The sequence below is a fragment of the Pseudomonas sp. BN102 genome (assembly GCF_029871245.1).
GTDB lineage: Bacteria > Pseudomonadota > Gammaproteobacteria > Pseudomonadales > Pseudomonadaceae > Metapseudomonas.
Window position 1 is genome coordinate 1 of sequence record NZ_SSON01000040.1, and the last position, 57671, is coordinate 57671.

At 62.6% G+C, this 57671-nt stretch carries 48 protein-coding genes and 3 pseudogenes (1 of these 51 running past the window's edge); 20 read left to right on the plus strand and 31 right to left on the minus strand.

The features are described 5' to 3' along the window. From E8F12_RS07580 to E8F12_RS07590, 3 genes are all read left to right on the plus strand, one after another. A partial coding sequence (locus E8F12_RS07580) for a CoA-acylating methylmalonate-semialdehyde dehydrogenase (protein ID WP_280324638.1) occupies positions 1–1353 on the plus strand: 1353 nt, incomplete at its 5' end. 124 nt (positions 1354–1477) lie between these two features. After that, a complete protein-coding gene (mmsB, locus tag E8F12_RS07585) occupies positions 1478–2368 on the plus strand; it encodes a 3-hydroxyisobutyrate dehydrogenase (protein ID WP_280324639.1) in 891 nt (296 codons plus the stop codon). 22 nt (positions 2369–2390) lie between these two features. Further along, a complete protein-coding gene (locus tag E8F12_RS07590; RefSeq protein WP_280324641.1) occupies positions 2391–3542 on the plus strand; it encodes an acyl-CoA dehydrogenase family protein in 1152 nt (383 codons plus the stop codon). A 230-nt stretch (positions 3543–3772) separates the two neighbouring features. On the opposite strand, the gene E8F12_RS07595 is transcribed toward E8F12_RS07590, so the two are convergent. The 10 genes from E8F12_RS07595 to E8F12_RS07640 all read right to left on the minus strand — a co-directional run bounded on the left by E8F12_RS07595 (position 3773) and on the right by E8F12_RS07640 (position 13316). Further along, positions 3773–6253, minus strand: coding sequence for an EAL domain-containing protein (locus tag E8F12_RS07595; RefSeq protein ID WP_280324642.1), 2481 nt, complete (start codon positions 6251–6253; stop codon positions 3773–3775). A gap of 630 nt (positions 6254–6883) precedes the next feature. Beyond that, positions 6884–7078 (minus strand): hypothetical protein, encoded by a 195-nt coding sequence (locus tag E8F12_RS07600; RefSeq protein ID WP_348532411.1) that lies wholly within the window; start codon positions 7076–7078, stop codon positions 6884–6886. A gap of 219 nt (positions 7079–7297) precedes the next feature. Further along, complete coding sequence (locus E8F12_RS07605; protein WP_280288826.1) at positions 7298–7510, minus strand: hypothetical protein; 213 nt, start codon at positions 7508–7510, stop codon at positions 7298–7300. Between the two features lie 215 nt (positions 7511–7725). Further along, complete coding sequence (locus E8F12_RS07610) at positions 7726–8613, minus strand: transporter (protein WP_280324643.1); 888 nt, start codon at positions 8611–8613, stop codon at positions 7726–7728. Between the two features lie 74 nt (positions 8614–8687). After that, positions 8688–9749, minus strand: a complete 1062-nt coding sequence (locus E8F12_RS07615; protein ID WP_280324644.1) for a phenol 2-monooxygenase domain-containing protein — start codon at positions 9747–9749, stop codon at positions 8688–8690. A 10-nt stretch (positions 9750–9759) separates the two neighbouring features. Beyond that, positions 9760–10119 (minus strand): phenol hydroxylase subunit P4, encoded by a 360-nt coding sequence (locus E8F12_RS07620; RefSeq protein WP_280324645.1) that lies wholly within the window; start codon positions 10117–10119, stop codon positions 9760–9762. 58 nt (positions 10120–10177) lie between these two features. Further along, positions 10178–11710: an aromatic/alkene/methane monooxygenase hydroxylase/oxygenase subunit alpha gene (locus tag E8F12_RS07625; protein ID WP_280324646.1), complete on the minus strand. Its 1533-nt coding sequence runs from the start codon at positions 11708–11710 to the stop codon at positions 10178–10180. Between the two features lie 34 nt (positions 11711–11744). Next, positions 11745–12014, minus strand: coding sequence for an MmoB/DmpM family protein (locus tag E8F12_RS07630; protein WP_280324647.1), 270 nt, complete (start codon positions 12012–12014; stop codon positions 11745–11747). Continuing rightward, positions 12011–13006: an aromatic/alkene monooxygenase hydroxylase subunit beta gene (locus E8F12_RS07635; protein ID WP_280324648.1), complete on the minus strand. Its 996-nt coding sequence runs from the start codon at positions 13004–13006 to the stop codon at positions 12011–12013. The genes E8F12_RS07630 and E8F12_RS07635 overlap by 4 nt, the downstream gene beginning before the upstream one ends. A gap of 52 nt (positions 13007–13058) precedes the next feature. After that, positions 13059–13316, minus strand: coding sequence for a phenol hydroxylase subunit (locus E8F12_RS07640; protein ID WP_280324649.1), 258 nt, complete (start codon positions 13314–13316; stop codon positions 13059–13061). A gap of 369 nt (positions 13317–13685) precedes the next feature. On the opposite strand from E8F12_RS07640, the gene E8F12_RS07645 reads away from it, so the two are divergent. Beyond that, the gene (locus tag E8F12_RS07645) at positions 13686–15389 is read left to right on the plus strand and encodes a sigma-54-dependent Fis family transcriptional regulator (RefSeq protein WP_280324650.1); all 1704 of its coding nucleotides are present in this window, start codon (positions 13686–13688) and stop codon (positions 15387–15389) included. Positions 15390–15776: 387 nt separating this feature from the next. Further along, complete coding sequence (locus E8F12_RS07650) at positions 15777–16991, plus strand: epoxide hydrolase (protein WP_280324732.1); 1215 nt, start codon at positions 15777–15779, stop codon at positions 16989–16991. An 18-nt stretch (positions 16992–17009) separates the two neighbouring features. Here the strand turns inward: E8F12_RS07650 and E8F12_RS07655 are convergent, their stop codons facing one another. Continuing rightward, the gene (locus E8F12_RS07655; protein WP_280324651.1) at positions 17010–17930 is read right to left on the minus strand and encodes a LysR family transcriptional regulator; all 921 of its coding nucleotides are present in this window, start codon (positions 17928–17930) and stop codon (positions 17010–17012) included. A gap of 111 nt (positions 17931–18041) precedes the next feature. Here E8F12_RS07655 and E8F12_RS07660 point away from each other — a divergent pair, with 111 nt between their 5' ends. From E8F12_RS07660 to E8F12_RS07685, 6 genes are all read left to right on the plus strand, one after another. Continuing rightward, positions 18042–18482, plus strand: coding sequence for a carboxymuconolactone decarboxylase family protein (locus E8F12_RS07660; RefSeq protein WP_280324652.1), 441 nt, complete (start codon positions 18042–18044; stop codon positions 18480–18482). Positions 18483–18487: 5 nt separating this feature from the next. After that, on the plus strand, positions 18488–18907 hold the full coding sequence (locus E8F12_RS07665; RefSeq protein WP_280324653.1) for a cupin domain-containing protein: 420 nt from the start codon (positions 18488–18490) through the stop codon (positions 18905–18907). Positions 18908–19358: 451 nt separating this feature from the next. Beyond that, positions 19359–20534, plus strand: a complete 1176-nt coding sequence (locus E8F12_RS07670; protein WP_280324654.1) for an efflux RND transporter periplasmic adaptor subunit — start codon at positions 19359–19361, stop codon at positions 20532–20534. Between the two features lie 24 nt (positions 20535–20558). Then, positions 20559–23726 carry a multidrug efflux RND transporter permease subunit gene (locus E8F12_RS07675; protein ID WP_280324655.1) on the plus strand — a complete coding sequence of 1056 codons (3168 nt, stop codon included), beginning with the start codon at positions 20559–20561 and terminating at the stop codon, positions 23724–23726. A 231-nt stretch (positions 23727–23957) separates the two neighbouring features. After that, positions 23958–24191, plus strand: a complete 234-nt coding sequence (locus E8F12_RS07680; RefSeq protein ID WP_280324656.1) for a hypothetical protein — start codon at positions 23958–23960, stop codon at positions 24189–24191. A gap of 262 nt (positions 24192–24453) precedes the next feature. Beyond that, the gene (locus tag E8F12_RS07685) at positions 24454–24840 is read left to right on the plus strand and encodes a hypothetical protein (RefSeq protein ID WP_280324657.1); all 387 of its coding nucleotides are present in this window, start codon (positions 24454–24456) and stop codon (positions 24838–24840) included. A gap of 129 nt (positions 24841–24969) precedes the next feature. Here the strand turns inward: E8F12_RS07685 and E8F12_RS07690 are convergent, their stop codons facing one another. After that, positions 24970–25701, minus strand: a complete 732-nt coding sequence (locus E8F12_RS07690; protein WP_280324658.1) for a hypothetical protein — start codon at positions 25699–25701, stop codon at positions 24970–24972. Positions 25702–26004: 303 nt separating this feature from the next. Here E8F12_RS07690 and E8F12_RS07695 point away from each other — a divergent pair, with 303 nt between their 5' ends. After that, positions 26005–26514: a DUF417 family protein gene (locus E8F12_RS07695; protein ID WP_280324659.1), complete on the plus strand. Its 510-nt coding sequence runs from the start codon at positions 26005–26007 to the stop codon at positions 26512–26514. Positions 26515–26674: 160 nt separating this feature from the next. On the opposite strand, the gene E8F12_RS07700 is transcribed toward E8F12_RS07695, so the two are convergent. Then, a complete protein-coding gene (locus E8F12_RS07700; RefSeq protein ID WP_280324660.1) occupies positions 26675–27520 on the minus strand; it encodes an AraC family transcriptional regulator in 846 nt (281 codons plus the stop codon). A gap of 227 nt (positions 27521–27747) precedes the next feature. On the opposite strand from E8F12_RS07700, the gene E8F12_RS07705 reads away from it, so the two are divergent. Then, positions 27748–28797, plus strand: a complete 1050-nt coding sequence (locus E8F12_RS07705) for an alpha/beta hydrolase (protein WP_280324661.1) — start codon at positions 27748–27750, stop codon at positions 28795–28797. Positions 28798–29138: 341 nt separating this feature from the next. On the opposite strand, the gene E8F12_RS07710 is transcribed toward E8F12_RS07705, so the two are convergent. The 6 genes from E8F12_RS07710 to E8F12_RS07735 all read right to left on the minus strand — a co-directional run bounded on the left by E8F12_RS07710 (position 29139) and on the right by E8F12_RS07735 (position 36246). Further along, the gene (locus E8F12_RS07710; RefSeq protein ID WP_280324662.1) at positions 29139–29585 is read right to left on the minus strand and encodes a cupin domain-containing protein; all 447 of its coding nucleotides are present in this window, start codon (positions 29583–29585) and stop codon (positions 29139–29141) included. A 990-nt stretch (positions 29586–30575) separates the two neighbouring features. Beyond that, the gene (locus E8F12_RS07715) at positions 30576–32996 is read right to left on the minus strand and encodes a TonB-dependent receptor (RefSeq protein ID WP_280324663.1); all 2421 of its coding nucleotides are present in this window, start codon (positions 32994–32996) and stop codon (positions 30576–30578) included. A gap of 67 nt (positions 32997–33063) precedes the next feature. After that, positions 33064–34011 carry a FecR domain-containing protein gene (locus tag E8F12_RS07720; RefSeq protein ID WP_280324664.1) on the minus strand — a complete coding sequence of 316 codons (948 nt, stop codon included), beginning with the start codon at positions 34009–34011 and terminating at the stop codon, positions 33064–33066. Continuing rightward, positions 34008–34523 (minus strand): sigma-70 family RNA polymerase sigma factor, encoded by a 516-nt coding sequence (locus tag E8F12_RS07725; RefSeq protein WP_280324665.1) that lies wholly within the window; start codon positions 34521–34523, stop codon positions 34008–34010. Before E8F12_RS07725 ends, E8F12_RS07720 begins: the two co-directional genes overlap by 4 nt. A 438-nt stretch (positions 34524–34961) precedes the next feature. Next, the gene (locus tag E8F12_RS07730) at positions 34962–35255 is read right to left on the minus strand and encodes a hypothetical protein (RefSeq protein WP_280324666.1); all 294 of its coding nucleotides are present in this window, start codon (positions 35253–35255) and stop codon (positions 34962–34964) included. Between the two features lie 349 nt (positions 35256–35604). Beyond that, positions 35605–36246, minus strand: a complete 642-nt coding sequence (locus E8F12_RS07735) for a response regulator transcription factor (protein ID WP_280324667.1) — start codon at positions 36244–36246, stop codon at positions 35605–35607. 406 nt (positions 36247–36652) lie between these two features. Here E8F12_RS07735 and E8F12_RS07740 point away from each other — a divergent pair, with 406 nt between their 5' ends. The 3 genes from E8F12_RS07740 to E8F12_RS07750 all read left to right on the plus strand — a co-directional run bounded on the left by E8F12_RS07740 (position 36653) and on the right by E8F12_RS07750 (position 43165). Next, the gene (locus E8F12_RS07740; protein ID WP_280324668.1) at positions 36653–40921 is read left to right on the plus strand and encodes a response regulator; all 4269 of its coding nucleotides are present in this window, start codon (positions 36653–36655) and stop codon (positions 40919–40921) included. A 66-nt stretch (positions 40922–40987) separates the two neighbouring features. Further along, positions 40988–42130 (plus strand): response regulator, encoded by a 1143-nt coding sequence (locus E8F12_RS07745; protein ID WP_280324669.1) that lies wholly within the window; start codon positions 40988–40990, stop codon positions 42128–42130. 258 nt (positions 42131–42388) lie between these two features. Further along, positions 42389–43165, plus strand: a complete 777-nt coding sequence (locus E8F12_RS07750) for a class I SAM-dependent methyltransferase (protein ID WP_280324670.1) — start codon at positions 42389–42391, stop codon at positions 43163–43165. A gap of 72 nt (positions 43166–43237) precedes the next feature. Here E8F12_RS07750 and E8F12_RS07755 read toward each other — a convergent pair whose 3' ends face one another. The 4 genes from E8F12_RS07755 to E8F12_RS07770 all read right to left on the minus strand — a co-directional run bounded on the left by E8F12_RS07755 (position 43238) and on the right by E8F12_RS07770 (position 45961). Continuing rightward, on the minus strand, positions 43238–44149 hold the full coding sequence (locus E8F12_RS07755; RefSeq protein ID WP_280324671.1) for a LysR family transcriptional regulator: 912 nt from the start codon (positions 44147–44149) through the stop codon (positions 43238–43240). An 81-nt stretch (positions 44150–44230) separates the two neighbouring features. Then, on the minus strand, positions 44231–44659 hold the full coding sequence (locus E8F12_RS07760; RefSeq protein WP_280324672.1) for a nuclear transport factor 2 family protein: 429 nt from the start codon (positions 44657–44659) through the stop codon (positions 44231–44233). A gap of 176 nt (positions 44660–44835) precedes the next feature. Then, positions 44836–45339 (minus strand): GNAT family N-acetyltransferase, encoded by a 504-nt coding sequence (locus E8F12_RS07765; protein WP_280324673.1) that lies wholly within the window; start codon positions 45337–45339, stop codon positions 44836–44838. Between the two features lie 292 nt (positions 45340–45631). Next, positions 45632–45961 (minus strand): DUF2388 domain-containing protein, encoded by a 330-nt coding sequence (locus E8F12_RS07770; protein WP_280324674.1) that lies wholly within the window; start codon positions 45959–45961, stop codon positions 45632–45634. Positions 45962–46151: 190 nt separating this feature from the next. Between E8F12_RS07770 and E8F12_RS07775 the strand changes: the two genes are divergently transcribed. After that, positions 46152–47834, plus strand: a complete 1683-nt coding sequence (locus tag E8F12_RS07775; protein ID WP_280324675.1) for a thiamine pyrophosphate-binding protein — start codon at positions 46152–46154, stop codon at positions 47832–47834. A 186-nt stretch (positions 47835–48020) separates the two neighbouring features. Here the strand turns inward: E8F12_RS07775 and E8F12_RS07780 are convergent. After that, positions 48021–48965: pseudogene (locus tag E8F12_RS07780) on the minus strand (EamA family transporter). Between the two features lie 60 nt (positions 48966–49025). Between E8F12_RS07780 and E8F12_RS07785 the strand changes: the two are divergent. The 3 genes and pseudogenes from E8F12_RS07785 (at position 49026) to E8F12_RS07795 (ending at position 51490) form a co-directional block, all read left to right on the plus strand. Next, a pseudogene (locus E8F12_RS07785) lies at positions 49026–50450 on the plus strand (PLP-dependent aminotransferase family protein). Between the two features lie 84 nt (positions 50451–50534). Then, positions 50535–50842 (plus strand): annotated as a pseudogene (locus tag E8F12_RS07790) (alpha/beta hydrolase); the annotation flags it as partial. A gap of 129 nt (positions 50843–50971) precedes the next feature. Then, positions 50972–51490, plus strand: a complete 519-nt coding sequence (locus tag E8F12_RS07795) for a DinB family protein (RefSeq protein ID WP_280324676.1) — start codon at positions 50972–50974, stop codon at positions 51488–51490. On the opposite strand, the gene E8F12_RS07800 is transcribed toward E8F12_RS07795, so the two are convergent. The 7 genes from E8F12_RS07800 to E8F12_RS07830 all read right to left on the minus strand — a co-directional run. Beyond that, complete coding sequence (locus E8F12_RS07800) at positions 51487–52404, minus strand: LysR family transcriptional regulator (RefSeq protein ID WP_280324677.1); 918 nt, start codon at positions 52402–52404, stop codon at positions 51487–51489. The genes E8F12_RS07795 and E8F12_RS07800 overlap by 4 nt on opposite strands. A gap of 130 nt (positions 52405–52534) precedes the next feature. Next, complete coding sequence (locus tag E8F12_RS07805) at positions 52535–52972, minus strand: DUF1801 domain-containing protein (RefSeq protein WP_280324678.1); 438 nt, start codon at positions 52970–52972, stop codon at positions 52535–52537. A gap of 423 nt (positions 52973–53395) precedes the next feature. Then, the gene (locus E8F12_RS07810; protein ID WP_280324679.1) at positions 53396–54262 is read right to left on the minus strand and encodes an ABC transporter permease; all 867 of its coding nucleotides are present in this window, start codon (positions 54260–54262) and stop codon (positions 53396–53398) included. A 15-nt stretch (positions 54263–54277) separates the two neighbouring features. Further along, positions 54278–55138 carry an ABC transporter ATP-binding protein gene (locus tag E8F12_RS07815; protein WP_280324680.1) on the minus strand — a complete coding sequence of 287 codons (861 nt, stop codon included), beginning with the start codon at positions 55136–55138 and terminating at the stop codon, positions 54278–54280. A 4-nt stretch (positions 55139–55142) separates the two neighbouring features. Next, positions 55143–56189 (minus strand): ABC transporter substrate-binding protein, encoded by a 1047-nt coding sequence (locus E8F12_RS07820; RefSeq protein ID WP_280324681.1) that lies wholly within the window; start codon positions 56187–56189, stop codon positions 55143–55145. Between the two features lie 39 nt (positions 56190–56228). Continuing rightward, positions 56229–57122 (minus strand): TauD/TfdA family dioxygenase, encoded by an 894-nt coding sequence (locus E8F12_RS07825; RefSeq protein WP_280324682.1) that lies wholly within the window; start codon positions 57120–57122, stop codon positions 56229–56231. 517 nt (positions 57123–57639) lie between these two features. Then, positions 57640–57671, minus strand: partial view of a M20 aminoacylase family protein gene (locus E8F12_RS07830; protein WP_280324683.1) — the 3' portion only. It continues 1135 nt past the right edge of the window; 32 of the gene's 1167 nt are visible here — the last part of the coding sequence; its start codon lies off the right edge, out of view; it ends in the stop codon at positions 57640–57642.

Sequence of the window (57671 nt, forward strand, 5' to 3'; positions counted from 1 at the left end):
GCCAGCGCCAAGGCCGCCTTCAAGACCTGGCGCAAGACCCCGATCGGCGCCCGTGCGCGCATCTTCCTCAAGTACCAGCAGCTGATCCGCGAGAACATGAAGGAGCTGGCCGCCCTCCTCACCGCCGAACAGGGCAAGACCCTGCCGGATGCCGAGGGCGACATCTTCCGCGGCCTGGAAGTGGTGGAGCACGCCGCCAACATCGGCACCCTGCAGATGGGCGAGCTGGCCAACAACGTGGCCGGCGGCGTGGACACCTACACCCTCAACCAGCCGCTCGGCGTATGCGCCGGCATCACCCCGTTCAACTTTCCGGCGATGATTCCGCTGTGGATGTTCCCCATGGCAATCGCCACCGGCAATACCTTCATCCTCAAGCCGTCCGAGCAGGACCCGATGGTGACCATGCGCCTGGCCGAACTGGCCATGGAAGCCGGTGTGCCGGCCGGCGTGCTCAACGTCATCCATGGTGGCGCCGATGCGGTGAACCTGCTCTGCGACCACCCGGATATCAAGGCGGTATCCTTCGTCGGTTCGACCAAGGTCGGCACCCACGTCTACAACCGCGCCACCCTGAACGGCAAGCGCGCCCAGTGCATGATGGGCGCGAAGAACCACGCCATCGTTCTGCCCGACGCCCACAAGCAGCAGACCCTGAACAACCTCGCCGGCGCCGCCTTCGGCGCGGCAGGCCAGCGCTGCATGGCGCTGTCGGTGGTGATCCTGGTCGGCGAGGCGCAAACCTGGTTGCCGGACCTGGTGGAGAAGGCCAAGAGCCTGAAGATCGGCGCAGGCGTCGAGGCCGGCACCGATGTCGGCCCGGTGGTGTCCTGCGCCGCGCTGGATCGTGTCAGCAGTCTGATCGCCGCCGGCGAGAAGGAAGGCGCACAGCTGGTGCTCGACGGCCGCGACCCTCAGGTGTCCGGCTACGCCAAGGGCAACTTTGTCGGCCCGACCATTTTCGCCGGCGTCACCCCGGAGATGACCATCTACCGCGAGGAGGTCTTCGGACCGGTGCTCTGCGTCGTGAGCGCCGCCACCCTGGACGAGGCCATCGCCTTCATCAACGCCAACCCCAATGGCAACGGCACCGCTCTGTTCACCCGCTCCGGCGCCGCCGCGCGGCACTTCCAGGAAGAGATCGACGTCGGCCAGGTGGGCATCAACGTACCGATCCCGGTACCGGTGCCGCTGTTCTCCTTCACTGGTTCGCGCGCTTCCAAGCTCGGCGACCTCGGCCCGTACGGCAAGCAGGTGGTGCAGTTCTACACCCAGACCAAGACCGTCACCTCGCGCTGGTTCGACGAGGACGAAGTCGGCGGCGCGGTGAACACCACCATCACCCTCAAGTAACCCACTTAACGCACTCGTAGGTTGGGCTGAGCTCCGCGAAGCCCAACACGAGAACGCACATCGTTGGGCTTCGCTTCGCGAAGCCCAACCTACAGGGCTACAGAACCTACGCGAGAACAGACTTATGAATATCGGCTTCATCGGACTCGGCAACATGGGCGGCCCCATGGCCCTCAACCTGGTCAAGGCCGGCCACCGGCTGCACGTATTCGACCTGTCGCAACTGGCGGTGGCGCAACTGGTGGAAGCCGGCGCCCGCGCCGAGGACTCCCCGGGAGCCATCGCCCGCGCCGATGTGGAGATCATCATCACCATGCTGCCGGCGGCGCAGCACGTGAAGTCTGTCTACTTGGGCGAAGACGGCCTGTTGGCCAATGTGGCCCCGGGCGTGCTGCTGATCGACAGCTCCACCATCGACCCCCACAGCGCCCGCGAAGTGGCCGCAGCCGCCCGCAAGCAGGGCAACCCGCTGCTAGATGCGCCGGTCTCCGGCGGCACCGGCGGCGCCGCGGCAGGCACCCTGACCTTCATGGTCGGCGGCGAAGCGGAGGACTTCGACCGTGCTCACACCGTGCTCAGCGGCATGGGCCGCAACATCGTCCACTGCGGCGCCACGGGCAACGGTCAGGTGGCCAAGGTGGCGAACAACATGCTGCTGGGCATCTCCATGATCGGCGTCGCCGAAGCCATGGCCCTGGGCACCTCGCTGGGCATGGACCCGAAGACCTTGGCGGGCATCCTCAACACTTCCAGCGGCCGCTGCTGGAGTTCGGAGATCAACAACCCCTACCCCGGCGTGCTGGAAAACGCCCCGGCCTCGCGCGGCTACAGCGGTGGCTTCGGCAGCGACCTGATGCTGAAGGACCTCGGCCTGGCCACCGAGGCGGCCCGCCAGGCGCGCCAGCCGGTGATCCTCGGTGCCGTCGCGCAGCAGCTCTACCAGAGCTTCAGCCTGCAGGGCCACGGCGGCCTGGACTTCTCCGCCATCATCAAACTATACCGGCACGACGGCTGAGCAGCCGTTTGGGAGCATCGCAATGCAGGATCTGGAACTCTCCGAAGAGCAGCGGATGATCCGCGACATGGCGCGCGACTTCGCCCGCGCCGAAGTCGCGCCTCGGGCGCAGGCCTGGGAAAAGGCCGGCTGGATCGACGACGACCTGGTGCGCCAGATGGGCGAACTGGGCCTGCTCGGCATGGTGGTGCCCGACGCCTGGGGCGGCACCTACATCGACTATGTGGCCTATGCCCTGGCGGTGGAGGAAATCTCCGCCGGCGACGGCGCCCTCGGCGCCCTGATGAGCATCCACAACTCGGTGGGCTGCGGGCCCATCCTCAATTACGGCAGCGAGGCGCAGAAGGACCTTTGGTTGCCGCAGCTGGCCAGCGGCACCGCCATCGGCTGCTTCTGCCTCACCGAGCCCCAGGCCGGCTCGGAAGCTCACAACCTGCGTACCCGCGCCGAGCTTGTGGACGGCCAGTGGGTGCTGAACGGCGCCAAGCAGTTCGTCAGCAACGGCAAGCGCGCCAAGCTGGCCATCGTCTTCGCGGTGACCGACCCGGAGCTCGGCAAGAAAGGCCTCTCCGCCTTCCTGGTGCCCACCGACACGCCCGGCTTCGTGGTAGATCGCAGCGAGCACAAGATGGGTATCAAGGCCTCCGATACCTGCGCCGTGACCCTCAGCGACTGCCGCATCCCGGCAGAGAACCTGCTGGGCCAGCGCGGCAAGGGCCTGGCCATCGCCCTGTCGAATCTGGAAGGCGGCCGCATCGGCATCGCCGCCCAAGCCCTCGGCATCGCCCGCGCGGCCTTCGAGGCGGCCCTGGGCTATGCGCGGGAACGGGTGCAGTTCGGCAAGCCGATCATCGAGCACCAGAGCATCGGCAACCTGCTGGCGGACATGCAGACCCGCCTCAACGCCGCACGCCTGATGATCCTCCACGCCGCCCGCCTGAAGAGCGCAGGCCAGCCCTGCCTGTCGGAAGCCTCCCAGGCCAAGCTGTTCGCCTCGGAGATCGCCGAGCAGGTGTGCTCCAGCGCCATCCAGGTCCATGGCGGTTACGGCTACCTGGAGGACTACCCGGTGGAGAAGTACTACCGCGACGCGCGGATCACGCAGATCTACGAAGGGTCGAGCGAGGTACAGCGGCTGCTCATCGCGCGGGAACTGGCCAACTACGCACTCTGAGTTACCCACGCTTTCCGGGCGCCCCGCTTTCCCGAGGAGCGCCCGTTTTTTTTGGCCTCCTGCCCGATTGAGCCCAAGACCTTCCGAATGCTACGGCAACACGTAAGGTACGCCGTGCACACCGGGACATTGGTGACGGCAGATTCGGCCTGTAGTCCTGGCACGGAACCTGGTGCGCGCAGCGCACCCTACGACAGCACGTTCCGTTACAGCACGTTGCAGGCTTCAAATCAGTGCTCGACCACCAGTCGCGCGTGCACATATTCCCTGAATTGCTCGGCCTGCAGTGGCGGGGAAAACAGGTGGCCCTGATAGGTCTGGCAGCCATGTTTGACCAGGAAGGCACGCTGAGCCTCGGTTTCCACGCCTTCGGCAATAACCGAAAGCCCCAGGATCTGGCTCAGGCTGATGATCGCGCAGGCGATGGCGGCATCGTTGGGATCGACCAGCACATCCCTGATGAAGGATTGGTCGATCTTGAGCTGATCCAACGGCAGGCTCTTCAGATAGGACAGCGACGAATAACCGGTGCCGAAATCATCCAGCGAAAGACCTATGCCGATCGCTTTCAACTCGACCATCTTGGCGACGGTACCTTCCATATCCTCGATCAGCAGGCCTTCGGTCAGTTCCAGTTTCAACCTCTTCGGATCGGCACCAGTGCTCCTCAGCACAGCCAGCACTTCCTCGACGAAGTCCGGGTGGTGGAACTGGCGGGCGCTGACGTTCACCGCCATCCCCAGTCGGGACGTTTCCGGATGCTTAGCCCAGACCACCAACTGAGCACAGGCGGTTTGCAGCGCCCAGCGGCCCAACGGCAGGATCAGCCCGGTTTCCTCTGCCAATGGAATGAACTCATTCGGATAGACGATTCCGCGTTCATGATGCTGCCACCTCATCAGTGCCTCTGCACCTATGATGCGGCCCTCGCAATTCACCTGCGGCTGGTAATGAAGTAGCAGTTCCTTGCCCTGCAGGCCCTGGCGCAAGTCCGCTTCCAGCCTGGCGCGTGCCGTGGCGACAGCCTGCATCTCCGGATCGAAGAAACGCATGGTATTGCGGCCCGCCGCCTTGGCGCGATACATCGCCAGGTCAGCGCGCTTGATTATGTCGTCCACTGTATTCAGCTGGCCCTGGAACAAGGCGATACCGAGGCTGGGGGTACTGTGGTGTTCATAGCCATCCAGCTGGTAGGAAATGTTCAGCGCATTGAGGATCTTTTCGCCGATGGCCTTGGCCTGGATGGCTGCTTCCGGTGGGTTCTCGCTCAGGTTCTCCAGCAAGACCACGAATTCGTCGCCGCCCAGCCGGGCCACGGTGTCGCTCTCGCGTATGCAGCCGGAGAGGCGCAGGGCGACTTGCCGCAACAACATGTCACCCCGGTCATGCCCCAGCGTATCGTTCAGTGCCTTGAAGTTATCCAGATCGATGAGGATTACCGCGCCCGTATGCTGGCTGCGGGTGCTGACCGCCAGCACGTGCTGCAAGCGGTCCAGCATGAGCCGACGGTTGGCCAGCCCGGTCAGTTGATCGTAGAAGGCCAGACGCTGGACTTCTTGCTCGGCGACCTTGCGGTGGGTGATGTCGGTATTGATCGAGAGGACGGACTGCGGTTGGCCATCGTCGTCGCGCACCAGGGTGCGGTGGCTTTCGAGCGTGATGGTGCTGCCATCCTTGCGTCTCAGCGTGACCTCACCCGCCCAATCACCCGTTTCGATCAGGCTATTGGTCGCCGCATCGAAAGCGGCATGGCCCTGGTAGATCAACTCCTGTGCCGATTGGCCGAGTGCCTCTTCCTTCGACAGACCGTAAAGACGCTCAGCGCTCTTGTTCCAGTACAGGATGCGGTGGTCCATGCCGTGAACGACTATGGCGTCCTGGGCCTTGTCCAGCAACGATGCCTGCTGGCGGGCCTTCCTCTCGCTTTCGCGCAGCACCACCAGATAACCTTCCCTTTCGGCTGCTTGCGACTCCATTTCGCGCCTGATCTTGCCGCCGTAGATAACAGCTGCACTGACCATCATCAGCACGAACAGCATGATCGCGTACTCGACCCGGCGCAGTTCCTCAACCGACTCCAGTTCCTCCTCCAGGAGCTTGCTTTGAATCTGGCCTACGCGTTCGCGCACCGTGCCAAGCGAGCCGAGCAACTTGGCAAACTTCCTGTCCATGGTCGCCATGCGCTTGCCGGCCGCGTCCGACTGACCCTCCCTGAAGAAGGAGAAGATCAGCATGGCCTCCTTCACCATCTCGACCATGTCAGCGTCGACCGCACTCACCTCATCCTGCAATGCAAGACTGAAGGCCTGTATATCGGCGCTGTGCCCGCCTTGATCGTCGATCCTGGCTTGCAGCTGCTCCCTGGTCATCGCCAGATGTTCGTTGAACTTGAGCAAGGCTTCATTCATGTTCCGCGATTCGGCTTCGACATCATGGGTATCGAAGACGTTGTTGCCCGGCGCGTTGACCTCGGTTGCCAGATTGCCCAGCGTCGAATAGCTCGCCAGCTGCTTGACCCACGACTGGTTGGCCTTGATGGAACGGTGGTAGGTGTCGACGATCATGTGATTCAGCAACACGCTCAGCACAACGACCAATACGTCGAAGCCCGCAAGAAAGAAGTACATGCGGTGCCATCTGGCCGGGCGCAGTTTAATTGGGCTGGTTGCGTTGGTCTGTTTGTCGGCGCTTTTATTTTTGAAGTAATCCATTTCACGATCTCCAAACCCAATCCTTCCAAACGGATTGATAAAAGCGATACTCCGAAACCAACCAACCTATTTCGCCGACACCTGAACCTGATGACTGACCGCACGCAGCACTGGCCACCCTCTTTCGCTGTTGTGGAATCATATTGATTTTCGTTAGCGCGACTCTCCTGCTGTCTCCTGGCATTCCATTCTGGAACTGAACGCCGCCATCGCTACCGGCAGACGTTCTGCTTCTTTCTTGTTCCAAGGCGCCGCCCAGTGCGTCTGGCGAATGTGCAGAACCTGGCTGGCCAAGTTGAGCGAAACATATCCCCGCGATTTCGCATTCCCTGCCGTACTGGGGCGAAGGTCGATCCGATCCGCAGGTGATCCCCTCATATCTAGCCCAATCCTTGCACCAGGCAGGTGCCGGGCATGCTCCATTTCCTCCCGCCTGTCGTGGCGGATCCATGCCCCTGGGCCGGGTACTTCACGCAAAACGGTCAGGTGAAATGGGCGTTGCAGGCCATTTCCACATAGTTCTCCTCACCGCCCGATCGACCAAGGCAGCAAACCAAGCATAGCCACGAATTCGCCATTATTCCGGTCACTGACTGCGACTGACGGTTCGCTTTCTCCGGAGGGAATCGATCAGGAAGCCGGTGACCAGGCGTGCTGGCGGAACAGGACTGACGCGGCGGTTTCGCCGACCAGGCTGGCATAGACGCCCGGGGCGGTTGCACCTTCCGTGCTGATGATCAGGATTCGTGATCGAGCGTCGATACCGACGTCAGCGGCCAGGCCTGGCGAAGCGACTATCCGTACCAACCCGGCGAGCCCGGCCACCGCCGACTCGCCGGCGAAGAGCGGAATGTCGTGCGCGCTGCCGGCAGTACACGGAGCTGGCGCTCTTCTTCGAGAACAACAACGTCAAGCGCTTCAAGCCGCTGGTCTCGATAAGCAATGTGAAGGTGGGACTTCAAGTGCCTTTGGATGCCTTGGGCCAGTGGCACTATCCGGTTGCCCGGTATCGATGCCCGCATGCTTGAGGCTTGAGCGTCGCAGTCAGTCGAGCGGGTCACTGCCGGAACCCTCCTTGGCCGACCGCGGCAGATCGCTCTTGCGGCCAAGCGGCGTCTGTTGGAAACAGATGCCACTTTCTCCCCGCCGGTTCTCGCTGGCGGCGTTGGCGTGTACCGCAATACCGGCCAACGCGAAGGCGATGGAGGTCAGGAAGCTCTTCAGGTTTTTCATCGAAATCATTCCGGTCAGGTTCATCAGGAACGACCGCCGCCCTCATGCCCGCGCCGTGAAGGCCGCCAGCGGCGATCGGGGACAGTGTCGAAGATCCAGGTACTGCTTCCGTGTCACCAGGTCGCTGTTTTGCATGTTTTTGTAAGCTGCGGCGTTGAGATACAGGAGGGTACAGATCGACTGGCGAGCAGTAGAAAGAGGCGGCTCTTGCCGCCCCGTCCCCTCAGGGAAATGCACCCTCAGAACGGCACGGTCAGCTTCAACCAGTAGGCATCCCCTTCCGCGCGGTTGCGCACCTGGGTTTCTTGTTCCCATTTGGCAGTGAGGAACCAGCCGTCCTTGTTGCTGTACATGATCGACGGGCCGATGGAAAAGGCACGACCCTTGTTGTCGTCGATACGCTCCCCGTCCTGGCGGTCGTCGGTGGTCTGCCGGTAGTAGTAGCCGCCAACACCCAGCACCCAGCCATTGCCCAGGCCCCAGCCCACGGCGTAGTCGAAGTGGAATTCCTGGCCGGACCGGTAGTCGGTGGCGGGGTTCTCCCGGTTGAAGTCGTACATCAGCTTGATGCTGGCGTTGAGCCCGGCGGGGTCGACGTGGGAGATAGCCAGCACCGGCTCCATCGTCCAGTAGTTGCGCCCGATATTGGCCAGGTCGCCGCGGTCGTACTCGCCCGAAGGGGCGATGAAATCCAGGGCGAAGATGCTGTGCAGCTTGTCGCTGTGATGAAAGCCCAGGGCCGGGCCGAAGATGATGTCGCCCAGGCCCTTCTTGTGCTGGGACTGGCCGTTCACGTCCACCTTCAGGTCGACGAAGGGCACCAGGGCGGCGAAGGCCAGGTTGCCGCCGAACAACTGCTGCTCGGTGACCCAGATCAGGCGCGGCGCGATGACGTTGGCGCGCACGCGGAAGTCCACCGGCAGGCTGCGGCCGTCATTGCCGCGCAGGGTGTCGGCCTCGTAGTGGGTGGAGAACACCTGGCCGTACAGGCCGGGCGGCGGCATGGCGCCGGACATGTAGTTCTCGGCGCCCATCGGGTAGGTGGAACCGCCGCCTTCGGTGGCATGGGCGAACTGGCCGAGGGTGGCGAGGATGCAGCAGGACAGGACACGCAGTTTGGTGCTCATCGGCAATACCTTCTTGTTTTTATGGGCGTGAGCCACCGTCCGCGCCCTCGGCGCGGAGCGGCGGGCAGAACAGGTCAGATGCGTTTGAAGAGGGCTGAGCGGGTGCTCTCGCCGGCGCCATCGACGGCGGTGAGGAAGCGCTCCATGAAGATGTCGCGCTCGAACAGCCGGCCTTGCATCAGGGCGGTGATGGCGGCGTCGATCATCGGCGGCGGCCCGCAGAGGTAGGCCTTGTTTCCGCTGAAGCGACCGTCGAAGTACTGCTTCGCGGCATCATGCACATAGCCCCGGAAGCCGCTCCACTCGGTGTCGTCGGCGGCCTGGCTGAGGGACGGTACGTAGGTGAAGTTCTCGTGCTCCGCAGCCAGGCGCTCGAACAGCTCGCGGTTGTACAACTCGGCACGGGTGCGCGCGCCCTGGAACAGCACCATGCGCCGCGAATCGCCCTGTGCCAGCAGGTCGAGGATCATCGATTGCGGGCTGGAAAGCCCCGAGCCACCGGCAATGAAGATCAGGTCGCCGGCTTGCGAGCCGCGCACGAAGAACTGGCCGTAGGGGCCGGACAGCTCCAGCGCATCCCCCACCCTCAGCTCGCCATGGATATGCCCGGTGGCCTGGCCGCCGTCCACCAGGCGGACGTGCAATTCCACTTCATCGGCGCGGCTCGGCGGATTGGCCAGGGAGAAAGCGCGGGTGCCGTCGATGCCGGGAATCTGCAGGTTGATGTACTGCCCGGCCTGGAACGCCATGGGCCGGTCCAGTTTCAGGCGCAGGCCCTTGATGGTGGGCGAGAGGTCGTCCAGGGCGATCACTGTCGCGCGGTAGTCCTGCACGCTATGGCCGGCGAAGTCCGGGTCGACGTCGATATCGGCTTCGATCACCAGGTCGCTCTGCGGGATGGCGCAGCAGGCCAGCACCTTGCCTTCGTCACGTTCCATGTCCATGAGGGCGAAGGGTGAGGCGGCGCCGACGTCCACTTCCCCTTCCAGCACCTGCAGCTTGCAGGTGGCGCAGGTGCCGTGGCCGCAGGCGAAGGGCAGCCAGACGCCCTGGCGCAAGGCGGCCTGGAGGATGGTCTGGCCCTCCTCCACTTCGATCTGTTCGCCGGTGGGTTCGATAGTGACCTGGTAGCTCATGGCGATCTCCTCAGTTGAAGCTGCCGTTGAGGCCATCCAGGCCGGGGGTGGACAGGTGCAGCAGGCTCTTGTGGCCAATGCCATTGGCGGCCAGGCCCGCCTGCCAGTCGGGAGAGAAGTCGGCATCATCCAGGCGCCAGCTGACCTGGCTGAAGTCGACCTTTGCCGCGTCGGGATGCGGCGCGATGGCCGGCTTGACCACGTTCTCGATGAAGTCGCCGAACGGCATGTCCGGCGGCAGCGGCAAGGTGAAGGGCGCGCAGAACATCAGGTGGCGTTCCCAGCAGAGATACACCAGTTGCAGGCCGTTGAAGTTTTCCTGGCGGTCCAGGGATTCCGCCGCATAGGCGCCGATGGCAGTCACGGGCATGACACTGTCCTTCTTGTAATGGAGGTGGAAGGCGGGCGCGCGGCGCCCGCCGGAGGGCTCAGCCGACCTTGGCCAGGTCGCCTTCGGCAGGCTTCTCGCCCTGCCACTGGCGCCAGCGCCGGTGCTCGGGCGAGCCCTGGTAGTCGAAGTTGTCTTCGCCGAAAGCGATGTTGTAGTAGTCGCGCACCACCGCCTCGACGTCGGCGCCGCCGCAGTTGCCCTGGAGGATCTGGTGCACCGGCAGCCAGGCCTGGACGTACTTCTCCGGCTCGTACTGGAAGATGTCGCAGCAGCCGTCAGAGCAGAAATGGAAGCGCTCGCCGCCGTGCTCCACGCTGCGGTGGCTCAGGGTGGTGTCCGCGTCCGGCTCGGTGAAGCCCAGCGGAATCTGGCAGACCTGGCAGAGCATCGGCAGCGTGTTGTTGTAGAAGCGCTCGCCACGGGCCTGCATTTCGCGCCAGTGCTCGTAGCGCGGGCGGTAGATGCGGTCGAAGGTGTCCGGGTACTTGGCCGAGAGCCAGTCCAGTTCTTCGTCTGTGGGAATCCAGGTGTGGAAGTTGGTGGCCTGGCTGTACTGGTAGAAGATCGACCAGGCCTGGTGGCTGATGTGCTCTTTGCCGATGGTGGTCTGCTCGACGTACTTCGGGGGGCGGATGCCGTAGCGCTCCAGGTCCTTGAACAGCGCGCCGCCGGCCTGCTCGTAGTACACCTCCCAGGCCTCGGCCCAGGACATGACCTTATTTGGCAGCATGTAGTCCATCATCATCCCCACCAGCGTCAGCAGGCGGTAGCCGCGCCAGAACCATTTGTCGATCCAGCGCTGGATGATCGGCACGTTATCCTCGTGCTGCTCCAGCAGGAACTTGATCACCTCCAGGCCGAGCGTCATGTGCCGGGCCTCGTCGGACTGCGCCGAGAAGCCGAAGGTGACGGTGGCCATATCGCCGTTGTAGGCGGCACCGGACATGAAGGGCACGAACAGCAGGTTGGTCAGCACGTACTCGAAGCTGAACGAGATCGCCGTGAGGAACTCGAAAGGGCCGGCGGTGCGCGCGTCCTCGAAGAAGGACTTGGGCACCGAGAGGAACCACACCCGGTCGTGCATGTGAGCGAAGTCGTGCAGGCCGTTGAAGTGCTTGTTGTAGTGGCTCATGGCGTGGATCTGGGTCTGCACGTGGCGCAGCTCGTCGATCGCCTGCATCTGGCAGGCCACCCGCGCTCCGGCGCCGCCGAAGTGCCGGCCGACGCGGGCGAAGCCCTGGTAGGCCTGGTACTCCAGCGGCGTCACGCCGCTGAGGAAGAGCTTCAAGGCGTTGACGTAGCGCGCGTCGGACAGGTTGGTATGGCCGTTGTTCTGCGAGAAGGCGTCGAAGATGGCGTAGAGCTTCTTCTCCTTCTCCGCCTGGTACTTCCAGTAGGCGTCCATGGTCAGGCGGAAGGGGTCTTCCCACTTGTCCCAGTCGGTGATCTTGATGCCCTCGAAGCGCTCGTAGGGGTAGATGTCGTCCTTGCTCTGGTAGCTCGGCTCCCAGGCCAGGTCGCGGGTCAGGCAGCGGTACTTGTCTTTCTGGTTCAGGCGTTTGGCGGCCATTTCGGTACTCCCGATTCTTGTTGTAGGGCGCGGATCAGTTCCAGTGCAGGGCGAAGCGGTCTTCGTCTTCCTCGACGTTGCCGCCGAGGGTGATGACGTCGATCAGCATTTCCTGCACGTCCCACTCGCGGCCGAGCTTCTCCTCGACTGTGGCGCGGTTGATCTCCAGGCGCCCTTCGGCCTGGATACGGATCATGGCCGGCTGGTGCTGGATTTCGGCGTGGGGGTTGTCCTGGGCGATGGCGTCCACGATGTAACGGGCGTTGTCGTTGTCCTGGAAGGCGATGTAGACGAGGGATGTCATTGCGCGGCTCCTGCAAGGCCGAGTTTCTTCAAGCGGGCAGCGAATTCGCCGGCCACGCTGTCGAGGGCATTTGCCTCCAGGCAGATTGCCGCCAGGGGCGCCAGGGCCTCCATGGCGCGGGCCTGCCAGTGGCCGACCCAGCCTTCGATGAGCTGGCGGTTATCAAAGCTTTCGCCGGCGACCGTCTTGACCAGGGCATCGACCCAGCGCTGGGTCTCGGCATACCAGAGGCGCATGAACTCGGTGAGCATCCCCACCTGGCCGGCGCCCTGGGCGCAGAGTTGGTCGTCGAACCTGTGATACACCAGCGGATAGAGCAAGCCGTCGCTGACCAGGTTCTGCGCCAGGGTCAGCTCGAACCAGTCGCGCACCACCAGGCTGTCTTCCACGTAGCGGCGCAGGCCCTGCCAGGCCGGGTCTTCCAGCCACTGGCGCTTGGCCTCGGCGAGCAGGTCGGTGCCGCCGTCGTCGAGCATCAGGCCGATGCGCGACAGGTACTGGGCGATGCCTAAGCGGTCCATGGCATGGAACATGTGCAGCTGGGTCAGGCTGGTGCCGAATCCGTCAGCGGCGATGCCGCTGTTGTTCATGTTGGCGCCCAGTTCCGCATGGCGCAGAGGCAGCAGCAGGCGGGCGATCTGCTCGCGGCTGGCAGCATCCAGGCCAGTCAGCAGATTGCGCTTCTCGCAGAAGGCGTAATCGTGCTCGGCGTTCTCCTGCATCTTGGCGCGGGTCTGCACATAGGCGCCGTAATAGAACTGGCGCGGGTCGCTGACGCTGTACCAGTCGGCCATGCGCACGGCGGTGCGGGTGGGGTCGTTGAGCAGCTTGTCCGGCTGCCACAGGGGGCGGTAGTGGAAGTTGGTGGCCGCCTCGATGTCGAAGCTGGCCTCCTGGTAGCGGCTGGCAGGCTTGTCGCCGAAACGCCGGCGGGTGTGGCTGAAGGTCTGGCGGATCGGCTCGGCCGTCGCCGTCTTGATTTCGATACTCATGCAGGGCGTCCTGTACTTGTTGTTGTGAGGGGATCGACGCGCGTGACCGGGGTCAGTCGGCCTGGCCACGGCTCTCGCCGTAGCGCCATTTCTCCATGTCGGCGTCAATGGCGTCGGCCATCTGCGCATCCATGTGTTGAACCCGGTTCCGCTCGCAGAAGCTGGCGAAGGCCGCGCGGGGCAGGACCAGCTCGACGAAGAGGTCCGGATAGCCGATGGCGAAGTCGAACTCGACGAAGGCGGTATCGGGCTCGCTGCGCACCCGGACGTAGCGCGGCAGTTGATCGAAGCGGGTCTGTGGCAGGCTCATGCAAGGCGACTCCAGGGGCGGGTTGCCAGGGACAGAGCAACGGCTGTGCCAGGGACTTTGAACTCCGCAGAGATCGACGCAAGCCATTGTTTAAACTAGGTTTTTATTGAATCAATGGAAGGTAGCGTGCGAGCAGGGACAGGCGAATCCGGCAAGGAAATTCACCATTTGCTCAATTGCTGAACGGCGCCTTGATCAATTCGCCAATCAGCAACGGCGATTGACTTTTCATCGGCTTTCAGGCCGCTTAGAAAAAAGAACGCGGCCCGTCCTTGCGTATCCGGGCCACCCGGTCGAACCCTCGCAACCGTCTGCCTGAACGGTGGTCCGGCCTCCTCCCCGCACAAGAACAATCAGGGGTGCAATGCAATGAAAGTTGACTACAAGGCGTCGGAACACAGCCCGACCCTGAAGGACCTGACGGACCAGGTCCGCTTCCTCGGCAACTCGGGCAAGATCTGGCTCGAAGAGCAGCGCATGCTCCTGCTCCAATCCGCCGCCATGGGCTCCTTCCGCCGCGAGCTGATCGAGATGCTCGGCGTCGAGCGGGCCAAAGGCCTGTTCCTGCGCCTGGGCTACCAGTCCGGCCTGAAGGACGCCGAACTGGCGCGCAAGCTGCGTCCGGACGGCGATGCGGTGGAGATGTTCCTCACCGGCCCGCAGCTGCACTCGCTCAAGGGCATGGTCAAGGTCAATCCGCTGGAGATGAACATCGATATCGAAAATGGCCAGTTCTATGCCGACCTCGAATGGCAGAACTCCTACGAGGTGGACCACTACCAGGCCGAGGGGCTGCAGTCCGACCAGCCGGTGTGCTGGACCCTGCTCGGCTACGCCATCAGCTACTCGTCGTTCTTCCTCGGTCGCCAGGTGCTCTACAAGGAAGTCAGCTGCCGCGGCTGCGGCGACGCGCGCTGCCGCATCATCGGCAAGCCCGTGGAGGAATGGGAGGACGCCGAGGAGTTCATGCGCTACTTCCAGAGCGACCCGATCATCGAAGAACTCCAGGCCCTGCAGGTGCAGGTGGCCGACATGCGTCAGCGCCTGCAACAGAATGCCGGACAGTACTACGGCATCGGCAAGGCGACGCTCTACCGCAAGGCCTGCGCCCTGATCGACAAGGCAGCGCCGGGCAAGGCTTCGGTGCTGCTGCTGGGTGAAACCGGGGTGGGCAAGGAAGTCATGGCGCGCAGCCTGCACTTGCGCAGCGAACGCGCCGGCGGGCCCTTCGTGGCGCTGAACTGCGCGGCCATTCCACCGGACCTGATCGAGGCCGAACTGTTCGGTGTGGAACGTGGCGCCTATACCGGGGCGCAGCAGTCGCGCATGGGCCGCTTCGAGCGCGCCAATGGCGGCACCCTGTTCCTCGACGAAGTGGTGGAGCTCACGCCCCGCGCCCAGGCCAGCCTGCTGCGGGTCCTGCAGGAGGAAGAGCTGGAACGGGTGGGCGATTCGCAGACGCGCAAGGTGGACGTGCGGGTGATCGCCGCCACCCACGAGGACCTGGCCAAGGCCGTGAAGGAAGGCCGCTTCCGCGCCGACCTGTACTACCGGCTGAATGTCTATCCGGTGTTCATTCCGTCGCTGCGCGAGCGCAAGGAAGACATCCCGCTGCTGGCCGAGCACTTTCTCTCGCGCCTGCACACGGCCTATGGCAAGACCACCCTGGGCCTTTCCGACAAGGCCCTGGAGGCCTGCATGCGCTACGACTGGCCAGGCAATATCCGCGAATTGGAGAACCTGATCGAGCGCGGTGTGATCATCACCGACGCCAACCAGAGCATCAGTGCCGATGCCCTCTTCCCGCACCTGTCCCATGAGGCCAACAGCATCGGCCTTTCCAGTGACGGCGCGCTGGTAGAAGCGACGCCCAGCGTGGAGCCCGACTGGGTGGAGCGTCTGATCGAAAGTGGCGTCAGCCTGGACACGGTGGAAGAGGCATTGATGCAGGGGGCGATGAAGCGTGCCCAGAACAACGTCTCGGAAGCCGCCCGCCTGCTCGGCATGACCCGCCCTGCCCTGGCCTACCGCCTGAAGAAAATGCCAGCCGAAGACTCCCCTCACCGCTCTTGAGCAAACGAGCAATCTCTCCCGCCCGGCTTGACGATTCGGTCAAGCCGGAAGCTCTCCGCACTGCGCGAGCTGCTCTTCCTGAAGGATTGGGGCCTGGGGTGACGGGCCATGCCACATGGGGAAACCCACATGGCGTTCCCCACCCCATCCACTAGAGTTCCAACAGGCCCTCGCTCATTCCGCCCACGGCGTTGGCAGCCGCAAGACGGCAGAACTCGCGGCTTCGCTGGTTGTGAGTGACAACCTTCCCTCGGCCACCTCGACTCTCCAAACAGGAGGAAGTGGACCATGGCCACCCAAGACTCGACCACATCTGCCGCCCTGTCCCGCCGGACCCTGATTCTGAAAAGCGCGGCATTGGCAGCGCTCACGGTGTTTCGCCCGGTAATGGCGGCTTCCCAATCCGATGCGGAGCCTCGCCTGGCAGCTGATGCCATCCGCCCCTTCCGCGCCCATGTTCCGCAAGCTGCGCTCATCGACCTCCGCCGCCGCCTTGCGGCAACCCGCTGGCCGGATCGGGAAACCGTCACTGACCGCTCCCAGGGGATGCAACTCGCCAAGCTTCAAGCACTGGTGCGTTACTGGGAGACGGGCTACGACTGGCGAAAGGCAGAAGCGAAACTCAATGCCTCACCTCAGTTCCTGACGAACATCGACGGCCTGGACATCCACTTCATCCACGTTCGCTCCCCTCATCCGAACGCAATGCCGCTCATCATGACCCACGGCTGGCCAGGGTCCGTCTTCGAGTTGCTGAAAGTCGTAGGTCCGCTGACCGATCCCACGGCGCACGGCGGGACCGCCGAGGACGCCTTCCATCTCGTACTGCCCTCCATTCCCGGCTTCGGCTTTTCGGATAAGCCCAAAAGCACCGGCTGGAACCCGGACCGCGTCGCCCGCGCCTGGGATACGCTCATGAAGCGCCTCGAATACACGCGCTACCTGTCACAGGGCGGCGACTGGGGCGCCATCATTTCCGATGCCATGGGACGCCAGGCTCCCCCTGGCCTGCTCGGCATCCACGTCAACAGGGTCGAACGCTCGACGACCATTCCGCCTGAGGTTGCCAAGGCCTTGAAATGCGGTGATCCCCCGCCGGCAAACCTCAGTGCGGAAGAGCGCGAGGTGTTTGAAGAGGCCCGAGCGTTCCTTGGCAAAGGCTTTGGATTCGCCTCGATCATGGGAACGCGTCCGCAAACCATTGGGTACAGCCTTGCCGACTCGCCAGCGGGACTGGCGGCCTGGTTCTACGACAAGTTCGGCGATTGGGTATTCACACGCGGCGAACCGGAGCGCGCCTTCACGCGAGACGAGATGCTCGACAACATCTCGCTGTACTGGTTGACGAACACCGGGACCTCAAGCGCACGGATCTACTGGGAGACCCTCGCCAGCAGCCCCAACATGGCCGGAATCTCGATCCCCGCCGCAGTGACGATATTTCCCGGGGAGGTCTACAAACCGCCAAAGAGTTGGGCTGCCCGGGCCTACCAGAACCTTGTGTATTACAAGCGCGTGGACAAGGGCGGACACTTCGCGGCCTGGGAAGAGCCGGACCTGTTCAGCGCCGAGGTACGCGCCGCATTCCGCTCTATGCGCTGAGCGCACCACCTGCCCGAACTAGCGCTTCGTCGTCCAGAGCGGATGGCTGGCCATCAGCTCCGTACCCCACTCAGCGAAGGCCCGCACCCTTGCGGACAGATGCCGCGTGTGGGGATATACGAGGCTGATCGGCATGCTTCGCAGCTCCCAGCCTGGCAGCACCTCGAGCAGCGCCCCCGTCGCGAAATGCGGACTTGCCTCCGCACGCGGAACCGAGACGATACCAAGGCCCGCCAACCCGGCTGTGATGTAAGCGCTGCCACTGTTGAAGCGCATCGCCGGCAGTTGCTCGATCGTAAAGCTGTCATCGCCTCGATTAAGTACCGGGGTCAGCTGCTTGCCTGAGGCGGGAAATGTGAAACCGAGATAACGGTGGTGCAGCAAGTCGTCGGGCTTCTGTATCGGCGTAGACCCCAGCAGATAGCCGGGCGACGCGCATAGGCAAAAACGCATCAGCCCCACCGGGCGACACACCAGATCCTGGTCAGTGACCACTCCGCCTCGAAAGGCACAGTCAATGCCTTCCTGCACGAGGTCGACCACGCGTTCGCTGCAGCCGATATCCAGTTGAATCTGTGGATGTCGCGCGGTGAATTCCGGTAGCGCCGGAATGACGAGGCAGGTAGCAACCCCCGTAGGCATCTCAACCCTCACCCGGCCACGTGCCACGCTGCGGCTCTGTGCAACCGAAGCCTCCAGCTCGTCGAGATCATCCAGTACCGAACGCGCGCGTTCGTAGTAGGCGGCGCCATCGGTGGTCGGCGAAACCCTCCTGGTGGTCCTGTGCAACAGCTTCACGCCCAGCAGCGACTCAAGTCCCTGAACCTGCCCGGAAACCGTCGTTTTCGCCACCTTCAGCGCCTCAGCGGCGCCGGTGAAGCTTCCCACTTCAACGATGCGACAGAACGCGCGCATCGCCTCTAGTCGATCGAAAGCCATGATTGTCCGAATTCCCGCTCAATGAAAACGGTGACAGCCAGTTTATCCGTAAAACAACACTCAATAAAGTCGCTCCAACGCCGAAATCCCTCGGTCAGATGGAGAACGAAAATGAATTCGAAACGCCTCAATTACTACCAGGCCGCCCCCCAAGCCATGAAAGCCATGCTGGGCCTCGAGAAAGCCGCTTCCGAATCGATACTTCCCGGCTCGCTGCGTGAACTCGTGCGAATCCGGGCTTCGCAGATCAACGGCTGCGCGTACTGCATCGACATGCACACCACTGACGCGACCAAGGCGGGCGAGAGTGTTCGCCGCCTGATGGCCGTGAGTGCATGGAAGGAAACACCCTTCTTCGACGAGCGCGAACGCGCCGCCCTGCTTTGGACCGAGACGCTGACGCTGGTCGCAGCCAATCACGCGCCGGACGAGATCTACGAAGAAGTGGCCGCCGTCTTCAATGACCAGGAGCTGGCCGAACTGACCTTCGTCATCGCTGCAATCAATGCCTGGAACCGTTTTGGCGTTGGTTTTGGCATGCAGCCGGAGTGAGCGCCATGAACCTGTTCGCCAAAACAATCGGTCTTGCAGTCGCGGGATTGCTCAGTTCAGTTGCCCTGGCTCACGGAGGCGGTGCCGGAGACGAGGTCGTCACTCCCGTCGCGCAAACCACGCTGCCGCCGCAGGTATTCAAGAGCGCCACTGCACTTCGCGTCGATTTCGCCCCCGGCGCCACTTCGACGGCTCATCGACACCCGGGACACGTGTTCGTCGTGGTGCTTGGCGGAGAAGTCGAATCAGCACTCGACGGCCAGCCTCCGCAGCGCTTCAAGGCCGGTGAAGCCTGGTACGAGAGCCCGGGGCAATTGCACCGCGTGACCCGCAACGCAAGCGACGCCGAGCCGGCTTCACTGGTCGCCTGGTTACTGTCCGACGGCAAGGAGGCACTGGTCCAGCCCGTCGAACTGAAGAAGTAACGCCGGCTCACGGGCAACACTGCGCCGCAAGTGTGGGCGACATATCAAGTTGCGCACCCCCCCACAAGTCAATCGAACTTCATTCGAGAGTGGCAAATACCCAAGAAGGATTGCCACTTGATCAACATGCCTCCGGAGATTTTCATGAAGACGCTAAAAATTATGTTCCTCTGCGCAGTAGTTGGAATAGCAGCACCTGTTTTTGCAGAGGGCGGCAGTGACCGGCTGGTTGAACGAATCGACTCTCGCCACGCCGGCACGATTAGCAATTAAGCATCCTGCAACTCACTCGTCTTGAAGACTCTCAAGCGACCTGGAGAACTCCAGCGCCACGGATGGCGCCCCAACTTCCAAAGTACTTCGTCAGACATCCTTGATCGCAGCCTGATGAGCACGATTTAGTCCGTAACCATCCCGCACCCCGCAACAAAGAGGCGGACGGAGAACTATCTTGAACACTCTCTCCCAATATAAAAGAATCTCAACTCGGGAAATCCGTTCGTTGGCCTGCAATAAAATCCCGGCCTTCGCGCTACTTGCGACCATGTCTCTGGTGCTCAGCGCCTGCAAGGAAGGTGCGGCCGATACCGCTGTGCCAGCCGCGGCACCCACCGTCGATGTCGCACGAGTCGTGCACAAGGAAACCCTGCAATGGAACGAGTTCAATGGGCGGATCGCGGCAACTGACGCCGTTGAAATTCGTCCGCGGGTAAGCGGCTACATACGTCAGATCGCTTTCGAAGAAGGAAGCGAAGTCAAGCGCGGCGACTTGCTGTTCGAGATAGATCCGCGCCCGTTCGAGGCCGAACTCAATAGCGCCCTGGCCCGCCTGGAGAACGCCGAGGCGGCGTTTACGCTGGCCAAGGCCCAGGACCAGCGCGCGCAACGGCTGTTACCGACAAGCGCCATCTCCAAGGACCTTGCCGACACCAAACGTACGGCCCTGCTGCAAAGCGAAGCGGCGGTCAGGGAAGCGAAGGCCGCTGTTGCGGTTGCGAAGCTGAATGTCGAGTTCACCAAGGTCCGTGCCCCGATCGATGGCAAGGTCAGCAACGCGCAGCTGACGCTCGGCAACCTTGCCGTTGCAGACCAGTCGGTGCTGACCAAGGTCGTTTCGATCAACCCCATCTACGTCTACTTCGATCCGGATGAAAGAAGCTTCCTGAACTACGCACAAGTGAGTCAGGACTCCGACAACACCGAACTTCATGTCCGCGTAGGCCTGGCAAACGAAGAAGGATTCCCACACTCCGGTACGGCGGATTTCCTGGACAACGTCCTCGATCCCCAGACGGGAACCATTCGTGTACGGGCCACTCTCGATAACTCGCATCGCAAATTTACGCCGGGGCTCTTTGCACGGGTGCAATTGGCCAATATCGAGAAGACCGATGCCATCCTGGTCAACGACAAGGCGATCCTGACCGATCAAAACAAGAAATACGTCTATGTGCTGACAGAAGAAAACAAGGTCAGTCGCAAGGACATCATTCTTGGAGGGCTTACCGACGAAGGACTTCGCATAGTCGCAAAAGGACTTACGAAGGAGGACCGCGTCGTGGTCAATGGCTTGCATAGGGTACCGCCTTCTGGCGCAGCTGTTACTCCAGTTGAAGTCACCATGTAAGCCATAGAAAGAACGGTGAGCCAAATGAACTTCTCGAAGATATTCATTGAAAAGCCCATATACGCGATCGTCCTGTCCCTGGTGATCTTCGCACTTGGTCTGGTATCCATTCCGCTGCTGCCCGTTGGCGAGTACCCGGAAGTGGTGCCGCCGAGTGTTGTCGTACGCGCCGTCTATTCCGGCGCCAACCCGAAGGAAATTGCAGAAACCGTGGCAACTCCGCTGGAAGAGGCCATCAACGGGGTGGAAGGGGTCATGTACATGAAGTCCGTTTCGGGCTCGGATGGCTCGCTGCAGATCATTGTCACCTTCCAGCCCTCGGTGGACCCTGACACCGCCGCGGTAAGAGTCCAGAACCGCGTCAGCCAGGCGCTGAGCCGTCTGCCGGAGGAAGTGCGCCAATATGGCGTGACTACCCAGAAGAAGTCGCCCACGCCGTTGATGTACGTGAGCTTGTACTCCGAAGACCCGAAATACGACTCCCTGTATCTCAGGAACTACCTCACCCTGAACGTCAAGGATGAACTCTCGAGACTCCAGGGTATCGGTGATGTCGGGTTGTACGGTGCGGGCGACTATGCCATGCGGGTATGGCTGGACCCGGACAAACTCGCATCGCGCGGACTCACTGTGGCCGATGTGACGAACGCGATCAGGGAGCAGAACGCACAGGCATCGGCGGGTCAGCTTGGCGCAGAACCTTCGCCCAAATCGACCGAATTCCTGATTCCCATCAGCGTGCGGGGTCGCCTGAAAACCGAAGACGAATTCAAGGAAATCGTCCTCAAAGTCGGTGAGCAAGGCCAGGTCGTGACGCTTGCAGACGTGGCCAGAGTAGAGCTTGGTTCTGGCGACTACTCGATGCGGGTCCAGAAGAACGGACAACACGCCACCACCATCGGCGTCTTCCTGTCGCCGGGCGCCAATGCCCTGGATGTCGCCGATGCGGTCTATAAGAAACTCGACAAGCTGTCCGTGGATTTCCCGGAGGGCGTCAAGTACCAGGCCGTATGGGACCCCACCACATTCGTGCGGGACTCGATCAGCTCGGTAAAGGCCACCTTGATCGAAGCCATTGTCCTGGTCATCTTGGTCGTCATCCTCTTCCTGCAAACCTGGCGGGCGTCGCTCATTCCACTAGCGGCGGTACCCGTGTCCGTCGTGGGCACCTTCGCCTTCCTGCTGCTGCTCGGTTACTCCCTCAACACACTGACCCTCTTCGGGCTGGCGCTGGCGATTGGCATCGTGGTCGATGACGCGATTGTGGTGGTCGAAAACGTTGAACGATACATAGCTGAAGGACTGACTCCGAAAGCCGCCGCGCACAAGGCCATGCAGGAGGTCTCCGGCCCGATCATCGCGATCGCGCTCGTTCTGTGTGCCGTCTTCGTACCCATGGCATTCCTCTCGGGGATCACGGGCGAGTTCTACAAACAGTTCGCCGTGACCATCGCGATTTCCACTGTCATTTCCGCGATCAACTCGCTCACCCTTTCACCGGCGCTGGCCGCCAGGCTGCTGGTACCCCACTCCGCGCCAAAGGACAGGTTCGAAAGACTGCTCGCCCGCTGCTTCGGCTGGCTGTTCACGCCGTTCAATCGCTTCTTCCTGAAGAGCTCCCAAGGCTATGGATCCTCGGTGAGCAAGTCGCTCGGGCGCCGTGGCGTGTTTCTGTCGTTCTACCTGGTCCTGCTGGGGGGTACCGCGTTCCTGTTCAACCAGGTCCCGGCCGGCTTCATTCCCACTCAGGACAAGCTCTATCTGTTCAGCGGCGCCCAGCTCCCGGGTGGGGCTTCTCTTTCCAGAACTGCGGAAGTAGCGCGACAAATGAGCGATGCCGCACGCTCTATCGAAGGCGTCGAGCTGGTGTCCGACTACATCGGTCTCAACGCCCTGCAGTCGGTGAACACCCCGAACGTCTCCGCTTCCTATATCGTTCTGAAGCCGTTCTCCGAGCGAACCCGAAGCGCAGCGGAAATCAATGCGGAGTTGAACGAGAAGTTCTCGCAGATCAAGGGGGGCTATACCTACGCCTTGATGCCACCGCCAATTCAGGGATTGGGCAACGGTTCAGGCTACTCCCTGTATCTGAAGGACCGTGCGGGGCTCGGGTTTCCCGCCCTCAATGACGCCTTGACCAAACTCCAGGCCGAGATTGCCGCAACACCGGGGATGTTCTATCCGGTGACGTCCTACCAGGCCAATATCCCGCAGCTCGAAGTGGTCGTGGACCGGGTCAAGGCCAAGGTCCAGGGTGTTTCCGTGAAGGAGATATTCGAGACCCTGCAGACCTATCTCGGCGCGGTGTACGTCAACGACTTCAACAAGTTCGGTCGTGTGTATCGCGTCATGGTCCAGGCGGATGCCGCCTATCGGCAGAAGGTAAGCGACATCGAGAACCTGCGTGTACGGAACAGCAGCGGAGCAATGGTGCCCATTTCCTCGGTGGTACGCGTTGAACAAAGCTTCGGGCCGGACCCGGTCATCCGCTACAACGGGTATCCAGCCGCCGATCTCATCGGCGGAACGGATCCGCAGGCTCTGTCGTCTTCCCAGGCGATCGAGAAGATCTCCGAGATCGCCGCGAAGGTATTGCCGCCGGGAATCGAACTGGAATGGACCGATCTCAGCTATCAGGAGGTCACCCAGAGCAACTCGGCGATCATCGTCTTCCCGGTCGCGATCCTGTTGGTTTTCCTGACCCTGGCGGTGCTGTACGAAAGCTGGATATTGCCGTTCTCGGTGATCCTGATCGTCCCGGCCTCGATCTTCTCCGCACTGGTCGGTGTCTGGCTGGCCGGCGGCGACAACAATATCTTCGTACAGGTGGGTATCGTTGTGCTGATGGGGCTTGCCTGCAAGAACGCCATTCTGATCGTGGAGTTTGCGCGCGAACTGGAGATGCAGGGGCGGGAAACCCTCGAGGCTACCATCGAGGCATGCCGCCTGCGTCTGCGCCCCATCATTATGACCTCCATCGCGTTCATCGCCGGGTCCGTGCCGCTGTTGCTGGGCCAGGGCGCAGGCGCCGAGATTCGGTTGGCCACCGGCGTGACGGTTTTCGCCGGCATGCTGGGTGTCACGCTATTCGGACTCTTCCTGACGCCAGTCTTCTACGTCGCAATGCGGAAACTGTCAGGAGAGTCACTCGCTCGGACGCAAGAAGAGCGCCTGCTGCCTGACGCGATCTAACCCCCATTCGCATCGGTAATGACATCGAACGCCAGCAACACCTTCGGATATCCAGGGGTGTTGCTGGCTGACGACCAGCGGCCTATCGATCCAGGAGAAAATGCTTGTCCGACAAAACTACGACAGATATAGTCGTAGTTAGTCGGCACAGCTTGGAGCAGGACTTCCAGCGCGCCATAGCGTCAAGGTGACGCACAGGCCTCGAGCAACCCCAGTACCAAGGTGACCCATATGAACCTTCCCGTCCTGATCGCTACCCGCCCCTTGTCAGAGCCGTGCATGGAACGCCACCTGGCTCAGTGGCTGCCGGAAGCGAAGTGGAGACTGACTCGGCAAACGGAAGATGGTCGGCTCTGGCTGCTGAGGCTGTCGGCGGACCCATGCAGCGAATTGGTTCAGGAGATGTTTGAAGCGGTAATGCGGAGCGATTGGTTGCTAGGAATGGACTTCTCCCACCAGGACTGAGCAACTCTGGCGGGGATGGCCAATATCACTCGCCAATAGATATATTCACTTATAAGAATCCCACCCTATATCGCGCAGAGATTTATCGCTTGCAGTTCATCTGCAACTTGGTGGGCAACTGACGATGAAAAGCTCGGATGTTAATCCCGCTTAACAGTTCCGATGTCGCTACCACATCAAACCACCTTGCACTATCGTTACTGGAGCAACGAATCAGCTCCACTCCGAATACCCCAAAGCCTTTCTGCTTGGAGTAAAAGTCATGAACAATACGACACTTGGCAAACTCTCCAAAACGATTGTAACCGGGAAAGTCTCGTTTCTTTCCGTCCTATTACTGGCCACTGGCTGCGCATATAACCCCGACATAAGACAAAGTCACGACAACACGTCCGGCTTTACCACTCGGGAAAACGCTGACTACGTGGCCTGTGTAAAGGATGAAGTCAAGGCAGATACAGAGACTTTCACCGAAGAGGAAAATGGTAAAACCCGTCTTTTTATCGGCAGCGCTGATCCCAATACAGCATCAGGGCTTGTCGAGTTTTCCAGTTCTGAAGGCGAAAACCATTACTCCGTCTACCAGCGAAATGCCTGGCAAGACAAAGGCCGGTTGATCAACACGGCGCTTGCATGTTCCAGGGCCTGAAATCCTCGATCCTGCAGGGTCCGTAGTCACCAAGGCCTCTTGGGGCCAGGCCTTGCTCGAAACCAGGGCGACTTGCCAGGAGCGGGTAGGTTGCCCCGGTTTCCTCTATAGCGATGAAGACAGCTTCGGTCATGAGTAGCGAAGGTCACTGATATCGATACTGACCAGCAGTTGCGCCTCGATCGCACGGTTATTCGCGTCACGGCGATAGGCCCTCCGCTTGCTGGGCATACGGAGTCCCTCGGCTTCGACATAGTCGTGAACGTATTGGGCAGCGGGCAATCGGCCACTTACGTCGACGTTGTAGTCGTGCCGGCGCAGCAGAAAATCTTCACCGAAATAGAAGTCCTGTACCGGACAGTGGGTGGCCACATCCTCCGGAAAGTGCACCCGCAAACGGCGCCAATGCTGGTCGCCCTCCTCCCAAGGGTCCACCTCTTCAGCCTTTACGCCCGGCAGGGTGAACAGAAATGGCATGGTCAGGTACGACCACAGCGCGTAACCGTTGAAGTAGGCCCGGTGAAGGGGATCCCAGGGCGTCCCTTCCTCGTGGTTACCGAAAGACGCCCGCGGTTCCGACCGCTCCATCACCACTTGCCCATCGGTGGTTTCGATTGCAATTCGGTCGGGCGTGTACGCCGTACGCTGGTTCGGGGCGCCGAAGGGCATGACCGACGCTCTCTGCTCATGCAGCCAGACGGTCATCAGACGTGGGTTGCTGTCCTGGGTGAGTCCCTTCATGCCCCAGAGCAAGCCACCCGTCACAATGCTGGCAGTCACGGTGCTGAACCTGTTCCAGCGCTCCAGTCCGCCGTGGGCTATCAATACCCGCTCCAGCAGATCGCAGTTCTGTTCGTTCATGGGGCAATCCTCCTGGTTTCCTGGTCGACCGGTGACCACTTCTGGAAAGCGAAGCCCAGAGACATCCGCAGCGCCAATAGATCGTCCGCCTGAGTGCCGGTGGGTTTAGACGATCTGCATTGAACTCTGTACGTTCTGAACCCAAGAGTTTCAAGTCAGCGGCAACAATATCTCCACACCCAACGCATACCGCGAGGGTTCTCAGGAGATTCGCATCAGCCTTTCGAATACTTTCCGAATCACCTGATCCACTGGTCGCAACTCCACCAATTAATCTTTAGCCAAACCACAGGTATCCTGACAATGAAAGCCTTGAATATTGACAGCCACGCCATTACCAGTTCATCGAACAGATTGTCGCTCGGGGTTAAAACGATGGCACTTGGTACTTACGGTGCTTATTTTGCTCTCGCAATCATCTACTTCTGGTTCGGTGGCATGAAGTTTACGCACTATGAGGCACAGGGACTGGTTCCACTTGTAAGCAACAGCCCGCTACTGGGATGGGTTTATGAGATCTTCAGCGTGGATATTTTCTCCAGCCTGCTCGGAGTTCTGGAGGTCTCGATCGGTGCTCTTATTGCAGGCCGCCTGCTCTCACCAAAGCTCTCATTGATTGGTGGAGTTCTGTCTGCCGGACTCTTCTTCACTACGCTGAGCTTCATGTTCTCGACACCAGGCGTGATCGAGCCCGGCCTCGGCTTCCCGGCCATTACGGTTGCTCCGGGCCAATTCCTCCTCAAGGACATCGGGCTGCTGGCCGCTTCCATATTCGTGGCGGGTCATTCTTTGACCGAGTTGGAAAACCACTGAACTGAAAATCTTCCCCCAGGAATGGCCTGAAGCACTCCGATGTTTCAGGCCATTTCCCTTTCTGCAGCTCAAAATCCGCTAACCGCAGCAACATGGCAATCAGCAGCATCGGCAAGCGGGCGCTGATGAGCCGAGCACCGACATGCTGTCGCGATCCAGGCTAATGGGCGATTTCCGTCCCCTCCCCTGCCACGGATTTCATCCAGTCCCGTGGGCTGCATCCCGTCTTGCGGCGAAACGCACGAGCAAGAGCCGAGGGGCTTTCATAACCGACCTCGTCGGCGATCAGCGTAATCGGCCGCCCTTCACGCAGGCGCTTCTGCGCCAGGCTGATCCGCCAACTCAGAAGATAATCCGCAGGTGTCTGCCCTACGACGGCTCGGAAATGCGCGGCATAGGCGGCGCGCGACATGTTCGACTCGCTCGCCAGTTCTGCGACTGACCAGGCAACGTGCGGTGCGTTGTGTATCTGAACCAGAGAGCGCGCCAGCCGGGAATCGGCCAGTCCGGCCATCATTCCCGTGCTCAACCCATGGTGGTCGAGTAGATGCCGGAGCAGCAGGATGATCAATAACTCGAACAACCGATCGAGCACTGCCTCCCGGCCGCAATGTCCTGCCGCCGCTTCGACGAACAGCCATCTGAGCGTATCGGCCAGCAACGGCAGTTCATCCAGGGGCAGCACCAGGAGATCGGGTAATGAAGCGGACAATGGGTTACCGACACCACCATCGAACGTCATCGATGCGCACAGTAGTTGGGCCCCCTCGGGCTCGCCTGGGATCAGTAGATGCCGGCTCGGGCGTGGAAGAAAAATCAGACTGGGCCGGGTAAGCAGGAAATCGCTCCCATTGGAGTCCTGCAAAGTGAGGCGACCTGCCTGCAGCAGGTGAATATGACCGCGCTGATCGGCGCCATCGTATGACGCCATGCCGCAAAGCTTGCCACTGTGAAACAGGCTTGCGCGGACGCCGAACTGTGACAACAAGGTAGACAGGCGGTCCATAGGTCAACTCATGGCAAGAGGTAGACGATCCGCATCATATCACCGGCTGTTTGCGATCGAATTCCACTCATTCCCTTAATCTTGCCCCAGACCCTCCTGCACTGTTTCCCTCCCGCGCCCTACGACCCTTGCACGACGCACTAGAATCAGACCGACGAAGATCTGCACGCGCTCTTCAGGCTGTGGCCGTGTGAGTGTCACTGTTTGAATCCAGGCGGAGACATCAAATGTCACAAGAATTCGACTTCGAGCGGCGCCGTTTTCTGGCCGCTGCGCTGGTGACCCTCGCGTCCGCGGAACTCGTCATCGGTTCCGCGCAAGCCCAAGCCAGCGAGACGAATTCGCCAACGGTGCCGGCGGTCAAGGCGGGGACCAACACCTCCTTCGCTCCCCTCAAGCAAATCGATGCCGGCGTCCTGAATGTCGCCTACGCGGAAGCCGGTCCGGCCGATGGCCGCGTCGTGATTCTCCTCCACGGCTGGCCCTACGACATTCACAGTTTCGTCGATGTCGTGCCGATGTTGGCGGCGAAGGGTTACAGGGTGATCGTCCCTTATCTCCGCGGCTATGGCGAAACGCGTTTCCTGTCAGGCGAAACCATGCGCAACGGCCAACCGTCGGCCATTGCCAGCGATATCGTCGCCTTCATGGATGCACTCAAGATCGACCAGGCGGTTCTCGGCGGGTTCGATTGGGGCGCACGCACGGCCAACATCATCGCGGCGCTCTGGCCGCAACGCTGCAAGGCGCTGGTGTCTGTGAGCGGGTACCTGATCGGCAGCCAAGAAGCCGGCAGGATGCCGTTGCCGCCGAAGAATGAGCTGCAGTGGTGGTACCAGTTCTATTTCGCCACCGAGCGCGGCCGTGCGGGGTATGACAGGTACCACCGCGACTTTGCGAAGCTGATCTGGCAGAACACCTCGCCGCAATGGAAATTCGACGACGCCACGTTCGAGCGCAGCGCGGCGGCCTTCGACAATCCGGATCACGTCGCCATAGTCGTCCATAACTACCGCTGGCGGCTCGGACTGGCAGAAGGCGAATCGAAGTTCGATGAGCTGGAAAAGCGGCTTGCCGGGTTTCCCGTGATCACCGTGCCGACGATTACCCTGCAAGGCGACGCCGACGGTGCGCCGCATCCGGATCCCAGCGCTTATGCGAAGAAATTCTCGGGAAAATATTCGCACCGGCCTGTCGAGGGTGGCATCGGGCACAATCTCCCGCAGGAAGCACCACAGGCGTTTGCGCAGGCGGTCGTGGACGTCGACAAATACTGACCGTGACCTCTGCGAACCTGGAAAGAAGGCTCAAGCAGAGAGGATTCGCCTGCGTTACGGGCAGCGTTGGTCAAGATAGGAATAAACATCCACGTTCGTAGAACGTGGACTTGCTCTTGCCCCACCGTAGGGTGCGCCATGCACACCGATCGCGGGATCAACCCCTGCACACCGCTCAACCCTTGGTGCGCACGGCGCACCCTACCTGGTCAACTCCGTCGCTCTATTCAGTGAGCCTGAACAGGTCGTCAGGCATTCGGTCGTATCGCCCCTCTGCACGGGGGCGCGCTTGCAGCCAGCCTGGTGCGGGAAATACCCACCAGGCCGGCGGCAGGCTTCGCTTACTTCTCCAGTTTCAACAGCGGCTCGCCCTTCCTCACGATGTAGGTCGCCAGCTCCGACGCCTTGGTCTCGCCGTGGTTCGTCGCGACATGCGGCGTGCCTGCGGGGATGTACAAGGACTCGCCAGCCTTGAGCGTGACGGGCGGCTGCCCCTCGAGTTGATACTCGAACGTACCCTCGAGGACGTAGGCGACCTCTACCCCGGGATGAGAATGCTTGGGGGACGACACGCCCGGCGCAATATCGACGCGGGCCTGGATGACTTCATGCCCGGGGACGTCGAGGTCCTCGCTTACCAGATCAGTACGCTGGATACCTTTCTTCCAGCTTTCGTTCGAATGCGACTCATGGCCCGCCTCGGCATGAGGTTTCACCTCTTGGGCTTGAGCAAGGCCCGCGAACGCGGCGAATACCGCAGAAGCGGCAAGGAGATGGGTGTATCGCATGGTTATGGCCTCTGAAAGAAGGAGGTGGTGGAGGCCTTAGGGTATTTGAGGCTGGTGCTGGCGATATGTCGGAAGGGGTGGAGTTTCGAAAGCGCGTATGTGCGGCACCGGGCTGGACACATGAACATACAGAAGGGCAGACCGAATGATGCCCTGCGTTTCGCGCGAGTGTGGAGAGAGGGACTGGCAACGGCCAATGCAGAAGCTGGAACTCGTTGAAAACCTCCTGCAGTCGTCAGAGGTTCCGCTGTTCGCTGTTTCGCACTCGCTACTCAGTATTTGATATCCCGGGCCCTCTCCCGCCCTTGCTGTTTGGTCTGCCGCTTATCCTGCCGGCATTGGGGATTGCTTTGCTGGTCGGCCGCGCGGCATTCCTGCTTTATCTGGCGTGAATCCTGACGCGTTTCCTGCCGGACCTCCCGCGCGGCACGTCGTTGCTGGCCTTGCTCTGTAGCCCAGGACGCTCCTGCCCACGCCACCAGGAACGTCGCTGCCAACACTGCAGTAAACGGACGATTTGGCATTACATGATCTCCTGCGACCAAGGTACCGCGTGTGTTCAGTACAGCTTATTCCTTTCACTCGCAGCGCAGTCGCAAATCGGAACTCCGGTGCAAGCGAACACCTGTCACGCTGGGTATTTCTTCGCTGGCTCCACGGAGTCCCCGTTTCGTACCTGGCGCTGCGCTGCCGCAAATTGGGAAATGCAGGCTCCAAGGTGCGGCGTACGATCTCTCTGAGTCGAAATCAGCCGATCAATCACGTCCGCTCTGGGACCTGAAAAAATCAGCACCTTTGCCGTTCCGTAAAGGAGCGCCGAGTAGGTTGGTGCTGAGCGAAGCGAAGCCCAACAAGAGGGCGCTTGCGCCGCCCAGAACCACACAGGGTAGGACCTCGCAGGCTCGAACCTGCGCGTCCCCCGTGCCTTCACCGTCGCAGACAGCGCCACGGAAGTACCTCAGGTGCGGGCGACAGGCTCATCCCTCGCGCTCAGAACCCCAAGGTCGCCGACACCAGCCAGGTGCGCGGGCTGCCGAGCGTCAGGCCCGGCGCGGTATCGGCCGGCACGTTGGCCGAGGCCCAGTACATCTTGTCCAGTACGTTCTCCACGCTGGCGCGCAAGGTGATGTCGGTCTCCCCCAGTTCGAAGGCATAGCGCGCGCCCAGGTCGTAACGCTGCCAGGCGTCGATCTTCTGCCGGTTGGCCGGGTCCAGGTACTGCGAACCGGTATGGATGCCACGCGCGGTCAGGGTGAGGCCGGACACCTGGGGAATGTCCCACTCCACGCCGAGATTGGCGTTGACTATGGGCGCCCCGGTGCCTCGATTGCCATCGAAGCGGCCCTCGCTGGTCCGGGTCAGTTCGCTGTCCAGCAGCATGGCCCCGCCCAGCAGGCGAACGCCATCCAGAGGCTCGCCGAAGAGGTTCAGCTCCACGCCCTGATTGCGCTGCTCGCCATCGGGCTCGAAGTTGTTGTCCTGGTCGAGGATGTAGGTGGGACGCTCGATGCGGAACAGGCTCAAGGTGGCGGCGAAATGGCCCAGGTCATACTTGGCGCCCATCTCGATCTGCTTAGTGCGATACGGCGCGAACACCTCGTTCTGGTTGTTCGCCGTGCTGGGCGCTGTCTCGCCCTGTGTCAGCCCTTCCATGTAGTTGAGGTAGAGCGATACCCGTTCGCTGGCACGCACCACCAGGCCCATGGCCGGCGAAGTCGCCCGCTCGTCGTAATGCTGGTCGGCCGTGCCCGGGGCTGAGCTGTCCACCTCGACCCGCTGCAGTCGCGCGCCCAGGGTGAGTAGCACCAGGTCATCGCTGAAGCTGAGGGTATCGGCCAGCGCCAGGCTGGAGAGGACGGTCTCGGTGTGGGTCAGCACGTCCAACCGGGTCGGCCGGCCGGGTACCGGCAGATCCACCGGTTCGAACAGGTTGCTGGTGCCATTGGCGAAGCGCGCACCTCTGTTGTCGAACTCCATGTCGAAGCGGTTCAGGCTGAGGTTCAGGGTGTGCCCCACGGCGCCGGTGGAGAACCAGCTGCGCGCCCCGGTCGTCCAGGTCAGGACGTCTTCGTCCCGCTGGAAGGTCCGTGGGCTGACGGTGAAACGACCGCTATCGCTCACGACCTGTACCGCGTGCCGGAGGAAGTCGTACTCGCCGTCACGCTTGCCGGCCGCGGCGTAGACCATCAGCGACTCGTTCAGGTCCAGTTCGCCGCGCAAGGCGCCGAATCGGTCCTTGGCGTTGGCGTATGTCCAGGGCTGCGCGAAGTTGTGGTGGATGTCCTCGGCATCGGGCACCGCGACACCCTCGTTCAGCCCTACCCGCTCCATCGGCGCGTCCATGTCGCGTTCCTGATTGCCGAGGTCCAGAGACAGGCGGGTGCGTTCACCACGCAGGTCCAGCCCGAGCACGGCGGACTCCCGCTCCAGCCGTTGGTCGTCCCAGTCCGCGTCGCCGGACTGGCGGGCGCCGTTGAAGCGCAGGCCGAAGCGCTGGTCCTCGCCGAAGCGCCGGCCGATGTCCACATGCCCGCCCGCCTGGCTGTCCGAGACGAAGCTGCCGGTGACTTCGGTCAGCGGCTGGTCGCCGGCGCGCTTGGGCTCGACGTTGATGCTGCCGCCAACGCTGCCATTGGGCGCGATGCCGCCGAGCAGCGCGCCCGGCCCCTTGAGGACATCCACCCGCTCGACCATTTCCATGTCGATGGAATAGGTCGGCAAAACGCCATAGAGGCCACCAAAGGACACATCGCTGTTGTAGAGGCTGAAACCACGCACGGAGAACTGCTCGAAACGGCCGCCGGCGGGGTTGGTATTGCGCACGGACGGGTCGTTGGCCACCACGTCGGCCAGGGTCCGCGCCTGCTGGTTCTTGATCAGTTCACTGGTGTAGGTGGTGACATTGAACGGGGTATCCATGAAGTCCCCGTCACCCAGCAGGCCGAGGCTGCTTCGGCGCGCCACCTGGCCGCCGACATAAGCGTCGCTGCCCAGGCCCATGCCACTGCCGACGATGGCTATCTGCGGCAGCTGGGTCAGGTTGCTGCCCTGGTCGGGTTGCAGCTCCAGGGTATAGGCGCCCGCCCCGGCCGCACGCAAGCCCAGGCCACTGCCCTGCAGCAACCGGGCGAAGCCTTCTTCCACCCCATACTCGCCCTGAAGCCCTGCGCTGCTGCGCCCGGCCACCAGCACCGGGTCCAGCGACAGGCTGATGCCCGCCTGGCCGGCGAAACGGGTCAAGGCGCTGGCCAGGCTGCCGGCGGGCACCTGGAAATTGCGCCGGTCACCCTCCTCGCCCCAGGCGACGTTGCCGAGACTGGGACCGGCGCCCAGGACCAGCAACAAGCCGGCGCGCATCAGCGGGCCTCGCAGAGCAATGGAGACGGGAAGCAAACGGGGAGCGGAGGACATCGAACTCTCTCTTTTCGGGTTCATTTGTCTCTGATGACAAGCGAGCCGAAAAAAAGGGACAGCCTTTTCATCCAGCCCTCGTCCGTGGCACCAGGCTGACCCAGTAGCGGGTGCGGTAATGGACCTCCAGCGGCAGGCTCGCCGCCAGCAGGTCGAGCACCTGGCCGGTGTCGTCCAGGCGGAAGGTGCCGGTCACCGCCAGCGATTCCAGTGCCCGGTCCCAGCGCAGCAGACCGGGACGATAGCGGTCCAGCTCGCGCAGGAAATCGCCGAGCTTCTGGTTGTCGACCATCAGCACGCCCTGCTGCCAACCCGGCTGCGTGCTGTCGAACGGCGCGGTGCCAGTCACGCCGTGGCTGCCAAGGCGGGCACGCTGCCCTGCGCCGAGCGTCAGCGCCGGGCCGGCCTCGGGGAACAGCTGCACGCTGCCGCGGTAAACCGAAACCAGGCAGCCCTGATCGAGCTGACGCACGCAGAAGTGCGCCTGCCCGGCCAGGATGCGGCCCTCGCGGGTGCGTGCGTCGAGCGGCTGGTCGCCCGCGCTTTCGAGGTCGATCTCGCCATCCACCAGGGTCAGGCGCCGTTGCCCATCCCGAAAGTCCAGGTCCACCGCGCTGGCCGTGTTGAGCCACAGCAGGCTGCCATCGGCCAGGCGCAGTTCGCGTCGTTCACCGGTGGCGGTACGAATATCGGCGCGCCAGTTCGCGACCGGCAGTTCGCGATAGGCCAGCCAACCCGCCGGGGCCAGGGCGGCCAGGACCAGCGCCCGCTTGAGCACCTCGCGCCGGCCGACCTCGGCCCGCCCCAAGCTGGCCATGGCGACGCTGCTGGGCAGGCCGTCGAAGCGCTGGCGCAGCAGTTGGGCTTTCTGCCAGGTTTGCTCATGGCTTGGACAGTGCTCGCGCCAGCGCCGCAGGTTGTCGTGGTCCGCAGCGCTGGCCCGGCCAGACTCCAGCAGAGTCAGCCAGCGCGCCGCCTCGCGCGCGACCCGTCGAGCGGAATCCTTGCGTTTCACAGGTCCACCAGCAGGCAGTGCTCGTAGGCCTTGGCCATGTAGCGCTTCACGGTACGCTCGGAAATGTCGAGGCGACCGGCGATCTGCGCATAGTTGAGGCCTTCGAGCTGGGCCCAGAGGAACACGCGGCGCACCAGCACCGGCAGCCCGTCGAGCAGCTCGTCCAGGGCTTGCAGCGTCTCCAGCAACAACCAGCGTTGCTCCGGAGACGGCACCTGGTCCGCCGGCAGCGCCGCCAAGGCGTCCAGGTAGGCACGTTCGAGGCTGCGGCGTTTCTGGTGGTTGATCAGCAAGCGCTTGCCCACCGTCAACAGGTAAGCGCGTGGCTCGCGCAAGTCTGCGAGGGGCTGTTGCTGATGGCTCGCCAACACGCGGACGAAGGTGTCCTGGGTCAGGTCGGCTGCATCCCAGGCATTGCCCAGTCGCCGCCGCAGCCAGCATTCCAGCCAGCTGCGGTGATCGAGATAGAGGTTCTGCAGGGAATCACCGGGTGCCACAACTGTATCGTTCATTCTGCGCACGCCGGAGCGGAAAGGTAGGTCGATCTCAAATGCGATTGATTCTACTTAAGCGCAATGAACAATCCAACTCCCGTCTGTATTAACCCTCGTTGGGTTCAAATGCAGGTCGGGTGCGCATGGCGCACTCTGCGAGGGATCACCTGCCGGAGTCATGCCTCGGGCTTCAGGTGTGAAATCCTGATGACTTCCCCCCGTGTCGCCGTCGGCGCCTGACCATTCGGGGGCGTGCATTCCTGCACGGGATAGGGGTAGTGCCTGAGGAGCCAATGGACCTCTTCTTGCACCGCGTCCGGGAGCCCCGTGTCACGGGTCAGCCCGATGAGGAAATCCCAGGTCTGGATGACCGTCTGGGCACGATCGCTTGGCAAATTCATATAGATCTCCGAACGCTTGAGCGGCGGTATGAGCCCGGAACACAGCACTGGGAACTCATCGTTTCCCTTTCATGCAGAGGACGGCGAGGTACCCGCCCCAGACAACGCTGGCCATGGCGACTATCTGATAGAAATCGAAGGTGCTCTGGCCCGCTAGCACAATCGAGGTTTCGATATAAAGGAACAGCGCGCCCACGATCAGGGCCAGGAAGTAAGCGGCACGATTCTTGGTCCGGCGTAACAACATAACTCTCTTGAGGCCCTCGTCCCTCCATTTCCGAGTAGGCATCTGCTGGATTTCCTCCAGCAAGACCGCGCCCCAGAGCAGAGCACACAACCAATAACCCATGACTCATCCTCCAACGTTCAACAACGTTCAGTCCGGGTTCGGTCCCGGAGTGGATTGTTCTTGTTCACTTGACGTTCGGTGAATTGGCGGCCCGGAAGGCAACGCGTCTGACGTGCGATCCAGGCGGATATCGGTGCAGTCAATCAACGGCGTGGTTCGACCTCCTTCTGCCCCGCAAGGGACAAGACTGTGGGGAGTTCAACTATGCCGACCCGGTAAAAACCACAACATCACCGTTAGCCGGACATCCATGTAGCGGTTTCGGCCAAGCGCTTGTCGTCGATCGACTACAAGCGGGTCCGGGCAATGGGCTGGAAGGATGCGGGGACGCTGCGGCAGAGCGGCTGGCTCAGGTCAGCAAGCCATGCTCGAGGGCGTAGCGGGCGAGCTTGGCGTTGCTTTCCATCCCGGTCTTTTCAACGATGCGTGAGCGGTAGGTGGTGACGGTACTCGGGCTCAGGTGCAGGATTTCCGCGATGCGGACGATCTTCTCGCCGGCGGCGAGCAGTTTCAGCACCTCGAGCTCGCGATCGGACAGCGCTTCGTGTGGCAGTGCATCGCCTCGGCCAATGGCGTTGACCAGCTTCTCCGCGAGTTCCGGACTCACGTGCTTGCCGCCCAGGGCTGCCTTGTGTACAGCCGCAACCAGGGTCGCGGCGGAAATATCCTTGGTGAGGTAGCCGGCGGCCCCCTGCTTGATGGCGCGCAACGCATAGGCTTCGACCGAATGCATGCTCAGCATCAGCACGGCCAGCTTGGGCTGTTCCGCACGCATCGAATTGAGCAGCTGGAGGCCGCTCTTGTCCGGCAGCCCGATATCGACCAGCGCCACATCGAACTGGCATTCCCGGACCAGGCGCATGGCCTCCTGCGCCGTTTCGGCTTCACCGGCGACGTCCATCTCGCCATCGGTCTCCAGCATGCGTCTCACGCCATTGCGTACGATGCTGTGGTCGTCCACCAGCAAAACCCTGATTCTGCGGTCAGCCATCTGTAGACCCTCATCACGCCAGCCGGCGCCACCTCAGGCCGCACGCCTGGATGGTCCGCTCACCCTGCCCTGCACCGCAGGGTGACGACTTCTGCCTGACCACCCTAATCCCGGCGAGACCTGGCCGGCAAGCGACCAGGCAGCCACCAGGACACCGCTCATCCCCGACAGCGCCGGATAGCCCATCCAGCGCATGCGCCCTCCTCGCTTCGCCAAGGACCTATATTTTTCATGCTGGGAAGCCGGCTCTCGCGCAATGGCGCTCCAAAGAGTGCAGAGCAAGCGGTCGGGTGCGTTTCGCTGTCCTGGTGCCCCGGCATCCGGGCGACAGGCTGCACCTGGGAACCCCTTCGTATGGGCTGGGCAGACTATGGGCACCGAGACGGCAGCACTCGAAACACGGGAGATGCAGACCCTCCTGGCGACGCTCAAGGCGTTCCGCAAAGGCGACTTCACCACCCGCATGCCGGAAGACTGGACCGGCATGCCGGGCAAGATCGCCGACGCGCTCAATGAAATCATCGACATGGCGGCGGATATAACCAGCGAGTTCGAGCGCGTGTCCCAGCTCGTCGGCAAGCAGGGCAAGGTCAACGAGCGTATCCAGCTGCCGCTGATGAAGGGCTCCTGGCGAAAGACCGTCAATGCGAGCAATTCGCTTGCCGACAATCTCCTCAGCCCGATGAATGAAATGATTCGTGTCATCGACTCGGTCGCCGAGGGCGACCTGCGCCAACAGATACCGAGAGAGGTCAACGGCGTGCGCCTCCAGGGCCAGTTCCTCAAGTCGGCGGAAATCGTCAATACCATGGTGACGCGCCTGAGCTCCTTCGCCTCCGAGGTCACCCGCGTCGCCTGGGAGGTGGGCACTGAAGGCATTCTCGGCGGCCAGGCGAAGGTCGCCGGCGTTTCCGGCACCTGGAAGGACCTCACCGACTCGGTGAACGGAATGGCCGCCAACCTGACGACCCAGGTGCGCAACATCGCCTACGTGACCACCGCAGTGGCCAACGGCGACTTGAGCAAGACCAGCACCATCGAGGCCAAGGGCGAGATCCTCGAACTGAAGAACACCATCAACACCATGGTCGGCCAGCTCTCCAGCTTTGCCGACGAGGTGACCCGCGTGGCCCTGGAAGTGGGCACCGAAGGCAAGCTGGGCGGGCAGGCGAAGGTCCGCGGCGTATCCGGTACCTGGCGCGACCTGACCGAGTCGGTCAATGGCATGGCCGCCAACCTGACCACCCAGGTGCGCAACATCGCCCAGGTGACCACCGCGGTGGCGCGCGGCGACCTGAGCAAGAAGATCACGGTGGCGGCCCTGGGCGAGATCCTCGAGCTGAAGAACACCATCAACACCATGGTCGACCAGCTTTCCAGCTTCGCCGCCGAAGTGACCCGCGTGGCACTGGAGGTGGGCACCGAAGGCAAGCTGGGCGGCCAGGCGGAGGTCCGCGGCGTATCCGGCACCTGGCGCGACCTGACAGAGTCGGTCAATGGCATGGCGGCCAACCTGACCACCCAGGTGCGCAATATTGCCCAGGTCTCCACGGCGGTGGCCCGCGGCGACCTGGGCAAGAAAATCACGGTGGAGGCCAAGGGCGAGATCCTGGAACTGAAGAACACCATCAACACCATGGTCGACCAGCTCTCCAGCTTCGCCGCCGAGGTGACCCGCGTGGCCCTGGAAGTGGGCACCGACGGCAAGCTGGGTGGCCAGGCGAACGTACCGGATGCCGCCGGCACCTGGCGTGACCTGACCGACAACGTCAACGGCCTCGCGGCGAACCTGACCAACCAGGTGCGGGCGATCGCCGATGTGGCCACGGCCGTGACCAAGGGCGACCTGACTCGCAGCGTGCAGGTGGAAGCCAAGGGCGAAGTCGCGGAGCTGAAGGACAACGTCAACGAGATGATCCGCAATCTGCGTGAAACCACGCGGCAGAACGCGGAACAGGTCTGGCTCAAGACCAACCTCGCCAAGTTCACCCGCCTGCTGCAGGGGCAGCGCGACCTCGCCGCGGTCTCCAGGTTGGTGCTGTCCGAACTGGCGCCGCTGATCGACGCCTCCCACGGGGTGTTCTACCTGATGACCGAAGGCCAGCAAGAGCCGCCGAAGCTCAAGCTGCTGTCGACCTATGCCTACAAGGAGAACATCAATGTGAACGATGAATGGCGGCTCGGCGAAGGCCTGGTCGGCCAGTGCGCCTATGACAAGCGGCGGGTCCTGCTCACCGACGTACCCAGCAGCTACGTCGCGATCTCCTCGGGCCTGGGCGCCGCCGCCCCGCTGAACATCGTGGTGTTCCCGATCCTCTTCGAGGGGGAAGTCAAGGCCGTCGTCGAGATGGCCTCCTTTACGCCCTACAGCCCCATCCACCAGGTCTTCCTGGATCAGCTCGCCGAGTCGATCGGTATCGTACTCAACACCATAGAAGCCAACATGCGCACCGAGGAGTTGCTCAAGCAGTCGCAGCTGCTGACCCAGGAGCTGCAGCTCCAGCAGGAAGAACTGCGCCAGACCAACGAGGAACTGGAGCACAAGGCCAGGCTGCTGGCGGAACAGAAGACCGAAGTCGAGCGCAAGAACCGTGAAGTCGAACTCACCAAGCTGTCGCTGGAGGAAAAGGCCGAGCAACTGATGCTGACGTCCAGGTACAAGTCCGAGTTCCTCTCCAGCATGTCCCACGAACTCAGGACTCCGCTGAACAGCCTGCTGATCCTCGCCCACCAGTTCAGTTGCAACTCGGACGGGAACCTCACCCCCAAGCAGGTCGAATACGCCAAGACCATCCACGGGGCGGGCAAGGACCTGCTGGAGCTGATCGACGAGATTCTCTACCTGTCCAAGATCGAATCAGGCACCGTCACCCTGGACTTCAACGAAACCCTGTTCGCCGACTTGCGCAACCAGATCGAACGGACCTTCCGGCCGGTCGCCGAAAGTCGGGCACTGTCCTTCACCATCGACATGGCGCCGTCCCTGCCCGCCGGCATCTGGACCGACGAGAAGCGTCTGCTGCAGGTGATCCGGAACATGCTGTCCAATGCCTTCAAGTTCACGGAGAAAGGCGGCGTCAGCATCAGCATCGCCCCCGCCACATCCGGGTGGAGTGTGAATCACAGCGGGTTGGACCGCGCCGATAGGGTGCTCGCCTTTATCGTGTCCGATACCGGCATTGGCATTTCCGCCGACAAGCAGAAGCTGATCTTCGAAGCCTTTCAACAGGCGGATACCGGCACGTCGCGCAAGTACGGCGGCACCGGACTCGGGCTGTCGATCAGCCGCGAACTCACGCTGCGGCTGGGCGGCGAACTGCGGCTGGTCTCCAGCGATATCGACAAGGGCAGCACCTTCGCCATGTATCTGCCGCTGCGCTCCGGCGATGCCGACCATCGGCCGCCCAGCCAACTCGCCGCCGACGACGGCGACCACGTCAGGCGCGCCGACATCCCGCAGCCCCTGCAACTGGCCGACGACCGCGAATCCGTGCAACCGGGCGATCGGGTGCTGCTCATCTTCCAGAGCGACACCAGGCTCGCCAGTCTCTTGCTGGCCGCTGCGCACCGCGAGGGCTTCAAGGCCATCGTCACGAGCCGTGGCGCGGACGCACTGGCACTGGTCGAACGCTATGGCCCCATGCTGGTCAGCCTTGACCTGGACCTGCCGGACATGGGCGGGTGGTCAACGCTCGAACAGCTCAAGCGCAACTTCGCCACGCGCCATATCCCGGTCCAGGTCATCTCGACCGATGACGACCGCGCCCGGGGGCTGAGTTGCGGGGCATTCTCCTATCTGGTCAAACCGGTGGCGGCGGATGAGGTGCAACAGTCACTGGCCAGCCTGGCCAAGTTCGCCCAGCGGCAGGAAAGGACGCTGCTGGTGGTCGACGGCAATGAAGACGAGTGCAATCGCCTGCTCGATCTGCTCGGCGACGACTCCATACGGATAGATACCGCCGGCAATGCCAGCGAAGCCCAGAAGCGCCTGGGCAGGAAGCGCTACGACTGCCTGGTGACCCATCTCAAACTGGCGGACATGGCCGGCAGCCGGCTGCTCGACACGCTGCGCAGCATCGACTCGCTGCATACCCTTCCCACTGTCGTCTACGGGGCCGAGTCGCTGTCCAGGCTGGAGCGGAAACAACTCGGAACCTCGATCGACAAGCATCTGGTCAAGGAAGTCCGCTCCCCGGAACGCCTGCTCGACGAAACCATGCTGTTCCTGCATCGGCCGGTTTCCAGCCTGTCCCAGGCACAGCGGCAGATGCTCGAACGGCTCTACGAGGCCGCGGAAAGCCTGGAAGGCAAGAAAGCCCTGGTAGTAGACGATGACGTGCGCAATATCTTCGCGCTCACCAGCGTGCTCGAAGCCAATCGGATGCAGGTGATCTCGGCCGAGGACGGCCACACCGCCATTGAGTTGCTCTGGCGACATCCCGACACCGACATCGTGCTGATGGACATCATGATGCCCGGGATGGACGGTTTCAAAACCATGGAGCAGATCCGCGCGATCATGCAATTCGAAGCCTTGCCGATGATCGCGCTGACGGCCAAGGCGATGAAGGGCGACCGGGAGAAGTGCATCGAGGCGGGTGCTTCCGACTACGTCAGCAAACCGGTGGACACTGCCCGGCTGCTCTCGCTGATACGCAAATGGCTGTATCGCTGACTATGCTTTCCGTAGCGTTCCACGGCTGCCCGACAGCGTAAGCAGGGGCGCGGGAACAGGTTCGGCATGCCTACCCATCAGCAAGAAATCGAGGTATTGACGGGAGCGAGCCCGCTCCGGCACCTCCCCTCGCCGGATGGCGTGCCGGCGGCTGTGCTGCTGGTGGACGACAATCCGGCCAAGCTCACGGCGTTGGCTGCGATGATCAGCGACATGGACCTGGACGTCGCCACCGCAGGCTCCGGCCGCGAGGCACTGCGCATGCTGCTCCAGCGCGATTTCGCCGTGATCCTCCTCGACGTGAAGATGCCGGAAATGGATGGCATCGAAACCGCGAACCTGATCCATGGCCGCCCGAAGTCGGCCTATACGCCCATCATCCTCGTGACCGCAGAGACCAATGCGGACTCGGAAAGCATCCGCGCCTATACCTCCGGCGCGGTCGACTACATCTTCTCGCCCATAGTACCGGAGGTCCTCCGCGCCAAGATCAGGGTGTTCGTCGACCTGTTCTACCTGCAGCGCCGGTTGACCCTGCAGACCGAGGAGCTGCTGCAATCGAAACTGCAGTTGCACGAGCTGGTCTCCCATGAAGAACAGGTCAAGGAAGAAGAGCGCAAGCGGATCGCGCGGGAGATCCATGACCAGCTGGGACAAAGCCTTCTGGCGCTGCGCATGGATGTTTCCATGCTGCAGGACCGCATCGCCACCCTGCAGCCGGAGCTCTTCGAGACGGCGAGCGATGCCCTGAACCACATCGACACGACCATAGGCAGCGTGCGGGGCATCATCAATGACCTTCGTCCCCCTGTGCTCGATCTCGGGTTGCAGGCAGCCCTCGAGTGGCAACTCGAGGAATTCCGGCTGCGCACCGGGACCGACTGCCGGATGCTGGTCCGGAATGCGAGCCTGCACGACGAGCTGGATGACCAGCGCGCGACCACGCTGTTCCGTATCGTCCAGGAATCGCTGTCGAACATCACCCGGCATGCGCGCGCGACACAGGTCATGATCGAGCTCTTCGAGGAAGGTCGCTGCCTCCACCTGCAAGTCAGCGACAACGGCGTCGGCATCGCGGATCAGGGCAAACGCAACGCCTTCGGTCTGGCCGGGATGAAAGAGCGTGTCAGCATGCTGGGAGGGGAATTCAGGGTAGAGAGCGTGCCCGGCAGCGGGACGCTGCTGGCCATCGTGATGCCGCTCGATTGAGCACAGGATCACCGGATCAGCATCAGTGAATGCTTTGGTTATGTTCCGGTCATGTGTGGCAACAGGCCGGAATTTATTTCGCGAGAAAGCTCGCTCCTACGGGCCTCCAAGCGCGTCGGTTGATGCCTGGCAACAGCTAACGGAGACATAACCAATGCTTTTGCCCCAGGCTCCGCACAGATCACAGACATATAAAACTTATATTTTTCGCCCATCAACCATGCAATTACCCTATGCATAACAGGCAGAGGTACTCACATGGTATCCGCGACTTTCAAAGACCACTTCTCATCCGGCTCCGCGAATTACGCCGCTCACCGGCCCACCTACCCGATTGCGCTGGTCGACGAACTGGCCGCTGTCAGCCCCGGTCACGGACTGGCGCTCGATTGCGGTTGCGGTACCGGCCAGTTGTCAGTGCTGCTGGCCGAGCGCTTCGACCGCGTCGTCGCGACGGACGCCAGCGCCGCCCAGGTGGAAAGCGCCCAGCCCCATGAAGGGGTGACCTACCGAGCGGCGCTCGCCGAAGACAGCGGGCTCCCCGACACCAGCGTCGACCTGATCACCGTTGCCCAGGCCGCCCACTGGCTGGACCTGGACAAGTTCTACGACGAGGTGCGCCGCATCGCACGGCCCGGCGCCGCCGTGGCGCTCATCACCTACGGCGTGCTGCACGTTGAAGGACCGGTAGATTCCCTGGTCCAACGCTTCTATCACGAAACCATTGGACCGTACTGGCCTGCCGAGCGGCGTCACGTCGAAGAGGGTTACCGCAACCTGCCCTTCCCGTTCCAGGAGCGGCAGCTTCCGAGCCTGGCCATCGAGGTCTGGTGGACCCTGGAAGACCTGCTGGGCTACATCAACACCTGGTCCGCCGTGAAGGCCGCCGAGAAGGTGCTGGGCGCCAATCCGGCCGTGAGTCTGGCAGCGGAAATGCGCGAGGCGTGGGGTGATCCGCAAGTCCGGCGCAGAGTCACCTGGCCCTTGTCATTGCGCGTCGGCAATGTCCAATCGACCAGAAACTCTGAGGCGTAAGGTCTGGGTAGAGCAAAAGGACCACGTGCCGGCGAAATGCCTCGGCTAGCGGTCTTGGTTTCCGGCTCGGGCTCAATCGCCCCGGACCGGGCGCCCATGGGCATAGGCCTTCAAATGATCCAGCAAGGTGGTGGCGGCCTTGCTCAACGGCCGGTCCGACGGCCAGCAGATCCCAACCTTCAGTTGATCGCCCTCTTCCTTGGGCAAACGGAGCGGTTGGATATCGGGCTCATTGTCGATGGCGGCCAGCGGCAGTGTCGTCGCGGCGAGCCCGGCCCTGACCGCAGCGATGAGCAGTGACGGATTCTCCGATTCCAGGGCAATCCTGAGCGGCATTCCCAGTGCAGTGGCGTGCCGCTCCATCAGGTCTCGCTGGTGGTAGCCGGGGGGATAGGCCGCCAGGGGAACGGCCAGGAGCTTCTTCCAGGTGATGTTCTTGCCGGCCTTGTGTTGCTTTGCCAGTGCCGGCGCTATGCAGGCGACATTTTCAAGGTTCCAGAGCAGCTCCGTCTCGACACCGTTCTGGGGTCCCTGGAATGCGGTCAGACCGAAGTCCAGGCCTTGATCCCGCACCAGCTTCTCGACTTCCAGCGCGCCGGCCTGGAAAGCACGGACCCGGATGTCGGGATGCTGAGCCATGAAAGCAGGAAGAACCTGCGCCAGGGCAAACTGGGTAACCATAGCCGGAGCGGCGATACGGACATGCCCTATGGCCAGCCGCTCCAGATCCTGGATCTCGTCCCTGACCCCTTGCAGCACCGCAATCGCGGGCGCAGCGCGGTCGCGAAGCAACCGGCCGCTTTCGGTGAGCTCGACGCTACGCCTGGTGCGCAGGAACAGCTTCGTGCCCAACTCGCGCTCCAATTCCTTGATGGCGATGCTGACAGCCGATTGGGCGATATGGAGGACGTTAGCCGCAGCGGAAAACCCGCCGTTTTCCACCACGGCCATGAAGACTTCGATGCGGCGCAGCTTGATATTCATGATTCAGATCCACAGCCCGGCCTCCATATATTAGGAAGATGGATAACCCTTGCCCAGCCGGCGTTGTGGCGAGGCGGAAATCTAGGCCTTGGCTGCGGCCAGGTAGGCGCCCAGGCGCTGGCCCATCTCCGCGCCGAGAGCCTGCAGGCCGCTCATGGGACGGACCATTACCTCGAAATCGACGATCTTCCCCTGCTCGTCGAAACGGATCATATCGATGCCCTTCAGTTCACGCCCATCGACCTTGGCGCTGAACTCCAGCACCACGCTGAGGCCGTCGGCCGTGACCAGCTGGCGGTAATAGGTGAAGTCGACGAAGACCTTGATCACGGTATTGAGAATGGTCGAGACCACTGCCGGCCCCGGATATGGGGTGTGCGCCATGGGCGAACGGAACACCACATTTGCCGCCAGCAGTTCGGGCAGCGCAGTGAGGTCGCGCCGGTCGAGCATGTCGTGCCAGCGTTGCAGCGAGGCGGCGGCCTGGGGGTGCAGATGCAGTTCGGTCATCGGGAGTTCCTCTCGTTCGTTCTTCTTGTCGAGGTCCGCTCGGCGCGAATTGACGCGCCGATCAGTCTGGTGAGAAGGACAATACGACCCGGAACACCCTGGCTCAATGATCGAAAATGACAGTTGAATGATCCTGGCGCACAGGCGAACCCGCCCGGTGAACCGAGCGCGGATAGTCAGTGAATCGCCTGTGTCACCAGGAAGCTCAACAGCTGCTGATCGTCATCCGGCTCGATGGCATGCACCGGCCGCGGCAGTTCCTCCAGCACCGAACGCCAGAAGGCCTGGGCCAGTTCATCCTGACCGTAGAAACGCACCAGCCAGTCCGCCCCCCCGCTCGTCAGCACCTGCGTGGCCAGCGCCCGGCCGATACCCTGCCGGCGATACTTCTTCAGGATGAACAGGTCCGCCAGCTCCTGGGCCTCAAGCCCCGGCAACTCGCTTCGCTCGATCAGCAGGAAGCCGGCGATGAAGCCATCCACCAGAATCAGGTTGGCGCTCCACTGCGGCTCCTGCCAGTAGCGCGCCAGATGCGCCTCGTGGATGTAGAAGCGGCCGTCCACCTCCACATCTTCCTGTTCCCAGTCCGAGGACTCGTAGGCATAGAACTGGTACAGGTTGCGGATCAGCTCGGCGTGCTCGGGGCCGGTCTGCACCAGCTCGACCGTGGCGCTGCTCATGGCTGGGCCTCGCGCCAGGGCTGGCAGCGGAGGAAGGAATCGGCAATCGAAGGCATGGGAGTCTCGCTGAAGGGATCGGGCAGCGCCGGCCCCATCGGGGCTCGCCGTTTTGCATGGCGCTATTTTTTACAAAACGGATTGCCGATGCCATCGGTAATTTCCCCGGCTGGCGCCTCTCGGCGCCGAGGACGCCACAGCGGTACCGGCCGCCGGAAAGCGAACCAGACCGCCATGTGCCCTGACCGGGGACTGTCTCCATCCTCACCAGCCGCGTATGGCCGCTGGAATGGCCTTAGCGGGCGGCGGTGCTCGCGGAGAGTATCGCGCTGGCCAGCTCCTGGTCGCTGCGCCCCTGCATGGCGGGATTCTCGTTGCGCAGTCGCTGAAGTTCGGCTTCGAGGTAGGGACCCCGTATGGCGCCGTCACTGGCGATGAAGCTGCTCGCATCATCCCGCACGGGCCCGACGAGCTTATTGTCGTGATCGCCGCTGGTCAGGTAGCTGGACGCGGTGGTGGCGCCGGTGGAAACAAGGTTGCGCAGCAGGTCATCGTCCTCGGCCACGGCCGAAGCGAAGGGAACGGCAAAGAGAACGAGGGTTGCAGCGGTATTGCGAAAACGCATGGTGACTCCTTGGGTGTTTGCTTCACCCTCAGATGGCGGCGCCCTCGGCGAGTTCCTCCTCGCCCGATAATTCTTCGGCTGAATTCCCCCGAGGAATGAAATACTTCGAAGATGTCGTTTGTGCGGGTAGTAGAAGCTGCGCAGAATCCAGGCCATGCCATCACTACCCCTGACTGCTCAAGGAGGTTCCATGCAACCGTCCGCCCCGCACCGCACCGGAGGCCAGGTCCTGGTCGATGCCCTGCGCATCCACGGTGTCGAGCGCGCCTTCTGCGTTCCCGGTGAAAGCTACCTCGCCGTCCTCGATGCCCTGTACGACGCCCGCGAAGCCATCGACCTCGTCGTCTGCCGACAGGAAGGCGGCGCCGCCTACATGGCAGAGGCCTACGGCAAGCTGACCGGCAAGCCCGGCATCTGCTTCGTGACCCGCGGACCGGGCGCCACCAATGCCTCGGTGGGCGTGCACACCGCCTTCCAGGACTCGACGCCGATGATCCTCTTCATCGGCCAGGTGGCCCGCGACCAGCGCGACCGCGAGGCCTTTCAGGAAATCGATTTCCGCGCCATGTACGCGCCGCTGGCCAAGTGGGTAGTGCAGATCGACGACGCCCGGCGCATTCCGGAACTGCTCAGCCAGGCCTTCCACCGCGCCCTCAACGGCCGACCGGGCCCCGTGGTGGTGGCCCTGCCCGAGGACATGCTGACCGAGGTGGTGGAGGTCGCTGACGCCGGCCCCGTTCGGGTCATCGAACCCCACGCCAGCGCTGCCGACATGCAAGCACTTCGCCACTTGCTCGACCGGGCCGAGCGGCCGCTGATGATCCTTGGCGGTGGCGGCTGGAACGCCCGCGCGGTGGCGGACATCCGCCGCTTCGCCGAGCGCCACGACCTGCCGGTGGCCGCGTCCTTCCGCTGCCAGGACCTGTTCGACAACACCCACCCCAATTACGCCGGGGACCTGGGCTTCGCCGCGGGACCGAAGCTGATCCAGGCGGTGAAGGATGCCGACCTGCTGCTTGTGGTGGGCTCGCGCCTCGGCGAAGTCTCCACCAGTGGCTACAGCACCCTGGACATCCCCGTGCCCCGGCAGGCCCTGGTGCATGTGCACCCTGGCATCGAGGAACTGGGGCGGGTCTACCAGCCCACCCTGGGCATCAACAGCGGCATGACCGCCTTCGCCGCGCTGGCGGCGGAAATGCCCGAAATCGATGGCAAGCGCAGCCCGGACTGGACCGGCGCACTGAACTGCAACTACCGCGACAACCTTGTCCTCACCACCTCCCCGGGGCCGGTGCAGATGGCCGAGATCATCGCCTGGCTGCGCGAACGCTTGCCCACCGACGCCATCCTCACCAACGGTGCGGGCAACTACGCGGTGTGGCTACAACGCTTCTACCAGTTCCGCACCTTCCGCACCCAGTTGGGCCCCACCAACGGCTCCATGGGCTACGGCGTGCCCGCCGCGGTGGCGGCCAAACTCACCTGCCCGGACCGCATAGTGGTCGCCTTCTCGGGTGACGGCTGCTTCCTGATGAACGGCCAGGAGATCGCCACCGCGGCGAGCTACGGCGCCAACGTCATCTTCATCGTGGTCAATAACGGCATGTACGGCACCATCCGCATGCATCAGGAGCGCCACTACCCGGGCCGAGTCAGCGGCACCGACCTGCACAACCCGGACTTCGCCGCCCTGGCGCGGGCCCATGGCCTGCACGGGGAAACAGTGGAGCGCACCGAAGACTTCGCGCCGGCCTTCGAACGCAGCGCCGCCGCCGGCCGCCCGGCCCTGATCGAAGTGCGCATCGACCCGGAAGCCATCACGCCCCGGCAATCCCTCAGCCAGATCCGGCGCGAGGCGCAGGGCAAGGGGTGACCGCTCGGCCTGGGAGTAATGGAGGCCAACCGGAAGCGCGGTTCGACTGGCAGCCGGAGGGGGGGCGAGGCCTACCGAGGTAGCAGAGGCATGACTCCGGCACGTGGTCCCTCGTAGGGTGTGGCGGGCAGCGTTCCGCTGGAGCGAAGCGATACCCATCAGACGACGTCTTTGTAGGCCATGATGTCATGCCTTCTTCAGTAGGAACCTTTCCAGCGGCACCTTGGTGATCGCGAAGCCGGCCAGTAGAAGCGCGGAATAGACCGCGAGGTCATAAGAGACTGGTTGGCCCTCATATCAAGCGCCGATGATTACGGCGAACACGGGAAATATGATGAAGACGAACGACAGCACCACTGGACTCATGCGTTTGAGCAGGAAGAAATAGACGATAAAGCCACCCACCGATGCGCACAGCCCGAGGTAGGCCAGCGCACCCCAGGAGCGGGTACTGACGGCGGGAAAGTCCGGTTGTTCTATCAGGAGCCCCGCCAGGAAGAGCAACAGCCCGGCTACACCGATGGGCAGGGTGTTGTAAGTGATGACGCCGATCTCGGCGCCCCTTTGCTTGGTTACCACGTAGCACAGTGCATGCATAAGTGCGGCGGCGAGGATGGCCAGCACGCCGCCAAAACCAGAACTCTCCAGGTTCATGCCCTGGCTACGGAGGATCATGAACAGGCTGCCGAATCCGATGGCAATGCCAAGCACCTGGGACAGGTAGATTCGCTCGCTGAGAAAGAGCGCCGAGAAGATCAGGATGAATACCGGCATACAGCTGAACAGCAGTGCGGTGAGCCCCGAAGAAACATGCAACTCACCGTAGTTCAACAGGTAGTACGGCAAGCCGAAGTAGCACAGTGTCACGAAGGTGAAGAAACCTAGCCGCGCTCTCGGAAAGAGGATCGAGTCGCCTCGCAGCAGGGCGAAGCAGAGGAACAGCGGGAAAGCGATCAGGAAACGCAGGCCGGAGGCCGTGAGTGGCGGCACGGTTTCCACAGCGATCTTGATGCCCAGCCAAGTGGTGCCCCAGCTGACGCAGACAATGAGAAACAGGAGCGCACTGACCAGTCTGGAGAACCAACGCAATTTTGTCGTGCTCAGCCCAGAGGCGGACTCTAGAATTGACATGATATCAATGCATCCAATTTGCTAGATTTATGCAGTTAATTCACGCTACTTGGACTTCAAATGACCGTCAATCCGATTAATGACACCCTATCATTGCTCAGAAATGCGCTGGACTCGGGCCAGGGATCCAAATACAAGCGTCTGGCCGATGCAATGGAAAAACAGATTCGCAGCGGCCGCCTGGAGGCCGGCAGCAAGCTGCCGCCCCATCGAATCCTCGCCGATCGCCTGGGCGTCACCACCGGTACGGTCAGCCGCGCCTATGCCGAACTGGAGTACCTGGGGCTGGTGATCGCCAGGGTGGGCGACGGTACTTTCGTGCTTCACCGCGAGCTCGCCCACAAGAGGGATGGGGGCTTTCGCAACGCTACGGAAGAGACGGCCGGACATCTCGACATGAGCCGCAACATGCATATTCCGGGGCAGGAAACTGCCTTCCTCGCCAGGAGCCTGATGCAGTTGGCCGGCGAACCACAGTGATTGCACGAACTGATGGTCTACAGCCCGGAACAGGGGTTGCCGCGCCACCGCCAGAATGGCGCCCACTGGCTGGCCAACGGCAAGTTCCAGCCACGGACGGAGCAGGTGCTGTGCACCAACGGTGGCCAGCACGGTTTGCTCTGTACGCTGATGGCGCTGCTGCGACCCGGCGATACCGTCGTCACCGAGCAACTCACCTATCCCGGCCTGATCAGTGCCGCGCGCATGCTGGGCATCCGGCTGCTGGGGGTGGAAATGGACGAAGAAGGCCTGATACCGGCGGCCCTGGACGATCTTTGTCGGCACAACCGGGTGAGCGCCCTCTATTGCACCCCTACCCTACAGAACCCCACGACGGCGGTGATGTCGCCTACGCGACGAGAAGCAATTGCCGAACTATGTCGGGAACATAACCTACTTGTTATCGAGGACGAGGCCCACGCTGTTCTACTGGAGGACCGACCGCTGCCGTTGAGCCACTGCGCGCCAGAGCGCAGCATCCTGATCAGCGGCATGAGCAAGGCGGTAGCGGCGGGTCTGCGCGTGGGCTACCTACACGCTCCGGCGGCGCTGGTGGGACGGCTGGCGGCGGCCCTGCGCGGGTCCTGCTGGATGGCTACGCCGCTGGCGATGGAATTGGCCAGTGACTGGATAGAAAGCGGCATCACGGAGCAGTTGCTGCACCAGCAGATCAGCGAGATAGAACGGCGCAAGGCACTGGTGCAGGGGCTGCTGGAGGGACTGAACTACCGGACGCACCCACAGAGCCCGCATTTTTGGATCGAAGTACCAGAGCCCTGGCGCGCCTCCGATGTGGAGGCAGAGCTGAAATCGAAGGACTACCTGATCTCAACGGCTGAAGCTTTCGCCGTGGGCCGGGCGACGGTGCCCCAGTTCGTGCGAGCCAGCGTCAGCAATTCATCCCATGATGACGGGTTGCTGGTGGAGGGCTTCCGGGCACTCGCCGCTGCCCTGCGACAGGAGGTTGGAGCGGTACAGGAGTGATCGGATTGCATTTCCGGCGAAGACTATCGCGAGTAAATCGCTAACGTTCCTTCGACGACTTCATCGAACCCGCCCGCCACGCCCTACGCCAGCGCGCGCTATGCCGCCGGCCTGCACCACAAGGTACTGCCGGCGCGGTGCGCGGGATTTTCGAATCCATGGTCCAGCTGTCCGACCATGGCGAACTGATAGACAAGTTCATTGCCCTGCCCTTCTCCAGGATGTTCATGTACGGCGAGCTGAACGCATCGCTGTCGTACCTGGCCTACATCCAGAGCCAGGGGGTGCAGTTGGCGGAGTTCCGCAGCTGCGGGCATTTCCCCATGTACTCCAACCCCACCGCCATGTGGGAGCGCATCGCCTATCTGCACCGCCTCTGCCCCACCGACTGATGACCCCGGCCGCCACGCGGCCCACCAGATCCTTTCATTGCTGACGGACTCTCCCCGTGGACACCCTCGACCCCTGGCCTACACTCGATCGAGTTCGTCGCCAGCCACGCACCGCAGAGGGGACATTTGATGATCAACGTTCGCACGGCCACGATGCTTGCCCATTACAAGCAGTGGGTCGATCAACGGCTCTTCGAGAGCCTGGTTTCATTGCCACCCGACGAAGTCGGCAAGGAACGCCAGACCCTATGCAAAAGCATCATCGGCACGCTGAATCACATCTATGTGGTCGATTGCATCTGGCAGGCTCACCTGACGCACAAGGAGCACGGTTACAAGACGCGACTGGAAGTGCCGCACCCTGAACTGGACGAACTCCAGGCTGCTCAGTTGGCCATCGATGAGTGGTTCATGTCATGGAGTGCCCAGCAGACGGACGAGTCGCTGAATGAGCCAATTGAATTCGCATTCGTGTCGGGAGATCGCAGCGTCATGACGGCAGGCGCCATGCTGATGCATGTCGTCAACCATGCGTCCTATCACCGTGGGTGCGTGATCCAGATGTATATCGAGATTCCAGCCAAGCCGCCAATCACCGACCTTCCCGTGTTCCTGAGGGAATCTTTCCCCACGTACACGACAGGCTAGAAGGAAGGTTCCGGCGCGGACATATGCTCCACGATCCTTTCGCGCAGCCAGCGTTCGGCAGGATCGTTGTCCGTCCCACCACTCCACACCATGGACAGCTCAGACGTGACGATGGGGAATGGAGGGTCATCGGCGCGCAGGCCACAGCCTTCGATCAACGCCGCGGCGGCGTAGTCGGGAACCGTAGCGAGCATTTCGGTACCCGCGAGGATCGCGCGCAGACCACTGAACTGAGGTACTGCCAGCACGACCCGACGTGTCCTGCCGACCCTGGCCAGGTCATTGTCGATATTCCCGCTCAGGTCACCTGAGAACGACACGAGCGCATGGGGACGCTCGCAGTACTCATCCAGCGTCAGTGCTCCGGGACGGTTGTCGCCGCGCAGGATCTTGCAGCGCAGGTTACGCAATCTCTTACGCTTGGCATTCGCCGGCAATTCCGTGGTGTAGCTGATGCCAACCGATATCTCCCCGGATCCGAGCATCGGCGACATCAGCAGGAAATTCACCCGGCGTACGACGACTATTATCTCAGGCGCTTCCTGGCGGATCTGGTGGAGCAGCGGAGGAAACAGCCCGAACTCGACATCGTCCGACAGGCCGATCCGGAACGTGCCGTGGTAGGTCGCCGGGTTGAACTCCTTGGCCCTGCTGACTGCGCTGGAGATCGTGTCCAGGGCGGGTTGCAGCTCTTCGAGTATCTCCAGGGCCCTCTTGGTGGGCTCAAAAGTACGACCGCTCCGGACCAGCAACGGATCGTCGAACAGGTCGCGCAAGCGCGCCAGCGCTGCGCTGACTGCCGGTTGGCCGAGGAAGAGCTTTTCCGATGCACGAGTCAGGTTCTTCTCGAACATCAGGGTTTCGAAGACCACTAACAGATTCATGTCTACACGACGCAGATCATTGCGGTTCATCTGGGCCTCCCGCCGGTTGTAGCTGCCTTGAATACAGCGGCCTGACTCCGTCGATCGTCATTGTCCGCTGTCGCCGAGGCCGGATCAGCGCTTCGGAGAACACGTCCTTTCGCCTGCTCCCCGGTGCCGATCAAGCGCTCCTGGTTTTCCGAGAACGGGCGACGCGAGCGGCCCCATTGAGCGCCACTGCGGCACGAATGAGCGCCTGCAATCCCTTTTCATCGATCCTGTCGCCCTCATGGAAATCGATGGCACGCCGGGTGTTGCCGTCGAGGCTGGAATTGAAGAGGCAAGATGGGTCCTCCAACGAAGCCCCCTTGGCGAACGTCATCTTCACGACACTCTTGTACGTCTCACCGGTGCAAAGGATTCCGTCGTGCGACCACACGGGAACCCCTCTCCACTTCCACTCCTCGGCCACTTCGGGGTCAACCTCTTTGATGAGCGCTCGGAGCCGGGCAAGCATCTCACCCCGCCAATCGCCCAGCTCCCTGATCCGCTCATCGATCAGCCGCGAGGCAGAACCGCCCTCCTCCGCTGCCTTTGAGCCGATATTCTCCTTCGTCATGATGGCGGCGTCCTCTTCCTGGTGGTTGTCGTTCGTCCGACGCCTGAGTATCGCTCACTGACGATTTCCCGCCAGGCAAAATGAACGAGAGGCCGATTGCTGCCTTTCGTCATAGCTTTCGACCCGAACCGGCGTCAGCGCATCTGTTTCCCCGCAAAATCTCCGTTGAACTGGCAAGCGTCAAACCCGACCAAACCACACCTCTAGGTGCAGCTGAACACGTACCGAGCGCGGTACAAGGCCAAGCCGGCGCTCTTCTAGGCCGGCCGTCGATCCACTGGGTGGCGCGCTCGAATAGTTTCTGCGCGACAGCATTCACGCAATCTGCTGCTACCAAAACGGCGCAGCCCCCGCCAAGTCCCATATACGGATGCAATCCGGGACACCGTGTTCCCGGATCGCATCCTGGCTATTTGGCAGACCTCAGCGCTGCATTCCCCAGCGCTTGACGGTGATCCGCTCCAGGCTGGCGAACACCAGGTTCTCCACCAGCAGGCCGATCAGGATCACCGCAGCGAGGCCGGCGAACACCTTGTCGGTGTAGAGCTCGTTGCGGTTCTGGAAGATGTACCAGCCCAGGCCGCCCTTGCCGCTGGTGGCACCGAACACCAGCTCGGCGGCGATCAGCGTGCGCCAGGCGAACGCCCAGCCGATCTTCAGCCCGGCGAGGATCGACGGCAGCGCCGCCGGGATCAGGATGAACAGCACGAAGCGCAGGCCCTTGAGGCCGTAGTTGCGCCCGGCCATGCGCTGAGTCTCGGATACCCCGAGAAAGCCGGCGTAGGTGTTCAGCGCCAGGGCCCAGAGCACCGAATGGATCAGCACGAAGATCAGGCTGCTCTCGCCCAGGCCGAACCACAGCAGCGCCAGCGGCAGCAGGGCGATGGCCGGCAGCGGATTGAACATGGCGGTCAGGCTGGACAGCAGGTCGCGGCCGAGCTGGGTCGACACCGCCAGGGTGGTCAGCAGGAAGGCCAGGCCGATGCCGGCCAGGTAACCCTTGACCAGCACCGCCAGGGAAATCGCCACCTTCTCCAGCAGCTCGCCGCTGGCGACGCCCTCGACGAAGGCGCGGGCGGTCTGCAGGAAGCCCGGCAGCAACAGGTCGTTGGCCTGGTAACGGGCGACCAGCTCCCAGGCCAGGGCCAGCAGCAGCAGGATCAGCGACTTGCGCAGCCAGCCCTGTTGCCAAAGGCGCTGGGCCACGGGCAGCTCGCGCTCCAGGGGCAGGTCGTCCAAGGGGGCGAGGACGATTTCGTATTCCTCGCGGTGTACACCGGAAGCAGTCATGGCAAGGGTCTCGCTTCAATAGGCAATGCGGATGTCCTGGAAGCCCAGGTCGCTGGGCAGCGGCCCGCCGTCCTGGTCGAACAGCAGCCGGTGGATGCGCTGGGCGGCGTTCTGGAAGGCCACGCCGCCGAGGCTGTGCAGGTCGAACTGGTGGCTGTTGATCTCCGCCCGCACCCGCCCCGGATGGGGCGACAGCAGAAGGATGCGGTTGCCCACCACCAGCGCCTCCTCGATGGAATGGGTGACGAACAGCAGGGTGAAGCGCACCTCGTCCCACAGCTGCAGCAGCTCTTCCTGCATCTTGCGCCGGGTCAGGGCGTCCAGCGCGGCGAAGGGCTCGTCCATCAGCAGGATCTTCGGCTGCATGGCCAGAGCCCGGGCGATGGCCACCCGCGCCTTCATACCGCCGGACAGGGTGTGCGGATAGGCGTCGGCGAAGGCGGCCAGGCCGACCTTCTCCAGGTAGTGCAGCGCCCGTTCCTCGGCCTCGCGGCGCTTGAGCGTGCGCGAGGCCAGCAACGGGAACATCACGTTCTGCTTCACCGTCTTCCACGGCGGTAGCTGGTCGAACTCCTGGAACACCACGATGCGGTCGGGGCCAGGTTCGCGGACCGGCACGCCATCGAGGCGGATGCTGCCACCACGCGGGGCGATGAATCCGGCCACCGCCTTGAGCAGGGTGGACTTGCCGCAGCCGGACGGGCCGAGCAGGACGAAGCGGTCGGCCGGGTCGACCTCGAAACTCACCTCGTGGGTGGCGCGCACCACCCGCTGCGGGGTGCGGTATTCCAGGCTGACCGACTCCACCTGCAGCACCGGCCGCAGGTAGGTGTCACGGGTTGTGCTGGCCAGGTGGCCTGGCAACGGGGCATTCATCGCATCAGCTTCCTTGCAGCGGGTGTGCTTCGTCCTGGAAGAAGTAGTCCTGCCAGGACGCCGGCTTGTTCTTGATGGCGCCGACGCGATGGAGGAAATCCGCCAGCGGGTAGGTGTTGGTGGGGTTCACGCTGAACTGGATCTGCTCGCTGCCGATGACCTTCAGCAGGTCCTCGCGGCTGATCTTGGCGCCGGTGACGCGGATGTAGGTGTCGGCGGCGGCGCCCTTGTCCTTCTGGGCGAACTCGGCGGCCTCGGCCAGCGCCGCGACGAAGGCCTTGTAGGTCTTGGGGTTCTCCTGGCGGAACTTCTCGGTGGAATAGAGCACGGTGGGCGAGTTCGGGCCGAGCAGCTCGTAGGTGTCGAGCACCACGTGCACGTCGGGGGTCTCCAGGGCCTGGTTCTGGAACGGCGGGTTGGAGAAGTGCCCGGTCAGTTCGGTGCCGCCGGACTTCAGCGCGGCGGTGGCGTCCGGGTGCGGCAGGGCCACGGTGTATTTGTCCAGGCGGGCGTATTCCTGGTCACCCCACTGCTTGGCAGCGGCGTACTGGAGGAAGCGCGATTGCACGGAAACCCCCACCGCCGGCACCGCGATGCGGTCCTTGTCACCGATGTCGGCGATGGTCCTGACCTTCGGGTTGTTGCTCACCAGGTAGTAGGGGAAGTTGCCCAGGGAAGCCACGCCCTTGACGTTCTGCCGGCCGTGGGTGCGGTCCCAGATGGTCAGCAGCGGGCCGATGCCGGCGCCGGCGATGTCGATGGAACCGGCCAGCAGTGCATCGTTGACCGCCGCGCCACCGGACAGCTGGTTCCAATCCACCTTGATGTCGAGGCCCTCGGCCTTGCCGTGCTTCTCGATCAGTTGCTGGTCGCGCACCACGTTGAGCAGCAGGTAGACGACGCCGAACTGTTCGGCGATGCGGATCTGCCCCTCGGCCCGGGCCGCGTCGGGCACGGCCAGGCCGGCCGTCAGCAGGCTCAGGCCGAGTCCGAGTGTGCCGGCCAGGCGGCCGAACCTGGGAATGAAGGAAAAGCGTTTACCTAGAGACATAACGAGCTCCATACAGTCTTCAACGGAAGGGGGATCAGGTCAGAACGGGGCGTCGCCCTGGATGGTGGTGCGGTGCATGCGCCGGCGAAGGTGGTTGGGGCAGCCGGTGGCCAGGTGGATCACCGCCCGGTTATCCCAGAACACCAGGTCATGGGGCTGCCAGCGGTGCCGGTAGATGAACTCGGGGCGCGCACTGTGGGCGAACAGTTCGGCGAGGATCTGCCGGCTTTCGTCTGCGGGGATATCGAGGATGTGGGTGGTGAAGTTCTCGTTGACGAACACCCCCTTGCGGCCCGTCTCCGGGTGCGTGCGCACCACGGGGTGGACCACGGCCTTGACCTCGGCGAGCTGGGCGGCGGTGAGCTGCGGCCGCTGGATGCCCTGAAACACCTCGTCGGCATAACGCGCGGTATAGGAGTGGGCCGCGCGCTTTCCCTCGATGGCCTGGCGCAGGGTCTCCGGCAGCGTCTCGTAGGCCAGTTGCTGGCTGGCGAACAGGGTGTCGCCGCCCTCCTCCGGCAATTCCTGGGCGAGCAGCATCGACCCCAGACTCGGCAACTCCTTGTACGACAGGTCCGAATGCCAGAACTTGCCGGCATCGCCCAGGCCGACGGGGCGGCCGTTCTCGACGATGTTGGAAATGATGAAGATCTCGGGATGGTTCTCCAGCAGGAACTGCTTGAGCACATGAATCTGCAGCGGCCCGAAACGGCGGCTGAAGGCGATCTGCTGTTCGGGGGTGATGCGCTGGTCACGGAACACCAGCACATGGTGGTCCAGGTGGGCGCGGTGGATACGGGCGAAATCCGCGCCGTTCAGCGGCCGGGCCAGGTCCAGGCCGACGATCTCGGCGCCCAGGGCGGCACCGGCAAAAGGCAGGATATCGAAGCGCTGCGGCTCGGCCGCGGCAACAGTCAGGGAAGCCACTGACATAGGGAACTCTCCATACATACCGCGCTTGTGGCGCGCATCAATCAGGAACGGGCGTTATCTCCGCGATCGTTCATTCTTGCGGCGCGCCGATTGGTCGGCAGGTACGCATGGGATGCAACTGTATAGGTATAAGAAATTTAATTTAAATATCTTTTTTGAATATGTTTATGGCTTTCGCCCCGCCCCCTCCCGCGCGGGAACGGGCCCGCCAGCCGCCCCGCTCCACCAGGCTGTCGAACTCGCACTCGGGCCCCGGCGGCGATGCCCGGCAGGGTGCTCTTGCCGCAGCAGAACACCAGGCCGGCCCACTAACCCGTCTGGCGCCTGCATAGTCTGCCAAGGAGTTGGCGAAGACTGAGCGTGAGGCCAAGCAGATGCTTGCCTCGTCTGGCGCGGTCGCTCTCCTGGCACGGGTGCGGGGCGAAGTGGAGGCACAGAGCGGAGCCATCTTGCGCAGCTGGCACCTGCCGCGCTCCCAAGAGGAGCCCTATGGAAGGACTCCTGATGGAGCAAACAACTAGAGGGGCAAGCTCAATCGAACGACCTCGG

Excerpts from the sequence above, each read along its gene's own strand:
- mmsB (WP_280324639.1), top strand. The coding sequence starts at position 1,478 with ATGAATATCGGCTTCATCGGACTCGGCAACATGGGCGGCCCCATGGCC.
- E8F12_RS07590 (WP_280324641.1), top strand. The coding sequence starts at position 2,391 with ATGCAGGATCTGGAACTCTCCGAAGAGCAGCGGATGATCCGCGACATG.
- E8F12_RS07595 (WP_280324642.1), bottom strand. The coding sequence starts at position 6,253 with ATGGATTACTTCAAAAATAAAAGCGCCGACAAACAGACCAACGCAACC.
- E8F12_RS07605 (WP_280288826.1), bottom strand. The coding sequence starts at position 7,510 with ATGAACCTGACCGGAATGATTTCGATGAAAAACCTGAAGAGCTTCCTG.
- E8F12_RS07610 (WP_280324643.1), bottom strand. The coding sequence starts at position 8,613 with ATGAGCACCAAACTGCGTGTCCTGTCCTGCTGCATCCTCGCCACCCTC.
- E8F12_RS07615 (WP_280324644.1), bottom strand. The coding sequence starts at position 9,749 with ATGAGCTACCAGGTCACTATCGAACCCACCGGCGAACAGATCGAAGTG.
- E8F12_RS07620 (WP_280324645.1), bottom strand. The coding sequence starts at position 10,119 with ATGCCCGTGACTGCCATCGGCGCCTATGCGGCGGAATCCCTGGACCGC.
- E8F12_RS07625 (WP_280324646.1), bottom strand. The coding sequence starts at position 11,710 with ATGGCCGCCAAACGCCTGAACCAGAAAGACAAGTACCGCTGCCTGACC.
- E8F12_RS07630 (WP_280324647.1), bottom strand. The coding sequence starts at position 12,014 with ATGACATCCCTCGTCTACATCGCCTTCCAGGACAACGACAACGCCCGT.
- E8F12_RS07635 (WP_280324648.1), bottom strand. The coding sequence starts at position 13,006 with ATGAGTATCGAAATCAAGACGGCGACGGCCGAGCCGATCCGCCAGACC.
- E8F12_RS07640 (WP_280324649.1), bottom strand. The coding sequence starts at position 13,316 with ATGAGCCTGCCACAGACCCGCTTCGATCAACTGCCGCGCTACGTCCGG.
- E8F12_RS07645 (WP_280324650.1), top strand. The coding sequence starts at position 13,686 with ATGAAAGTTGACTACAAGGCGTCGGAACACAGCCCGACCCTGAAGGAC.
- E8F12_RS07650 (WP_280324732.1), top strand. The coding sequence starts at position 15,777 with ATGGCGGCTTCCCAATCCGATGCGGAGCCTCGCCTGGCAGCTGATGCC.
- E8F12_RS07655 (WP_280324651.1), bottom strand. The coding sequence starts at position 17,930 with ATGGCTTTCGATCGACTAGAGGCGATGCGCGCGTTCTGTCGCATCGTT.
- E8F12_RS07660 (WP_280324652.1), top strand. The coding sequence starts at position 18,042 with ATGAATTCGAAACGCCTCAATTACTACCAGGCCGCCCCCCAAGCCATG.
- E8F12_RS07665 (WP_280324653.1), top strand. The coding sequence starts at position 18,488 with ATGAACCTGTTCGCCAAAACAATCGGTCTTGCAGTCGCGGGATTGCTC.
- E8F12_RS07675 (WP_280324655.1), top strand. The coding sequence starts at position 20,559 with ATGAACTTCTCGAAGATATTCATTGAAAAGCCCATATACGCGATCGTC.
- E8F12_RS07680 (WP_280324656.1), top strand. The coding sequence starts at position 23,958 with ATGAACCTTCCCGTCCTGATCGCTACCCGCCCCTTGTCAGAGCCGTGC.
- E8F12_RS07685 (WP_280324657.1), top strand. The coding sequence starts at position 24,454 with ATGAACAATACGACACTTGGCAAACTCTCCAAAACGATTGTAACCGGG.
- E8F12_RS07690 (WP_280324658.1), bottom strand. The coding sequence starts at position 25,701 with ATGAACGAACAGAACTGCGATCTGCTGGAGCGGGTATTGATAGCCCAC.
- E8F12_RS07695 (WP_280324659.1), top strand. The coding sequence starts at position 26,005 with ATGAAAGCCTTGAATATTGACAGCCACGCCATTACCAGTTCATCGAAC.
- E8F12_RS07700 (WP_280324660.1), bottom strand. The coding sequence starts at position 27,520 with ATGGACCGCCTGTCTACCTTGTTGTCACAGTTCGGCGTCCGCGCAAGC.
- E8F12_RS07705 (WP_280324661.1), top strand. The coding sequence starts at position 27,748 with ATGTCACAAGAATTCGACTTCGAGCGGCGCCGTTTTCTGGCCGCTGCG.
- E8F12_RS07710 (WP_280324662.1), bottom strand. The coding sequence starts at position 29,585 with ATGCGATACACCCATCTCCTTGCCGCTTCTGCGGTATTCGCCGCGTTC.
- E8F12_RS07715 (WP_280324663.1), bottom strand. The coding sequence starts at position 32,996 with ATGTCCTCCGCTCCCCGTTTGCTTCCCGTCTCCATTGCTCTGCGAGGC.
- E8F12_RS07725 (WP_280324665.1), bottom strand. The coding sequence starts at position 34,523 with ATGAACGATACAGTTGTGGCACCCGGTGATTCCCTGCAGAACCTCTAT.
- E8F12_RS07730 (WP_280324666.1), bottom strand. The coding sequence starts at position 35,255 with ATGGGTTATTGGTTGTGTGCTCTGCTCTGGGGCGCGGTCTTGCTGGAG.
- E8F12_RS07735 (WP_280324667.1), bottom strand. The coding sequence starts at position 36,246 with ATGGCTGACCGCAGAATCAGGGTTTTGCTGGTGGACGACCACAGCATC.
- E8F12_RS07740 (WP_280324668.1), top strand. The coding sequence starts at position 36,653 with ATGCAGACCCTCCTGGCGACGCTCAAGGCGTTCCGCAAAGGCGACTTC.
- E8F12_RS07745 (WP_280324669.1), top strand. The coding sequence starts at position 40,988 with ATGCCTACCCATCAGCAAGAAATCGAGGTATTGACGGGAGCGAGCCCG.
- E8F12_RS07750 (WP_280324670.1), top strand. The coding sequence starts at position 42,389 with ATGGTATCCGCGACTTTCAAAGACCACTTCTCATCCGGCTCCGCGAAT.
- E8F12_RS07755 (WP_280324671.1), bottom strand. The coding sequence starts at position 44,149 with ATGAATATCAAGCTGCGCCGCATCGAAGTCTTCATGGCCGTGGTGGAA.
- E8F12_RS07760 (WP_280324672.1), bottom strand. The coding sequence starts at position 44,659 with ATGACCGAACTGCATCTGCACCCCCAGGCCGCCGCCTCGCTGCAACGC.
- E8F12_RS07765 (WP_280324673.1), bottom strand. The coding sequence starts at position 45,339 with ATGAGCAGCGCCACGGTCGAGCTGGTGCAGACCGGCCCCGAGCACGCC.
- E8F12_RS07770 (WP_280324674.1), bottom strand. The coding sequence starts at position 45,961 with ATGCGTTTTCGCAATACCGCTGCAACCCTCGTTCTCTTTGCCGTTCCC.
- E8F12_RS07775 (WP_280324675.1), top strand. The coding sequence starts at position 46,152 with ATGCAACCGTCCGCCCCGCACCGCACCGGAGGCCAGGTCCTGGTCGAT.
- E8F12_RS07795 (WP_280324676.1), top strand. The coding sequence starts at position 50,972 with ATGATCAACGTTCGCACGGCCACGATGCTTGCCCATTACAAGCAGTGG.
- E8F12_RS07800 (WP_280324677.1), bottom strand. The coding sequence starts at position 52,404 with ATGAACCGCAATGATCTGCGTCGTGTAGACATGAATCTGTTAGTGGTC.
- E8F12_RS07805 (WP_280324678.1), bottom strand. The coding sequence starts at position 52,972 with ATGACGAAGGAGAATATCGGCTCAAAGGCAGCGGAGGAGGGCGGTTCT.
- E8F12_RS07810 (WP_280324679.1), bottom strand. The coding sequence starts at position 54,262 with ATGACTGCTTCCGGTGTACACCGCGAGGAATACGAAATCGTCCTCGCC.
- E8F12_RS07815 (WP_280324680.1), bottom strand. The coding sequence starts at position 55,138 with ATGAATGCCCCGTTGCCAGGCCACCTGGCCAGCACAACCCGTGACACC.
- E8F12_RS07820 (WP_280324681.1), bottom strand. The coding sequence starts at position 56,189 with ATGTCTCTAGGTAAACGCTTTTCCTTCATTCCCAGGTTCGGCCGCCTG.
- E8F12_RS07825 (WP_280324682.1), bottom strand. The coding sequence starts at position 57,122 with ATGTCAGTGGCTTCCCTGACTGTTGCCGCGGCCGAGCCGCAGCGCTTC.